The sequence below is a fragment of the Nonomuraea sp. NPDC004702 genome (assembly GCF_053601695.1).
Map to the genome: position 1 here is coordinate 1 of NZ_JBSGCE010000051.1, position 55,310 is coordinate 55,310.

General features: G+C 71.3%; 53 protein-coding genes and 1 riboswitch (1 of these 54 running past the window's edge). Of the genes, 32 read left to right on the forward strand and 21 right to left on the reverse strand.

The window, feature by feature from the left end; genetic code table 11:
• Positions 1-314 precede the first annotated feature (314 nt).
• Both ACWEJ6_RS40500 and mgrA read left to right on the forward strand, forming a co-directional pair.
• Complete coding sequence (locus tag ACWEJ6_RS40500; protein ID WP_387681411.1) at positions 315-2,405, forward strand: S9 family peptidase; 2,091 nt, start codon at positions 315-317, stop codon at positions 2,403-2,405.
• A complete protein-coding gene (gene mgrA, locus ACWEJ6_RS40505) occupies positions 2,402-3,400 on the forward strand; it encodes an L-glyceraldehyde 3-phosphate reductase (RefSeq protein ID WP_452430862.1) in 999 nt (332 codons plus the stop codon). Before ACWEJ6_RS40500 ends, mgrA begins: the two co-directional genes overlap by 4 nt.
• A gap of 41 nt (positions 3,401-3,441) precedes the next feature.
• Here mgrA and ACWEJ6_RS40510 read toward each other — a convergent pair whose 3' ends face one another.
• Entirely contained in the window at positions 3,442-5,817 is a 2,376-nt protein-coding gene (locus ACWEJ6_RS40510; protein ID WP_358302065.1) for a lysylphosphatidylglycerol synthase transmembrane domain-containing protein, read from the reverse strand.
• Between the two features lie 425 nt (positions 5,818-6,242).
• Here ACWEJ6_RS40510 and ACWEJ6_RS40515 point away from each other — a divergent pair, with 425 nt between their 5' ends.
• On the forward strand, positions 6,243-8,255 hold the full coding sequence (locus ACWEJ6_RS40515) for a molybdopterin-containing oxidoreductase family protein (RefSeq protein WP_387681420.1): 2,013 nt from the start codon (positions 6,243-6,245) through the stop codon (positions 8,253-8,255).
• Here ACWEJ6_RS40515 and ACWEJ6_RS40520 read toward each other — a convergent pair.
• Positions 8,233-8,979, reverse strand: coding sequence for an alpha/beta hydrolase (locus ACWEJ6_RS40520; protein WP_452430865.1), 747 nt, complete (start codon positions 8,977-8,979; stop codon positions 8,233-8,235). The genes ACWEJ6_RS40515 and ACWEJ6_RS40520 overlap by 23 nt on opposite strands.
• A 93-nt stretch (positions 8,980-9,072) precedes the next feature.
• Here ACWEJ6_RS40520 and ACWEJ6_RS40525 point away from each other — a divergent pair, with 93 nt between their 5' ends.
• Positions 9,073-9,624 (forward strand): PadR family transcriptional regulator, encoded by a 552-nt coding sequence (locus tag ACWEJ6_RS40525; RefSeq protein WP_452430867.1) that lies wholly within the window; start codon positions 9,073-9,075, stop codon positions 9,622-9,624.
• Here ACWEJ6_RS40525 and ACWEJ6_RS40530 read toward each other — a convergent pair.
• Positions 9,613-10,539, reverse strand: coding sequence for an N-acetyltransferase family protein (locus ACWEJ6_RS40530; protein ID WP_452430869.1), 927 nt, complete (start codon positions 10,537-10,539; stop codon positions 9,613-9,615). The genes ACWEJ6_RS40525 and ACWEJ6_RS40530 overlap by 12 nt on opposite strands.
• 75 nt (positions 10,540-10,614) lie before the next feature.
• Between ACWEJ6_RS40530 and ACWEJ6_RS40535 the strand changes: the two genes are divergently transcribed.
• A complete protein-coding gene (locus tag ACWEJ6_RS40535; RefSeq protein WP_387681432.1) occupies positions 10,615-11,064 on the forward strand; it encodes a hypothetical protein in 450 nt (149 codons plus the stop codon).
• Here ACWEJ6_RS40535 and ACWEJ6_RS40540 read toward each other — a convergent pair.
• The 4 genes from ACWEJ6_RS40540 to ACWEJ6_RS40555 all read right to left on the reverse strand — a co-directional run bounded on the left by ACWEJ6_RS40540 (position 11,030) and on the right by ACWEJ6_RS40555 (position 13,032).
• A complete protein-coding gene (locus ACWEJ6_RS40540) occupies positions 11,030-11,383 on the reverse strand; it encodes a hypothetical protein (RefSeq protein ID WP_452430871.1) in 354 nt (117 codons plus the stop codon). The genes ACWEJ6_RS40535 and ACWEJ6_RS40540 overlap by 35 nt on opposite strands.
• Positions 11,384-11,407: 24 nt before the next feature.
• Positions 11,408-11,791, reverse strand: a complete 384-nt coding sequence (locus ACWEJ6_RS40545) for a VOC family protein (protein WP_358302046.1) — start codon at positions 11,789-11,791, stop codon at positions 11,408-11,410.
• A 4-nt stretch (positions 11,792-11,795) separates the two neighbouring features.
• Complete coding sequence (locus tag ACWEJ6_RS40550) at positions 11,796-12,116, reverse strand: DMT family transporter (protein ID WP_452430874.1); 321 nt, start codon at positions 12,114-12,116, stop codon at positions 11,796-11,798.
• Between the two features lie 33 nt (positions 12,117-12,149).
• A riboswitch (guanidine-III (ykkC-III) riboswitch) is annotated at positions 12,150-12,211 on the reverse strand.
• 23 nt (positions 12,212-12,234) lie between these two features.
• A complete protein-coding gene (locus ACWEJ6_RS40555; protein ID WP_452430876.1) occupies positions 12,235-13,032 on the reverse strand; it encodes a class I SAM-dependent methyltransferase in 798 nt (265 codons plus the stop codon).
• A 103-nt stretch (positions 13,033-13,135) separates the two neighbouring features.
• Between ACWEJ6_RS40555 and ACWEJ6_RS40560 the strand changes: the two genes are divergently transcribed.
• The 3 genes from ACWEJ6_RS40560 (at position 13,136) to ACWEJ6_RS40570 (ending at position 16,237) form a co-directional block, all read left to right on the forward strand.
• Entirely contained in the window at positions 13,136-14,941 is a 1,806-nt protein-coding gene (locus tag ACWEJ6_RS40560; protein WP_452430878.1) for an acyl-CoA dehydrogenase, read from the forward strand.
• 61 nt (positions 14,942-15,002) lie between these two features.
• Entirely contained in the window at positions 15,003-15,941 is a 939-nt protein-coding gene (locus ACWEJ6_RS40565) for an MBL fold metallo-hydrolase (protein ID WP_452430880.1), read from the forward strand.
• A gap of 71 nt (positions 15,942-16,012) precedes the next feature.
• Positions 16,013-16,237 carry a hypothetical protein gene (locus tag ACWEJ6_RS40570; protein ID WP_358302033.1) on the forward strand — a complete coding sequence of 75 codons (225 nt, stop codon included), beginning with the start codon at positions 16,013-16,015 and terminating at the stop codon, positions 16,235-16,237.
• Here ACWEJ6_RS40570 and ACWEJ6_RS40575 read toward each other — a convergent pair.
• Complete coding sequence (locus ACWEJ6_RS40575) at positions 16,234-16,527, reverse strand: Dabb family protein (RefSeq protein ID WP_358302030.1); 294 nt, start codon at positions 16,525-16,527, stop codon at positions 16,234-16,236. The genes ACWEJ6_RS40570 and ACWEJ6_RS40575 overlap by 4 nt on opposite strands.
• A gap of 79 nt (positions 16,528-16,606) precedes the next feature.
• Here ACWEJ6_RS40575 and ACWEJ6_RS40580 point away from each other — a divergent pair, with 79 nt between their 5' ends.
• The 4 genes from ACWEJ6_RS40580 to ACWEJ6_RS40595 are packed head-to-tail and all read left to right on the forward strand — an operon-like array spanning position 16,607 to position 20,332.
• A complete protein-coding gene (locus ACWEJ6_RS40580; RefSeq protein WP_452430881.1) occupies positions 16,607-17,338 on the forward strand; it encodes an NUDIX domain-containing protein in 732 nt (243 codons plus the stop codon).
• Positions 17,335-18,189, forward strand: coding sequence for a molecular chaperone DnaJ (locus tag ACWEJ6_RS40585; protein ID WP_452430883.1), 855 nt, complete (start codon positions 17,335-17,337; stop codon positions 18,187-18,189). Before ACWEJ6_RS40580 ends, ACWEJ6_RS40585 begins: the two co-directional genes overlap by 4 nt.
• 11 nt (positions 18,190-18,200) lie before the next feature.
• Complete coding sequence (locus tag ACWEJ6_RS40590) at positions 18,201-19,163, forward strand: hypothetical protein (protein ID WP_452430885.1); 963 nt, start codon at positions 18,201-18,203, stop codon at positions 19,161-19,163.
• Positions 19,160-20,332 carry an adenylosuccinate synthetase gene (locus ACWEJ6_RS40595; protein ID WP_452430887.1) on the forward strand — a complete coding sequence of 391 codons (1,173 nt, stop codon included), beginning with the start codon at positions 19,160-19,162 and terminating at the stop codon, positions 20,330-20,332. The genes ACWEJ6_RS40590 and ACWEJ6_RS40595 overlap by 4 nt, the downstream gene beginning before the upstream one ends.
• A gap of 74 nt (positions 20,333-20,406) precedes the next feature.
• On the opposite strand, the gene ACWEJ6_RS40600 is transcribed toward ACWEJ6_RS40595, so the two are convergent.
• From ACWEJ6_RS40600 to pdhA, 3 genes are read right to left on the reverse strand one after another with little or no spacing between them, the layout of a single operon-like run.
• The gene (locus tag ACWEJ6_RS40600; RefSeq protein WP_452430889.1) at positions 20,407-21,888 is read right to left on the reverse strand and encodes a 2-oxo acid dehydrogenase subunit E2; all 1,482 of its coding nucleotides are present in this window, start codon (positions 21,886-21,888) and stop codon (positions 20,407-20,409) included.
• An 18-nt stretch (positions 21,889-21,906) separates the two neighbouring features.
• Entirely contained in the window at positions 21,907-22,887 is a 981-nt protein-coding gene (locus ACWEJ6_RS40605; RefSeq protein ID WP_352320500.1) for an alpha-ketoacid dehydrogenase subunit beta, read from the reverse strand.
• Positions 22,884-23,975: a pyruvate dehydrogenase (acetyl-transferring) E1 component subunit alpha gene (pdhA, locus tag ACWEJ6_RS40610; protein WP_352361056.1), complete on the reverse strand. Its 1,092-nt coding sequence runs from the start codon at positions 23,973-23,975 to the stop codon at positions 22,884-22,886. The genes ACWEJ6_RS40605 and pdhA overlap by 4 nt, the downstream gene beginning before the upstream one ends.
• A 228-nt stretch (positions 23,976-24,203) precedes the next feature.
• On the opposite strand from pdhA, the gene purS reads away from it, so the two are divergent.
• The 4 genes from purS (at position 24,204) to purL (ending at position 28,122) form a co-directional block, all read left to right on the forward strand.
• Complete coding sequence (gene purS / locus ACWEJ6_RS40615; protein ID WP_352320496.1) at positions 24,204-24,449, forward strand: phosphoribosylformylglycinamidine synthase subunit PurS; 246 nt, start codon at positions 24,204-24,206, stop codon at positions 24,447-24,449.
• A gap of 221 nt (positions 24,450-24,670) precedes the next feature.
• Positions 24,671-25,060: an ATP-binding protein gene (locus ACWEJ6_RS40620; RefSeq protein WP_364342904.1), complete on the forward strand. Its 390-nt coding sequence runs from the start codon at positions 24,671-24,673 to the stop codon at positions 25,058-25,060.
• 129 nt (positions 25,061-25,189) lie between these two features.
• Positions 25,190-25,873: a phosphoribosylformylglycinamidine synthase subunit PurQ gene (purQ, locus tag ACWEJ6_RS40625; RefSeq protein WP_358302006.1), complete on the forward strand. Its 684-nt coding sequence runs from the start codon at positions 25,190-25,192 to the stop codon at positions 25,871-25,873.
• A complete protein-coding gene (gene purL, locus ACWEJ6_RS40630; protein ID WP_387681469.1) occupies positions 25,870-28,122 on the forward strand; it encodes a phosphoribosylformylglycinamidine synthase subunit PurL in 2,253 nt (750 codons plus the stop codon). Before purQ ends, purL begins: the two co-directional genes overlap by 4 nt.
• 57 nt (positions 28,123-28,179) lie before the next feature.
• On the opposite strand, the gene ACWEJ6_RS40635 is transcribed toward purL, so the two are convergent.
• Entirely contained in the window at positions 28,180-29,124 is a 945-nt protein-coding gene (locus ACWEJ6_RS40635) for a hypothetical protein (RefSeq protein WP_452430892.1), read from the reverse strand.
• Between the two features lie 196 nt (positions 29,125-29,320).
• On the opposite strand from ACWEJ6_RS40635, the gene ACWEJ6_RS40640 reads away from it, so the two are divergent.
• The 3 genes from ACWEJ6_RS40640 to ACWEJ6_RS40650 are packed head-to-tail and all read left to right on the forward strand — an operon-like array spanning position 29,321 to position 33,543.
• Positions 29,321-31,333 (forward strand): adenylate/guanylate cyclase domain-containing protein, encoded by a 2,013-nt coding sequence (locus ACWEJ6_RS40640; protein WP_387681475.1) that lies wholly within the window; start codon positions 29,321-29,323, stop codon positions 31,331-31,333.
• 32 nt (positions 31,334-31,365) lie between these two features.
• Complete coding sequence (locus ACWEJ6_RS40645; protein WP_387681478.1) at positions 31,366-32,028, forward strand: Crp/Fnr family transcriptional regulator; 663 nt, start codon at positions 31,366-31,368, stop codon at positions 32,026-32,028.
• Positions 32,029-32,073: 45 nt separating this feature from the next.
• Positions 32,074-33,543: an MFS transporter gene (locus tag ACWEJ6_RS40650; protein ID WP_364342886.1), complete on the forward strand. Its 1,470-nt coding sequence runs from the start codon at positions 32,074-32,076 to the stop codon at positions 33,541-33,543.
• Here ACWEJ6_RS40650 and ACWEJ6_RS40655 read toward each other — a convergent pair.
• A complete protein-coding gene (locus ACWEJ6_RS40655; protein ID WP_352320480.1) occupies positions 33,504-34,250 on the reverse strand; it encodes a methylenetetrahydrofolate reductase in 747 nt (248 codons plus the stop codon). The genes ACWEJ6_RS40650 and ACWEJ6_RS40655 overlap by 40 nt on opposite strands.
• 10 nt (positions 34,251-34,260) lie before the next feature.
• Positions 34,261-34,914 (reverse strand): TetR/AcrR family transcriptional regulator, encoded by a 654-nt coding sequence (locus ACWEJ6_RS40660; protein WP_452430926.1) that lies wholly within the window; start codon positions 34,912-34,914, stop codon positions 34,261-34,263.
• 73 nt (positions 34,915-34,987) lie between these two features.
• Between ACWEJ6_RS40660 and ACWEJ6_RS40665 the strand changes: the two genes are divergently transcribed.
• A complete protein-coding gene (locus ACWEJ6_RS40665; protein WP_452430896.1) occupies positions 34,988-36,409 on the forward strand; it encodes an MFS transporter in 1,422 nt (473 codons plus the stop codon).
• Here the strand turns inward: ACWEJ6_RS40665 and ACWEJ6_RS40670 are convergent.
• Both ACWEJ6_RS40670 and ACWEJ6_RS40675 read right to left on the reverse strand, forming a co-directional pair.
• On the reverse strand, positions 36,370-38,250 hold the full coding sequence (locus ACWEJ6_RS40670; RefSeq protein ID WP_452430898.1) for an ABC transporter ATP-binding protein: 1,881 nt from the start codon (positions 38,248-38,250) through the stop codon (positions 36,370-36,372). The genes ACWEJ6_RS40665 and ACWEJ6_RS40670 overlap by 40 nt on opposite strands.
• Positions 38,251-38,304: 54 nt before the next feature.
• Positions 38,305-40,383, reverse strand: coding sequence for a PhoX family protein (locus tag ACWEJ6_RS40675; protein ID WP_452430900.1), 2,079 nt, complete (start codon positions 40,381-40,383; stop codon positions 38,305-38,307).
• Between the two features lie 129 nt (positions 40,384-40,512).
• On the opposite strand from ACWEJ6_RS40675, the gene ACWEJ6_RS40680 reads away from it, so the two are divergent.
• On the forward strand, positions 40,513-40,935 hold the full coding sequence (locus tag ACWEJ6_RS40680) for a sterol carrier family protein (protein ID WP_352361113.1): 423 nt from the start codon (positions 40,513-40,515) through the stop codon (positions 40,933-40,935).
• Here the strand turns inward: ACWEJ6_RS40680 and ACWEJ6_RS40685 are convergent.
• Positions 40,932-41,198, reverse strand: a complete 267-nt coding sequence (locus ACWEJ6_RS40685) for a DUF4190 domain-containing protein (protein WP_358301980.1) — start codon at positions 41,196-41,198, stop codon at positions 40,932-40,934. The genes ACWEJ6_RS40680 and ACWEJ6_RS40685 overlap by 4 nt on opposite strands.
• 1,831 nt (positions 41,199-43,029) lie before the next feature.
• Between ACWEJ6_RS40685 and ACWEJ6_RS40690 the strand changes: the two genes are divergently transcribed.
• From ACWEJ6_RS40690 to purM, 4 genes are all read left to right on the forward strand, one after another.
• The gene (locus ACWEJ6_RS40690; RefSeq protein WP_387660719.1) at positions 43,030-43,437 is read left to right on the forward strand and encodes a MarR family winged helix-turn-helix transcriptional regulator; all 408 of its coding nucleotides are present in this window, start codon (positions 43,030-43,032) and stop codon (positions 43,435-43,437) included.
• Positions 43,438-43,528: 91 nt separating this feature from the next.
• Positions 43,529-44,275, forward strand: coding sequence for an SDR family NAD(P)-dependent oxidoreductase (locus tag ACWEJ6_RS40695; protein WP_452430902.1), 747 nt, complete (start codon positions 43,529-43,531; stop codon positions 44,273-44,275).
• Between the two features lie 51 nt (positions 44,276-44,326).
• A complete protein-coding gene (purF, locus tag ACWEJ6_RS40700) occupies positions 44,327-45,763 on the forward strand; it encodes an amidophosphoribosyltransferase (protein WP_352361025.1) in 1,437 nt (478 codons plus the stop codon).
• Entirely contained in the window at positions 45,760-46,785 is a 1,026-nt protein-coding gene (gene purM / locus ACWEJ6_RS40705; RefSeq protein WP_352361023.1) for a phosphoribosylformylglycinamidine cyclo-ligase, read from the forward strand. The genes purF and purM overlap by 4 nt, the downstream gene beginning before the upstream one ends.
• Positions 46,786-46,818: 33 nt before the next feature.
• On the opposite strand, the gene ACWEJ6_RS40710 is transcribed toward purM, so the two are convergent.
• The gene (locus ACWEJ6_RS40710) at positions 46,819-47,364 is read right to left on the reverse strand and encodes a CGNR zinc finger domain-containing protein (protein WP_452430905.1); all 546 of its coding nucleotides are present in this window, start codon (positions 47,362-47,364) and stop codon (positions 46,819-46,821) included.
• A gap of 86 nt (positions 47,365-47,450) precedes the next feature.
• On the opposite strand from ACWEJ6_RS40710, the gene ACWEJ6_RS40715 reads away from it, so the two are divergent.
• Positions 47,451-48,293: an alpha/beta fold hydrolase gene (locus tag ACWEJ6_RS40715; protein ID WP_452430907.1), complete on the forward strand. Its 843-nt coding sequence runs from the start codon at positions 47,451-47,453 to the stop codon at positions 48,291-48,293.
• Positions 48,294-48,384: 91 nt separating this feature from the next.
• Here ACWEJ6_RS40715 and ACWEJ6_RS40720 read toward each other — a convergent pair whose 3' ends face one another.
• Together ACWEJ6_RS40720 and ACWEJ6_RS40725 are read right to left on the reverse strand one after the other, a co-directional pair.
• Complete coding sequence (locus tag ACWEJ6_RS40720) at positions 48,385-48,612, reverse strand: DUF3073 domain-containing protein (RefSeq protein WP_357986890.1); 228 nt, start codon at positions 48,610-48,612, stop codon at positions 48,385-48,387.
• A gap of 151 nt (positions 48,613-48,763) precedes the next feature.
• Positions 48,764-49,843: a Leu/Phe/Val dehydrogenase gene (locus ACWEJ6_RS40725; protein WP_352320458.1), complete on the reverse strand. Its 1,080-nt coding sequence runs from the start codon at positions 49,841-49,843 to the stop codon at positions 48,764-48,766.
• A 105-nt stretch (positions 49,844-49,948) separates the two neighbouring features.
• On the opposite strand from ACWEJ6_RS40725, the gene ACWEJ6_RS40730 reads away from it, so the two are divergent.
• Together ACWEJ6_RS40730 and bldC are read left to right on the forward strand one after the other, a co-directional pair.
• Entirely contained in the window at positions 49,949-50,812 is an 864-nt protein-coding gene (locus ACWEJ6_RS40730) for a hypothetical protein (RefSeq protein WP_352320456.1), read from the forward strand.
• Between the two features lie 322 nt (positions 50,813-51,134).
• A complete protein-coding gene (bldC, locus tag ACWEJ6_RS40735) occupies positions 51,135-51,338 on the forward strand; it encodes a developmental transcriptional regulator BldC (RefSeq protein WP_013133571.1) in 204 nt (67 codons plus the stop codon).
• A 121-nt stretch (positions 51,339-51,459) separates the two neighbouring features.
• Here bldC and ACWEJ6_RS40740 read toward each other — a convergent pair whose 3' ends face one another.
• Positions 51,460-52,071: a TetR/AcrR family transcriptional regulator gene (locus ACWEJ6_RS40740; protein WP_452430910.1), complete on the reverse strand. Its 612-nt coding sequence runs from the start codon at positions 52,069-52,071 to the stop codon at positions 51,460-51,462.
• A 257-nt stretch (positions 52,072-52,328) separates the two neighbouring features.
• On the opposite strand from ACWEJ6_RS40740, the gene ACWEJ6_RS40745 reads away from it, so the two are divergent.
• The 4 genes from ACWEJ6_RS40745 to ACWEJ6_RS40760 form a co-directional block, all read left to right on the forward strand.
• Complete coding sequence (locus ACWEJ6_RS40745) at positions 52,329-53,321, forward strand: LacI family DNA-binding transcriptional regulator (RefSeq protein WP_358301952.1); 993 nt, start codon at positions 52,329-52,331, stop codon at positions 53,319-53,321.
• A 208-nt stretch (positions 53,322-53,529) separates the two neighbouring features.
• Entirely contained in the window at positions 53,530-53,778 is a 249-nt protein-coding gene (locus tag ACWEJ6_RS40750; RefSeq protein ID WP_125645653.1) for a hypothetical protein, read from the forward strand.
• Positions 53,779-53,909: 131 nt separating this feature from the next.
• Positions 53,910-54,758, forward strand: a complete 849-nt coding sequence (locus tag ACWEJ6_RS40755) for an N-acetylmuramoyl-L-alanine amidase (protein WP_452430912.1) — start codon at positions 53,910-53,912, stop codon at positions 54,756-54,758.
• A protein-coding gene (locus tag ACWEJ6_RS40760; protein ID WP_452430914.1) for a beta-N-acetylhexosaminidase crosses the window boundary here: on the forward strand, positions 54,755-55,310 show its start. The gene runs 1,037 nt beyond the window's last position; 556 of the gene's 1,593 nt are visible here — the first part of the coding sequence; it begins with the start codon at positions 54,755-54,757; its stop codon lies off the right edge, out of view. Before ACWEJ6_RS40755 ends, ACWEJ6_RS40760 begins: the two co-directional genes overlap by 4 nt.

The following is a 55,310-nucleotide window of genomic DNA, read 5'->3' on the forward strand; positions in this document are numbered from 1 at the left end:
TTTCAGCCGTTCAAGTCTCTGTCAAATTGACCGGACTTGCTCGACCTGCTGGAATTAAGTCGCGCCCCGCTTCCGGGACAACCCCTCTAACTTACCAGCCTGTCGCTCGGTTAGCGAACCGATCTTCAAACCCGCGAGCCAGAAGGGATTGCCGACGTTACGCGTCGCAACGCACCAAAGTCACCGGAGTGAAGGGAGTGGGTTGCGCCGCACCTCGTCGGCTTCTAAAGATTAGCAGCGCTCCCGACCACTCGGGACGCGTTCCGCAGCTCTCCCGGCCACAGAACGATCACGGCCGAACATAGACTCCCCCCGTGAGCAGCAACACGCCGCCAGTGGCGAAGAAGGTACCGACTGAGCGCATCCATCACGGCGACACGTTCATCGACGAGTACGCCTGGCTAAGCAACAAGGACGACCCGGACACAACGGCGTACCTGGAGGCAGAGAACGACTTTCTCAAAGAGCACACCGCGCATCTCGCCGAGCTCCAGGAGCAGGTCTTCCAGGAGATCAAGGGGCGCACCCAGGAGACCGACCTGTCGGTGCCGAGCCGCAAGGGGGCGTGGTGGTACTTCACGCGTACCGAGGAGGGCAAGCAGTACGCGGTGTCCTGCCGGGTGCCGGCCGACAGTGACGCGCCGCCGCAGATCACGCCGGGCGAGCGCCTTGAGCGCGAGCAGGTCGTGCTCGACGGCAACGAGCTCGCCGGCGACAGCGCGTTCTTCTCCGTCGGCACCAGCGCCGTCACGCCCGACGGGACGATGCTGGCCTACTCGACCGACTACAAGGGCGACGAGCGTTTCACGCTGAGGTTCAGGAACCTTGAGACGGGCGAGGTGCTGCCCGACGAGATCAAGGACATCTTCTACGGCGGCGCCTGGTCGGCCGACGGCTCGGCGTTCTTCTACACGCGGGTGGACGACGCCTGGCGTCCCTACCAGGTCTACCGGCACACCCTCGGGACGGAAGAGGACGTCCTGGTCTACGAGGAGACCGACGAGCGCTACTGGGTGGGCATCGGGCTGACCCGCAGCGAGCGGTACCTCGTGCTGGGCGCGGGCAGCAAGATCACCAGCGAGGTGCGCATCCTCGACGCCGCCGACCCCACCGGCGAGTTCCAGGTCGTCCGGCCCAGGAAGACCGGCGTGGAGTACGGCGTCGAGCACGCGGGCGACTTCTTCTACGTCCTGCACAACGAGAACGCCGAGAACTTCGAGCTGGCCACGGCCCCCATCGACGAGCCCGGCACCTGGACCCCGCTGATCGGGCACCGCGAGGACACCCGGCTGCTGGAGATCGACGCCTTCTCCGACCACGCCGTCGTGCACTTCCGCCGTGACGGCCTGACCGGCCTGCGGGTGCTGCCCTACAGCGCCGCGGGCGCGGGCTGGCGGGAGCGGATCGAGGCCGCCGAGCGGAACGCGTACGAGATCGACTTCCCCGAGCCCCTGTACGACGTCGGCCCGGCGGGCAACCCCGAGTTCACGACGACGCGGCTGCGGCTGGCGTACACGAGCATGGTGACGCCGCCGAGCGTCTACGACTACGAGCTGGACTCGCACGAGCTGATCCTGCTCAAGCAGCGTCCGGTGCTGGGCGGCTACGACGCGGGCGACTACGAGCAGTTCCGGGAGTGGGCGACGGCCGAGGACGGCACGCGCGTGCCGATCTCGATCGTCAAGCGCAAGGACACCACGACGCCGGCCCCGACCCTGCTCTACGGCTACGGCAGCTACGAGACCTCGATCGACCCCGCGTTCTCGGTGCCCCGGCTGTCGCTGCTCGACCGCGGGTTCGTCTTCGCCGTCGCGCATGTCAGGGGCGGCGGCGAGATGGGCCGTCACTGGTACGAGGACGGCAAGCTGACCAGGAAGCGGAACACGTTCACCGACTTCGTGGCGGCGGCCCGGCATCTGAAGGCGGGCGGCTGGAGCGGGCGGATCGTCGCGCGCGGCGGCTCGGCGGGCGGGCTGCTGATGGGCGCGGTGACGAACCTGGCTCCCGAGGAGTTCGCGGGGGTGGTGGCCGAGGTGCCGTTCGTGGACGCGCTCAACACGATCCTCGACCCGTCGTTGCCGCTGACGGTGATCGAATGGGACGAGTGGGGTGACCCGCTGCACAACCCGGACGTCTACGCGTACATGAAGAGCTATTCGCCGTACGAGAACGTGGACGGCAGGGTGTACCCGCCGATTCTGGCGATCACCAGCCTGAACGACACGCGGGTGCTCTACCACGAGCCGGCCAAGTGGATCGCGCGGCTGCGGGCGACCGCGTCCGGCGGGCCGTTCCTGCTCAAGACGGAGATGGGCGCGGGACACGGCGGGCGCAGCGGCCGGTACGACGCCTGGCGCGAGGAGGCGTTCGCGCTGTCCTGGATCATCGAGAGGGGGACGGCGTGAGCTTCGTGGCCGACGAGCGGCGTTACGAGCGTCAGCCGTACAACCGCAGCGGGCGCAGCGGGCTGCGGTTGCCGGCGGTGTCGCTGGGGTTGTGGCACAACTTCGGCGACGACCGGCCGATCGAGAACTCGCGGGCGGTGCTGCGGCGCGCGTTCGACCTCGGGGTGACGCATTTCGACCTGGCCAACAACTACGGCGTGCCGTACGGGTCGGCGGAGCGGAACTTCGGGCGGATCCTGCGGGAGGACTTCGCGGCGTACCGGGACGAGCTGGTTATCTCGACCAAGGCCGGGTACGACATGTGGCCGGGGCCGTACGGGGAGTGGGGGTCGCGCAAGTACGTGCTGGCCAGCCTCGACCAGTCGCTCGCCCGCATGGGCCTGGAGTACGTGGACGTGTTCTACAGCCACCGTCCGGACCCGGAGACGCCGCTGGAGGAGACGATGGGGGCGCTGGACCGGGCGGTGCGCTCGGGCAAGGCGCTCTACGCGGGCGTCTCCAACTACTCGGCCGAGCAGACCGCGCAGGCCGCGCGGATCATGCGCGAGCTGGGCACGCCGCTGCTCATCCACCAGCCGTCGTACTCGATGATCAACCGCTGGATCGAGGACGACGGGCTGCTCGACGTGCTGGAGGAGGCGGGCATGGGCTGCATCGTGTACTCGCCGCTGGCGCAGGGGCTGCTCACCGACCGCTACCTGGAGGGCGTGCCCGAGGGCTCGCGGGCGGCGACGAGCCGGTTCCTGAGCGCCGAGCAGATCGACCGGGACCTGGCCCGCGACCTCAACGAGATCGCCAGGGGCCGGGGTCAGACGCTGGCCCAGATGGCGCTGTCGTGGACGCTGCGCGACCCGCGGGTGACGAGCGTGCTGATCGGGGCGAGCAGCGTCCGGCAGCTGGAGGACAACGTGGCGTGCGTGGACGGCCCGGTGTTCACCGAGAGCGAGCTGGCGGCGATCGACAAGGTCACCGAGGCGGTCACGTCGGCCCGCTGATCATCCGCGGCGCACGGGGTCCTGTGCCGCCCGAGGGCGGGTCACAGGGCCTCGTGCCGCTGGAGGTAGGTGAAGGCGGCCCAGCCCGGCAGCACCGGCAGCCAGAACGTGAGCAGCCGGTGCAGCAGCACGGCCGAGGCCGCCAGGTCCCATTCGAGGCCGGCCGCGACCAGGCCGAGGGTGAGCGCGTACTCGACGGCGCCGAGGCCGCCCGGCGTGGGGGCGGCCGAGCCGATGGCGTTGGCCGTGAGGTAGACGACGGCGACGGCGGTGAAGCTCAGCTGACCGCCGAACGCCGCGACGCAGGCGTCGAGGCAGGCCACGAAGGCGATCGTGATCATGAGCGTGCCGAAGGCGGCCTCGATCATCTTGGCCGGCGACTGGAGCACGTCGAGCAGGCGGGGCAGCACGTTCGAGAACAGCCTGCGCATCCGCACGGTCACCATCCTGCGCAGCGGCGGCACGCCGAGCACCACCGCGACCAGCAGCGCGATGGCGAGCATCGCCACGACCAGGCCGCGCGAGGGGGTGAAGGAGGTGGCGGCGTCGGAGCCGGTGATGTAGGCGAACAGCAGCAGCAGGGCGATGTGGAAGACCAGCATGATGAGCTGCGAGGCGCCCACGCTGGCCACCGCGAGCGCCGGCGCGATGCCGCGCTTCTGCAGGTAGCGGGTGTTGATCGCGACGCCGCCGACCGCGGCGGGCGCGACCAGCTTGACGAACGACGACGCGAACTGCACCAGGACGGTACGCCAGAGCGGCAGGCGTTCCGGGACGAACCCGCGCAGCATGAGGGCGGCGGCGACGAAGCTGGTGAACGAGGCGATCAGCGCCAGGCCGGACCACCCCCAGTTGGCCGTGGTCACCACCTTGTAGAGGTCGACCTTGCTGAGCTGGGACAGCACGACGTAGGCGGCGACCGTGCTGGCGATGATCGTGATCAGGGTGCGCGGGCGGAAGCGCTCCAGGCGTACCTCTTCGACCTTGCCCTGGGGCTTGAGGGCGACGATGTGGTCGCGCAGGCTCGTGAGCACGTTCTTGGCCTTGGACAGGGCCGAGCGGGTCTCCCTGGTCAGGGCGATGCGCTGGAGCAGCGGCATGGCGGCGGCGAGGGCGTCGGGGCCCATCACGGCGGCGGCGGCCCGGACCGAGCGCTCGGCGCCGACGCGCAGCGCCAGGTAGGTGAGGAGCTGGGCGATGTCGAGCCGGAGCAGCAGGTCGCCGGCGGCGATCTCGCCGCTGCGGGCGTCGGTCAGCACGACCCGGCCGGCGCGGTCGAGGTGGATGCTGTCGCCGGTGAGCCGCCGGTGTGCCAGCCGCTGGATCTGCAGCAGCGCGACCTGCTCCCAGATCTGGGCGAGCAGGGCGTCGTCGATCTCGGCGTCGGGCACCTCGTCGAGCGGGCGGGTCTCGATGTGCTCGTAGGCGAGCAGGGCGGCCTCGGTGCCGATCTCGCTGGTGCCGAGCAGGCGCGGCGTGCTGGCGCCGGCGGCCTGGGCCGCGTACGCCATCAGGGCCTCGCGTTCCAGCTCGGCCCGGAGCGAGCGGATGGCCCGGCGCCTGGTCTCGGAGTTGAGCCTGATGCGCCGCCACAGCCGGTACGGCAGCCCGGCCACCTGGCGGTCGCGGTCGAGGACGGTGACGTCGAGGCTGGTGCCGTCCTTGAGGCCGATGGCGTAGCGGCGGCTGCCCTGGTGGTCGTCCTCGATGCGGCGGGCGGAGACGGGCGAGAAGGACAGCTTGCGCAGCGCGGCGACCACGGCGCTGCCCGGCGGGCGGGTGTTGGGGCTGCCGACGCCGTAGAGGGTGGCGTAGCCGATGGCCATGCCGACCAGGACGGTCACGATGGCGCTGGGCAGGGTGATCTGCCTGCCGGAGAAGTAGGTGAGGATGTAGAGGGCGATCGAGGTCCACATGAGCATGCGCCACGTGGGACGGCGGGCGATGCGCACCGCGGTGGTGTAGGCGATCACCGAGGTGAGCAGCGTGTTCAGCGGCTCGATCGCGCGGTCGCCGGTGAGCAGGATGCGCAGGTCGGTCAGGCTGCTGGCCTCGATCCACTGGCCGAGCAGGAACGACCCGGCCATGCCGATGATGGCCGCGATCAGCCCTTCCGCGACGCGCAGGCCGTCGCGGTGGAAGACCCGCTCGACGGCGAACGCGGCGGGCACGATCAGCACGGCCGCGCTGCCGATGAAGGCCGCGACCCGGCTGAGCAGCGGGACCATCTCGGCGCCGACCTTGACGTCCTGCTCCAGGCCGTTGAGCGTCTGCTTGGCGACGAGGGCGAGCAGGATCACCGCCGCCAGCACCGCCAGCGTCGCGAAGAAGCGCAGCAGGTCGGACGGCCGCCGCAGCCGCTGGGGAAGGAGCGGCTCGACTACGTAGACGCCGCCGTCGGCGCGTGGCTCGGACACGGCTGGATCCCCTTCCGCGAGGTCCTCCGTGTCATCGTCTCGTTCCCTGATTTCGGCCACCGACAGTGATTCTGCACCTTCCCGGCCGGACCGTACGATCTCTGTTCTCCAGTGTCCTCGTTCGCCGCTCCGGCGCGCGCATCGGGTGAGGACCCGACCGGCATTGACCTGCCCGCGTGTCTGGCATGTTCACTCTCGCGATGCCGGTGCCGGCCCTCGTCGCCCCCGACGCCCGGCGCCCACGGGTGAAACCGCGCGGCCGGGCGGCCCGGTCACGACGCGTCGGCCGAGAACGCCGCGGCCAGGCTGCGCGAGGCAGGGTACACGGTGGAACTCCAACCGTTCACCTTTGGCTTCTTTCACGAGGTCGGCTCGGCGGTGTCACGGGGACGGCGGGCGCGGGCCTCTCGACGTAGGCTGTGCGCATGTCGGGTGATTTGAGGGTTTTGGGGGCATGTCCGCTTGACTGCCCGGACACCTGCTCCTGGGTCGTGACCGTACGGGACGGGCAGGCCGTCAAGATGCGCGGCAACCCCGACCACCCCTACACCCGCGGCGCGCTGTGCGTGAAGGTCAACCGGTACCTGGAGCACACGCAGGCGGACGACCGCATCCTGTACCCGATGCGGCGCACCGGGCCGAAGGGGTCGGGGCAGTTCGAGCGCATCACCTGGGACGAGGCGCTCGACGAGATCTCGACCCGGCTGCGCGCCATCGTGGACGAGCACGGCGGCGAGGCGATCTGGCCCTACCTCGGCACCGGCTCGCTGGGTTACCTCCAGGGCTGCGAGGGCGTGGCGGGCCGCCGGTTCTGGAATGTGCTGGGGGCGTCCAAGCACTGGCTGAACATCTGCTCGGCGGCCGGCAGCAGCGGGCTGTTGAAGGCCAACGGCACCGCCGGCGGCATGGACCCGGAGAACTTCGCCCAGGCCAGGCTGATCCTGCTCTGGGGCACGAACACGCTGACCAGCGGCCACCACCTGTGGAAGTTCATCCAGGACGCCCGCGCGGACGGCGCGCACGTGGTCGCCATCGACCCCATCCGCACCAGGACCGCCGACCAGGCCGACCAGCACCTGGCGATCAGGCCGGGCACGGACGCCGCGCTCGCGCTCGGGCTGCTCAACGTCGTGCTCGCGGAGAACGCCCAGGACGAGGAGTTCCTGGCCGAGCACACCGAGGGCTGGGCGGACTTCCGCAAGGAGATCCTGGAGTACCCGGTGGAGCGGGTGGCGGAGATCACCGGCATCCCGGCCGAGGACGTCCACGGCCTGGGGATGCGTCTGGCCCACACCCGGCCGACCGCGATCCGCGCCACCATGGGCATCCAGCGGCACGCCGGCGGCGGCGCCGCGATGCGCACGATCGCCGCGATCCCGGGCGTGACCGGCGACTGGCGGCATCCGGGCGGCGGCGTGGCGTACTCGACGAGCGGCCACGTGCGCGTGACCGTCGACACCCGCGACGACCTGCTGGCCAAGCCGGTGCGCACGCTGGTCATGACCAAGCTCGGCTCCCAGCTCGACGACGTCAAGTGTCTGTGGGTGTACGCCGCCAACCCGCTCGGCTCGACCCCCGACGCCAACACGATCAGGCGGCAGCTCGCCCGCGAGGACCTGTTCACGGTCGTCATGGAGCAGTTCCCGACCGACACCGTGGACTACGCCGACATCGTGCTGCCCGCGACCATGCAGACCGAGCACATGGACCTGCACGCCGGCTACGGCCACATGTACCTGCTGTGGAACGAGCCCGCCGTGCCGCCGCCGGGCGAGTGCCTGTCCACGACCGAGACCTTCCGCCGGCTGGCCGCGCACATGGGGCTGACCGAGCCGTCCCTGTACGACTCCGACCTGGAGCTGGCCGAGTCGCTGCTGTCGGGCGGGCACCCGTCGCTCGAAGGCGTCACGCTGGACCGGCTGCGCAAGGAGGGGTGGGTGCGGATGAACTATCCCAAGCCGTTCGCGCCGTTCGCCGAGGGCTTTCCGACGCCTTCCGGGCGGCTGCGCTTCCCGCCCGCCGGGAAGGCGTACGTGCCCTCGCACACGGCGGTCGCCGACCGGTCGGCGTACCCGCTGACGCTGGTCACGCCGGCCTCGCACACGTTCCTGAACACGATCTTCGCCAACAATCCGGAGCTGCGGCGGCGGGCCAAGGGGCCGGCCGTGCTGGTCAACCCGGCCGACGCGGCGGCCCGGGGGCTGGTGGCCGGGCAGCGCGTACGGGTGCACAACGACGGCGGCGAGTTCCTGGCCGACGTGGAGATCAGCGACCGGGTCGCGCCCGGCGTGGTGGCCTCGCCCAAGGGCCGGTGGCCGAAGCTGACCCCGGGCGGCGCGAACGCCAACGCGGTCGTGGCCGAGCGGGACGGCGACATGGGCCGGGGCCCGGCCTTCCACGACAACCTGGTCGAGATCAGCCCTTGTGCCGGTCCATGAACGCCACGACCGTGTCGAGCACCTTGGCGGAGTAGGGGCTGCCGAGCAGGGCCGAGGCGTGCAGCGACTCGCCGGGGATGACCAGCACCTGGTTGTCCGGGGACCTGGTCGCGGCGGCCTCGGCCGCGCGCATCGATGCGGCGCCGCCGTAGGAGTCGTGCTCGGAGCCGATCTGCAGCAGCGGCACGGTGAGCGCGGCGGCGTCGCCCTCGTCGATCTCGCCTGACAGGGCGACGACGCCGGCCACCTTTGCGCCCAGCCGCTCGGCCGCCGGGACCGAGGCCGTGGCGCCGATCGAGCCGCCGACCAGGAACAGCCGCTCGACGCCCTTCTCCTTGGCCAGGCGCTTGCCCATGGCGACCGCGCCGTCCTCGGGGAGGAGGCCGGCGTCCCTGGTGTACAGCAGGACGCGGTATCCGGCGGCGACCAGGCGGTCCGACAGCGGGCGCCAGGAGCACACGGTGCCGCGGCGCTCGTAGCTGATCACCACGCCCACCGGGCCGTCGCCGGCGATCACGCCGGGCAGCCTGCGGACGTGGGTGAAGATCTTGCCGTCCTGCTCGGTGAAGCAGCCCGAGACGTTGGGGCCGGTGGGCGGCGCGCTCGGGGCGGGGGTTGTCTCGCTGACATGGGCGGGGGACTCGGCGGCCGTCGTGCGGACGGCGGTGGTGCCGGTGCCGACCGTGCCCCCGCAGCCGGTCAGCCCCATGGTGAGGAGTGCCATCCATCCGACGATCTTTCGCATGGCCGCCGCGCCCTTCTCCTGACTATGTCTGAACTGACATAGTGCCGCAAGCACCATATCCTTGGACCCACCATGACCTCAACGCTCGGATACGCGATCCTGGCCGTGCTGGCGCGCGGCGATCGCACCGGTTACGACCTCGCGGCGGCCATGCGGCGCCCGGTCGGCTACTTCTGGACGGCCGGCCACAGCCAGATCCACGCCGAGCTGCAGAAACTGCGGGCGGCCGGGCTGGTCGGGTTCGAGAGCGCGCACGGGCCCGGCCCGCAGGCCAAGAAGGTCTACCACCTGACCGCCGAGGGCCTGGCGGCGCTGCGCGCATGGGTCACCGAGCCGCCGCGCGAGCGGCCGGAGCGCGACGAGCTGGTGCTGAAGACGTACGCGGCGTGGCTGGCCGAGCCGGAGCTGCTGCGGCGGCTGTTCGCCGGCCAGCTCGCCGCGCACGAGGAGCGGCTGGCCGACTACGAGCGGCAGGAGGCGTCGTTCGGCGGCCGGCCGGCCTTCGGCGACCCCGGGTTCGGCGGCTACGCGACGCTGCGCTGCGGGCTGAGCTACGAGCGGCACCGTGCCGAGTGGTGCCGCTGGATGCTGACCCAGCTCGCCGACGGCGAATCAGCCGAGTGAGAGCTTGTAGCCCTCGTGGGAGGCGGTGAAGCCGAGCGCGTCGTAGAAACGGTGGGCGTCGGTACGCGACTTGTCGGAGGTGAGCTGGACGACGGCGCACCCCCGGGCCCGCGCCCGGTCGACGGCCCACTGGATCATCTTGCCGCCGAGCCCCTGGCCGCGCGTCGAGGCGGCCACCCTGACGCCCTCGATCTGGCACCGCTCGGAGCCCAGCCGCGACAGCCCGGCCAGGTACGTGAGCTGCATCGTGCCGACCACCTCGCCCTCCCGCTCGGCCACGATCAGCTCGTCGTGCGGGTTGGCCTCGATGCGGTCGAAGGCCATCAGGTAGCGGGTGTCGTCGGGGGCTCCCTCACGGGCCGCGCCGAGCGGGTCGTCGGCCAGCAGCCGGACGATGGCCGGGACGTCCTCCTTGCGCGCCTGGCGGAACAGCAGGGACAGCACGTAGTGGGACTCCATCAGGGACGGGTTGGAGGGCAGGGCCATGACCTTGCCGCTGCGCACGAAGCCCTTGGCCGCGTAGAGCGCGCGGGCGGCGTGATTGCTGTCGACGGCCCAGAGCTGCACCTGCTCGGCCCCGGCCGAACGGGCCCACTCCACGGACCGGTCGACCAGCCGGGAGGCGAGCCCGCGTCCTCTGGCCTCGGGGGCGACCCACATGGACAGCAGGTGGGCGCCGGACTCCTCCAGGAGCATGCACACCAGGCCGACGTCGCCCAGGACGTCGTCCTCGGCCACCCACCAGCGCGAGTGCGGGTTCTTCAGCCGCTCGGCCCAGTCCTCGGCGGAGAACGCGACCTCGCGCGCGTATGAGGAGCCGAACGCGTCCGGTGACTCCTGGAGCGCCCGCAGCCGGACGTCCCTCAGTCGTTCCCCTTCGTCCGGCCCCAACTGCACAATGGCGATTTCCGTCATATGGGAATCATGTCAGGGACAGGTCAGGGTCCGTCCCCGATGCCTCATGGGGGCCCGCGGCGGCACCATGAGGACATGAACGAAATCAGTAGACGCGACGAGGTCTCACTGTCCGCGGCGGCCCTGCGGGGCGCCCCTTGGAAGACCGCCGCCATCGGCGGCGTCGTGGTGTCGGCCACCAGCTTCGGGATGGGCCTGGTCACCGGCGGCGGTGACCTGGTCTGGGCCCTGGGCCTCGGCATCAGCCTGTTCGCGCTGATCGCCGCGATCGGCGCGGTCGCCAAGCCGCACGAGGGCGACCGCGTCACCCGCCAGGCCCGGCTCTGGTCGCTGCGGCACCCGTGGAAGTTCGCGCTCCTGCCCGCCGCGATCACGGCGGTGCTCGACTACCCGGTGCAGCTCGTGCTCGACGACGAGGGCGTGTTCGGCTCGGCCGTGCAGGCGATGTGGCACGGCGCGCTGGTCTACCTGATCGCCGCGATCCTGACCCTCACGATGAAGGGACGAGCACGATCTTCCCAGTGACCCGCCGCTCCAGCAGGTCGTCCATGGCCCGGCCCGCCTCCGCCGGCGGCCTGACCTCGGGCGCCGCCGGGACGATGCCCGGCATCGCCGGCAGACCTTCGAGCACGGCCCGGTTCTCCACGGCGTGGCGCAACCCGCGAAGGGCCTGCTCGGACAGCTCGCCGCCGACCGGGTCGACGGCCACGTCCACGGCCCACGCCCTGGCCGCTTCCTTCAGCCCGTCGTAGCCGATCACGTCGTCGGTTCCCGCCCGCCGGGCGCGCTCCCTCTTCTCGCCGATGGACGCCGCCGCCAGCAGACGACGGCCCTCCACGCTCATGGCGCCGGCTTCACCGACAGAACATCATTCCGGCAAGGCCTTCTCCGCCTCGCTCCGGCACACGCAGAACTCGTTCCCCTCGGGGTCGAGCATGGTCACCCAGCCCGTGCCGTCGGGCCTGCGCTGGTCCTGGAAGACGGTCGCGCCGAGCCCGAGCAGCCGCTCGACCTCCTCGTCACGCGTACGGCCCTCGGTGCCGTTGACGTCGAAATGCACCCGGTTCTTGCCGGTCTTGCCCTCGGGCACGCGGATGAACAGCAGGAACGGGTCCTGCGGCGTACGCAGCATCACCTCGTCGGCGCCCGGCTTGTCGCCCTCGGCCAGCGGCCACCCGGTGGCCTGGCTCCACCAGCTCGCGATCTCGTAGGGGTCGGTGGCGTCGACGGTGATGGCATGGATCTCAATCATCGCACTAGTGTCCACCAGCCAGATTGAGCCCCACGACACCGGCCAGGATGAGCGCGATCGAGGTCAGGCGCAGCGGCGACACGTCGTCGCCCATGGCGACCATGCCGAGGATCGCGGTGCCGACGGCCCCGATGCCGGTCCACACGGCGTACGCGGTGCCGACCTCCAGGGTCTTGAGCGCGTAGGCGAGCAGCCCGAAGCTGAGGGCGGCCGTGGCCAGGAAGGACAGGGTCCACCCCAGGCTGCTGAGGCCGTTGCTGAGCTTGAGCGACAGTGCCATGGCCACCTCGAACAGGCCGGCCAGCACGATGAGGATCCACGCCATGATCAGTACTCCTGAGGACGAGACGTACAGGTACGTGCGTCGTCTTGGCGTGTCCGGGTACGGCGCGTCTCGTCCGGGAGCGGTCAGCTCAATGCGTACAACGGCTCAGTGAAACGGATCATTCCCACCAGACGGTGACCCACCGGTCACGCGGCACCGGCCACATGCCCAGCTCGACGGCGGTCTCGGCCACCTCCTCCACCCTGGACGGGTCGAGGCACACCCGGCGGCAGGCGCTCTCGGCCAACTCCTCGACGGTCGTGAAACGTTCCAGGGGCGCCTCCTGCTCCTCCACGCGCACGGGGAAGCCCAGCGCCGCGGCCAGGGCCACGCAGTCTTCGGCGATGGGCCGGACCGGACGGTCGACGCCGTGGAAATGCCGCCAGAGCGGCGTCATCCAGCTCATGGGATGGCGGTGGGGCAGTTCGAGCACCACCCGGCCGCGGGTGCGGCGGTCGAGCGCCTGGAGGAACTCCGCCAGGTCGGGCACGTTGTAGACCACGTGCGCGGCGACGGACACGTCCACCACGGGCACCTGGTCGGCCACGTCGGGCCAGCGCCCCTCGACGGTGGTGGCGGGCACGCCGAGGTCCATCGCCCGGACCTTCAGGCCCTCCAGCATGGGCGCGGACGTGTCGACCGCGTAGAGGTGGCCGATGCGCTCGCGCAGCGGCAGCGACGCGGCGCCGGGGCCCGAGCCGACGTCGAGCAGCGTGCCCTTGTCGGGCAGCGCCTCGGCCAGCCGGGTCATGGTCGGGCCGTCGTCGGGCTCGGCCAGCGCCCGGTCGGTCCGCGTGGCGAACCGGGCCGGCGAGTGGCTCCACGGATCGGCCGGAGCCTTGGCCAGGATCTCCTCGGGGATGGCCCAGGATTCCAGTCGCTCCCGCCATCTTGTGGCGAGTTCTTCGGCGTCCATGGAGTCGAGCATGCCACGCATGGGCGGGGTTACCCGCGGGTAGCATTGCAGGTAAGGTTACTGGCCAGTACATGAAGACCTCGGTTCAAGGAGATCTGCACCCATGGGCCACTACAAGAGCAACGTGCGTGACCTGGAATTCAACCTCTTCGAGGTGTTCGGTCGACGCGAGATCCTCGGCACCGGGCCCTTCGGCGAAGTGGACGAGGACGTCGCGCGGAGCATCCTGGACGAGGTCAACAGGCTGGCGACCGGCGTGCTCGCCGACTCCTTCGAGGAGGGCGACCGCACCCCGCCGGTGTTCGACCCCGCGACGAGCACGGTGACCGTCCCGGACGGCGTCAAGAAGTCGTTCAAGGCGCTGGTGGACGGCGGCTGGGCGCACCTCGACCTGCCCGCCGAGCTGGGCGGCCCCGGCATCCCGCGCAGCCTCGCCTGGGCGATGGCCGAGATGGTGCTCGGCTCCAACCCGGCCCTGTACATGTACGCCGCCGGCCCCAACTTCGCCTACACCCTGTGGAAGCTGGGCACGCCGGAGCAGAAGCGCTTCGCCGAGCTGGCCATCGAGAAGAACTGGGGCGCCACCATGGTGCTCACCGAGCCGGACGCCGGCTCGGACGTCGGCGCCGGCCGGGCCAGGGCGGTCCAGCAGCCCGACGGCACCTGGCACATCGAGGGCGTCAAGCGCTTCATCACCAGCGCCGAGCACGACATGGCCGACAACATCTTCCACCTGGTCCTGGCCCGTCCCGAGGGCCACGGTCCGGGCACCAAGGGCCTGTCGATGTTCCTGGTGCCCAAGTTCCACGTGGACCTGGAGACCGGCGAGCTGGGCGAGCGCAACGGCGCCTACGTCACCAACGTCGAGAAGAAGATGGGCCTGAAGGTCTCCACGACCTGCGAGCTCACCTTCGGCGACAAGCACCCGGCGATCGGCTGGCTGGTCGGCGACGTGCACGAGGGCATCAAGCAGATGTTCATGGTGATCGAGCACGCCCGCATGATGGTCGGCACCAAGGCCATCGCCACGCTCTCCACCGGCTACCTGAACGCCCTCGACTACGCCAAGTCCCGCTACCAGGGCGCGGACCTGACCAAGATGGCCGACAAGTCCGCCCCCCGGGTGACCATCACCCACCACCCGGACGTGCGCCGCGAGCTGATGCTGCAGAAGGCGTACGCCGAGGGCATGCGCGCCCTGGTCCTCTACACGGCCACCTTCCAGGACGCCCTCCTGATCGACCCGGCGGACCGGCACGCGGAGGCCATGAACGACCTGCTGCTGCCCCTGGTCAAGGGCGTCGGCTCGGAGCGCTCGTACGAGCTGCTGGCCCGCTCGCTGCAGACCCTGGGCGGCTCGGGCTACCTCCAGGATTATCCGATCGAGCAGTACATCCGCGACGCCAAGATCGACTCCCTGTACGAGGGCACCACCGCGATCCAGGGCCTGGACCTGTTCTTCCGGAAGATCCTGCGCAACCAGGGCGCCGCGGTCGGCGCGCTGCTCGCCGAGATCAACGAGTTCGCCGCCTCCGAGGCGGGCAACGGCCGGCTCAAGGAGGAGCGCAAGCTGCTCGCCGAGGCCGCCGCCGAGGTCAAGGTCATGGGCGACACCATGGCCGGCTGGGCGCTCGGCTCGCTGGAGAAGCCGGAGGAGGTCTACAAGGTCGGCCTGAACAGCACCCGGTTCCTGCTCTCGCTGGGCGACCTGGTGATCGGCTGGCTGCTGCTGCGCCAGGCCGAGGTGGCCCTGGCCCGGCTGGCGGAGTCGGAGGACCCGTTCTACCAGGGCAAGGTGGCCGCGGCGTCGTTCTTCGCCACGACCGTGCTGCCCAGGCTGACGGCCGAGCGGCGCGTCCTCGCCGCCACCGGCCAGGACCTCATGGAGCTTCCCGAAGAGGCCTTCTGAGCCACCGCTGGTGACGCCCGCCTCCCGTCCGGGGGGCGGGCGTCGCTGTTAGGTTCCGGGCATGAGCTCTTCACCTCATGACCACCCCCTGCCCCCGCCGCGCGTCGAAGAGGTCTCCGAGGGCGTCTACGCCTACGTCCAGCCCGACGGGAGCTGGTGGATCAACAACACCGGCTTCCTGGCCGGGCGGCGCGGCGTGATCTGCGTGGACGCCTGCTCGACCGAGCGCCGCACCCGCGACCTGCGGGCGGCCGTCGGCAAGGTCAGCGGCGGGCCGATCACCACGCTGGTCAACACCCACCACCACGGCGACCACACCTTCGGCAACTGGCTGTTCCCCGAGGCCACGATCGTCGGGCACGAGGGCGTACGCGCCCAGATCCTGGCCGACGGGGTCCCGGCGTACCGGGGGGCCTGGTCGCCGGAGGTGGTGTGGGGGGCGATGGAGGTCGCGCCGCCGTTCCTGACGTACACCGAGGGGGTCACCCTCCACTCCGACGACCTGCGCTGCGAGGTGCGGCACGTCGGGCCGGCCGCGCACACGACCAACGACTCGATCGTGTGGATCCCGGAGCGGCGGGTGCTGTTCTCCGGCGACCTGGTCTTCAACGGCGGCACGCCGTTCGTCCTGATGGGCTCGGTGGCCGGGACGATCGCCGCCCTGGACACGCTCAGGGCGCTGGGCGCGGAGACGATCGTCCCCGGGCACGGCGAGGTGTGCGGGCCCGAGGTCTACGACCGGGTCGAGGGCTACCTGCGGTTCGTCCAGGAGACCGCCCGGCGGGGCCACGCGGCGGGCCGGACGCCCCTGGAGGCGGCGCGGGAGACCGACCTCGGCGAGTGGGGCGCGCTGCTCGACCCCGAACGGATCGTGGGCAATCTCCACCGCGCCTACGCCGAGCTGGACGGCCGCCCGCCGGGCGCGCCGATCGACGTCGGCGCGGCCGTCCAGGACATGATCGCCTACAACGGCGGGCGGCCACTGTCCTGTCTCGCCTGACGCGGCGAGGGTGTGATCACCGATACCCGGGTATGACCGTGGGCACATCTCGCCTTTGCCTGGAGGTCGTCATGGGTGTCGGGGTCAGCATCTTCTTCCTCACGCTCGGCGCCATCCTGCGGTTCGCCATCGAACCCGACGTGTTCGGCCAGAGCGTGCACATGGACATCGTCGGCGTCATCTTCATGATCGTCGGAGGCGTGGGCGTCGTGCTCAGCATCGTGCTCGCGCCCCGGCGCGGGCGCACCTCCGAGGACCGGCTGATGCACCGCGAGAACCACCCGCCCGAGCTCTAGAGGCTGAGCTGCACGGCGGCGCGCGTCGCCAGGATCGGCTTGATGTACTCCGCGATCACGGCCTGGTGCCGGGGATGGTCGCGGTAGATCACGAAGTCGTCCACGCTGTCGAGGTCGGCGACCACGGCGAACTCGTGGTTGCCGGGGGTGATGCCGGCGTCGGGCCCCACCGTGTACGCCCGTAGCTGCGGGATCTCGCCCGGCAGCTTGCGCAGCTCGGTCGCGACCGCGGCCTTCTGCTCGTCGGTGGCGTCGTCGGCCCAGGTGAACAGCACAATGTGACGGATCATGCGCCAACCCTATCGACACACACCCGTCGGCGGAGTTATTCTCAAGTCGAGATTGACTCGAACTGAGAAGGACTTGGGGATGGAAGAGTTCCTGGCCGGCTACAACCCCCGGCTCTACGCGCCGGTCGCGGTCACCGTCGACGTCGTGGCGCTGACCATCCGCGACCGGCGGCTGCACGTCCTGATCGTCGAGCGCGGCGTGGAGCCGTACGCGGGCCGCTGGGCCCTGCCCGGCGGCTTCATCAAGCCGGACGAGGACCTGGCCGAGGCGGCGGTGCGCGAGCTGGGCGAGGAGACCGGCGTGGCCACCCGCCCGGCGCACATCGAGCAGCTGGCCAGCTACGGCGGCCCCGGCCGCGACCCCCGCATGCGGGTGGTGTCGATCTCCTACCTCGCCTTCGCCCCCGACCTGCCCGACCCCCGGCCCGGCACGGACGCCGCCGCGGCCGTCTGGCACCCGGTCGACGACGTGCCGCCGCTCGCCTTCGACCACGCCCGCATCCTGGCCGACGGCGTCGAGCGGGCCCGGTCGAAGCTGGAGTACACGCCGCTGGCCACGGCCTTCGCCGGGGCCGAGTTCACCGTCTCCGAGCTGCGGCTGATCTACGAGACCGTGTGGGGCACGCCGCTGCACGCGGGCAACTTCCACCGCAAGGTCCTGTCCGTCCCCGGGTTCGTCGAGAGCACCGGACAGACCACCGAGACCGGCGGCCCCAGAGGCGGCCCGCGGGCCAAGCTCTACCGCGCGGGCGACGCCCGGCTGCTCCACCCCGCGCTGCTGCGGCCCGCACGGGAGGAGGAGGTGCGATGAACACCGAGCGGGCGGCGGCGATCGTCATGGGGGCGCGATCGGCCCAGGAGCTCTTCGCCGGCGGGTCCGCGGCCCGCGTCTACCGGCGGCTGGCCAGGGCGCTGCATCCCGACCTCGCGCCGGGCGGGGAGGAGGCGTTCAAGCGGCTGGTCGCGCTCTGGGAGACCTACCACCGGGGCCGGCGGGTCGGCGACTTCCTGGTCGGGCCGCCGCTGCACAAGGGCGGCACCGCCGTGCTCTATCCGGCCGGGCGCGGCGCAGAGCGCGACTCGCTGCTCAAGGTGGCCCGCGACCCGGCCGCCGACCGGCTGCTGGTCCGCGAGGCCGCCGCGCTGCGGAAGATCGCGGCCGACGGCGATCCACGCTTCCTGCCGTACGTCCCCCGCCTCGTCGCGAGCTTCCGCTACCGCGCCGGCGAGGTGGTCCGGCAGGCGAACGTGGTCAGCCGGACGCCCGCCGGGTTCGTCACCCTCGACCGCGCCGGCACCGGCCTCGACCCGCGCGACGTGGCCTGGATCTGGCGGCGGCTGCTCGTGGCCGCCGGGCTCGCCCACCGGGCCGGCGTCGCGCACGGCGCCGTGCTCCCCCGCCACGTCCTCATCCATCCGATCGACCACGGGCTCGTGCTGGTCGACTGGTGCCACGGCGACCGGCTCGACGAGCGCGCCGACATCGCCGCCCTGACCCGGTGCGTCGACCACCTGATGGGCGAGTGCCCGCGCCGGATGCGCGCCTTCGTCCGCGGCTGCCTGCTGCGCCCGCCGTCCGACGCGTGGGAGCTGCTGCGCGAGCTCGACGACCTGCTCGACGACCTCTACGGGCCCCGTACGTACCGTCCGCTCCACCTTTGAGGGAGGCTGCCATGGGCAGCGGAATCTGGTCCACCAACGTCTACGACTCCGCCGCGCGCTACCGCGCGGCCACCGGCTCCAGCGCCTTCGCCTACAGCGACGGCGGAGCCCGGCGCGTCCACCCCGACCTCGACCCCTTCGGCGTGACGCGGGAGAGCCGCGACTCGGCCGAGCACCCCGACTCGCTGGCCATCGCCGTGCTCTTCGACGTGACCGGCTCGATGCGCGCGGTCCCCCGCACGCTGCAGACCCGCCTGCCCGACCTGCTCGGGCTGCTGCTGCGCAAGGGGTACGCCACCGACCCGCAGATCATGTTCGGCGCGATCGGCGACGCCACCTGCGACCGGGCGCCGCTGCAGGTCGGCCAGTTCGAGTCCGACAACCGCATGGACGACCAGCTCGGCCTGATCCTGCTGGAGGGCGGCGGCGGCGGGCAGAAGCGCGAGTCCTACGAGCTGGCCATGTACTTCATGGCCAGGCACACCTCCATCGACTGCCACGAGAAGCGTGGCAAGCGCGGCTACCTGTTCGTCATCGGCGACGAGATGCCCTACCAGCGGGTGTCCAGGAACCACGTCAAGGACCTCGTCGGCGACCGGCTGACCGCGCCCCTCGGGGTGGACGACGTCGTGGCCGAGCTGACCCGCAAGTACGACGTCTACTTCATCCTCCCGCAGGGGGCCAGCTACGCCGGCGACCCCGAGGTGCTGGACTCCTGGCGCCGTCTGCTCGGCCAGAACGTGCTGGAGCTGGACGACCTCGACGCCGTGTGCGAGACGATCGCGCTCACCGTCGGGCTCGGCGAGGACGCGATCGGCCTGGACGAGGGCCTTGAGGACCTGGCCGAGCTGGGCTCGACGGCCGGCGCGTCGGTGTCGCGGGCCCTGGCCAGGCTCGACCGCGGCACGGTCGTCACCGCCGAGCCGCTCGACGGGCTCGACGGGCTCGGCGGGCTCGGCGGGCTCCGGGCGTGAACGAGCACCTGGTCGTCGTCGACCTCGGGTACGGCGACGCCGGCAAGGGCACGGTCGTGGACTGGGCGTGCGCCACGCTGCCCGTCCACGCCGTGGTCCGGTTCAACGGGGGCGCCCAGGCGGGGCACAACGTCGTCCTGGACGACGGGCGGCACCACACGTTCGCGCAGTTCGGCGCCGGGACGTTCCGGGGGGTTCGCACGCATCTCTCGCGGTTCGTGGTGGTCGATCCGCTGGCGTTGTCGGCCGAGGCGGAGCACCTGGCCCGGCTCGGCGTGCCCGACCCCTTCGGGCTGCTCACGGTGGACCGGGACTGCCTGCTGGCGACGCCGTACCACGTCGAGGCCGGGCGCAGGCGGGAGCTGGCGCGCGGGGAGGCGCGGCACGGGTCCTGCGGGATGGGCGTCGGGGAGACGATGGCGTACCACCTGGAGCACGGCACGCTCGCGCCCCGGGCGGGCGACCCGCCGCGCGAGCTGACGCGGAAACTGACCGTGCTGCGGGAGGCGCTGGGGGTCGAGGGGCCGCCGGTGGCGGACTGCGTGGCCGTCTACCGGGCGTTCGCCGAGCGGGTGCGGCTGGTGGACTCGTCGTACACCGCCGGGCTGGTCAGGCGGGGGCCGGTGGTGTTCGAGGGCGCGCAGGGCGTGCTGCTGGACGAGCGATGGGGGTTCGACCCGTACACGACGTGGAGCACGACGACCTTCGCCAACGCGCTGGAACTGCTGGACGGGTCCGGGGCGGCGCGGCTCGGCGTGCTGCGGACCTACACCACCCGGCACGGCCCCGGCCCGCTGGTGACCGAGGACCCCGGCCTGGAGCTGCCCGAGCCGCACAACGTGACCGGGCCGTGGCAGGGGGCCTTCCGCCGCGGGCACTTCGACGCGGTCGCCCACCGGTACGCGGCCGAGGCGGCCGGCGGCGTGGACGGTCTCGCGCTGACCCACCTCGACGCGGACGTCACCCGCATGTGCGTGCGCTACGACCGGCCCGTCACGTTCGCCGAGCCGGACCGTACGGCCCGGCTGCTGGGGGCGACGCCGGTCTACGAGGAGGGTGTATCAGACTGGCCCGCGGCGGTCTCTCATGTCGTGGGCGCGCCCGTGTGGCTGGAGTCGTACGGCCCCCGCGCGCGGGACAAGAAGGCGCCCTGGCCGAGCCTGCGGTGACCGCCGGGGAGAGGGGTCCTCCCGGCGGTCGCCGCCCGGCTTCGGCCCGGCTTCGGCCCGGCTTCGGCCCGGTTTCAGCTCCAGGCGAGCATGCGGAGCGGGTCCTCCAGCATCGCGCCGACGTCGCGCAGGAACATCGAGCCCAGCTCGCCGTCGACGATCCGGTGGTCGAAGCTGAGCGCGAGGGTGGTCACCTTGCGCACCGCCAGCTCGCCGTCCACCACCCACGGCATGTCCCTGACCTGGCCGAAGGCCAGGATGGCGGACTCGCCCGGGTTGAGGATGGGGGTGCCGGCGTCGACGCCGAACACGCCCACGTTGGTGATGGTGATCGTCCCGCCCGCCATCTCGGCCGGCTGGGTGCGGCCCGCCCTGGCCGTCTCCGCCAGCGCGCCCAGTTGCCTGGCCAGCTCGGGGAGCGGGAGGGCGTGGGCGTCCTTGATGTTGGGCACGACGAGGCCGCGCGGGGTGGCGGCGGCGATGCCCAGGTTCACGTAGTGCTTGACCACGATCTCCTGGGCCGCCTCGTCCCAGGACGAGTTGATCATCGGGTAGCGCCTGACCCCGGTGAGCAGGGCCCGGCAGACCAGCAGCAGCGGGGAGACCTTGACCTCGGCGAAGTCGGGCAGGGTCCGCAGCCGCCGGACCGCCTCCATGGTCTCCGTCACGTCCACCTGGAGGAACTCGGTGACGTGCGGGGCCGTGAAGGCGCTGGCCACCATCGCCTGGGCGGTCATCTTGCGCACGCCCTTGACGGGGACGCGCTCCTCCCGCCGCTGGGGCTCGGCCTGCCGGACGGGCTCGGGCGCCCCCTGAAGACCACCCTGCGCGGCGGCGTGCACGTCGTCGCGGGTGATGGAGCCCTGGGGGCCGGTGCCGGTGAGCGTGGCGAGGTCGACGCCCAGGTCCTTGGCCAGCTTGCGGACCGGCGGCTTGGCCAGCACGGCCACGCGGCCAGAACCGGCGACCACTCCGGCGGCCGGCACGGCGGCGGAAACGGGCTCGGCCGGGCGAGCCGTCGGGGCCGGGCCGGGCACCTCCACGCGGGCCGGGTTGGCCACCGGCGCGGCCGGGATCGGCTCCGCCGGCTGCTTGCGGGGACGGCGCTTGGAGGCGCCGGTCTTGACCCCGTAACCCACCAGGACCGCCTGCCGCTCCTCCTTGGGCGCGGGGCTGCCGTGGGCGCCGGGCTCGACCGCGCCCTCCTCCGGCGGCTTGGGAACCATGTCGTCGGCCAGCGCCTTGAGGCCCTGGTCAACGGGGCCCTGGTCGGCGCGGCCCTGATCAGCGGGGCCCTGGTCGGCGCCGCCCGCCTCGCCGCCGGTGTCCACGGCGACGATCGGCGTGCCCACGTCGACCGTGCGGCCCTCCTCGACCAGCACGCCCGCGACCACGCCGTCCCAGGGGATCGGCAGCTCGACGATGGACTTGGCGGTCTCGATCTCCACCACGATCTGGTTGACCTTGACCTCGTCGCCCGGCCGCACGTGCCAGCGGACGATCTCGGCCTCGGTCAGCCCCTCCCCGACGTCGGGAAGCTTGAACTCGCGTCGCATGGAAGCGCGTCCCCCCTTTCAGAACCCGAAGGCGCGGTCGACGGCGTGCAGCACCCGGTCCAGGTCGGGCAGGTAGTGCTCTTCGAGCTTCGACGGCGGGTAGGGGGTGGAGAAGCCGCCGACCCGCAGGACGGGCGACTCCAGGTGGTAGAAGCACTGCTCGGTGATCCGGGCCGCCAGCTCGGCGCCGAAGCCGCTGTAGACGGGCGCCTCGTGGACCACGACCACCCGGCCGGTGCGGCGGACGGACTCCATGACCAGCGGCTCGTCCAGCGGATTGAGCGAGCGCAGGTCGATCACCTCCAGCGAGCGGCCGTCGTCCTCGGCGGCCGCGGCGGCCTCCAGGCAGGTCTTGACCATCGGGCCGTAGGCCAGCAGCGTGACGTCGGAGCCGGGTCGGACGACCGTGGCCTTGTCGAACGGCGTCCACCAGTCGGTCGAGGCCGTGTCGATGTCGGCCTTCTCCCAGTAGCGGCGCTTGGGCTCGAAGAAGATGACCGGGTCGTCGCTCCGGATGGCCTGCTGGATCATGGTGTAGGCGTCGGCCGGGTTGGAGCAGGCGACCACGCGCAGGCCGGCCGTGTGCGCGAAGTACGCCTCGGGCGACTCGCTGTGGTGCTCGACCGCGCCGATGCCGCCGCCGCACGGGATGCGCACGACGACGGGCAGCTTGATCGCGCCGAGCGAGCGCATCGGCATCTTGGCGAGCTGCGTGATGATCTGGTCGGCCGCCGGGAAGACGAACCCGTCGAACTGGATCTCGCACACCGGCCGGTAGCCGCGCAGCGCCAGGCCGATCGCGGTGCCGATGATGCCGGACTCGGCGAGCGGCGTGTCGATGACCCGGTCTTCGCCGAAGTCCTTCTGCAGGCCGTCGGTGACGCGGAACACGCCGCCGAGCTTGCCGACGTCCTCGCCCATGATGAGGACCTTGGGGTCGTCCTCCATGGCGCGGCGCATGCCCTCGTTAAGCGCCTTGGACAGGCTCAACACCGTCATTTCTCGAAGCCCTCCAAGTAGGCGGCGAACTGAGCGCGCTCTCCGTCGATGAGCGCGTGGGGCTCGCGATAGACGTGGTCGAAGATATCGAGCGGCTCGGGGTCGGGCATCGCCAGGCACCGCCTGCGCAGATCGGCGCCGAGCTGGTCGGCCTCGGCGGTCACGGCGTCGAAGAAGCCCTGGTCGGCCAGCTCGTTGCGGAACAGGTACGACTTGACCCGCTCGATCGGGTCCTTCAGCTTCCACGCCTCCAGCTCGCTGGCCACCCGGTAGCGGGTCGGGTCGTCGGTCGTGGTGTGGGCGCCCATCCGGTACGTGAACGCCTCGATCAGCGTCGGCCCCTGGCCCGTACGGGCGGCTTCGAGCGCCTTCCTGGTCACCGCGAGGCAGGCGAACACGTCGTTGCCGTCGACCCTGATGCCCGGGAAGCCGAAGCCCGAGGCGCGACGGTAGAGGGGGATGCGGCTCTGCTTCTCCAGCGGCTCGGAGATGGCCCACTGGTTGTTCTGGCAGAAGAAGACGACGGGCGCGTTGAACACGCTGGCCCAGATGAACGACTCGTTCACGTCGCCCTGGCTGGTGGCGCCGTCGCCGAAGTAGACGATCGTGGCGGCGGAGGCGTCGTCGCGCTGGATGCCCATGGCGTAGCCGACCGCGTGCAGGGTCTGGCTGCCGATCACGATCGTGTACAGGTGGAAGTTGTGCTCCTCGGGGTCCCAGCCCCCGTGGTTGACGCCCCTGAACAGGCCGAGCAGCTTCACCGGGTCGACGTCGCGGCACCAGGCGACGCCGTGCTCGCGGTAGGTGGGGAAGGCCATGTCGGAGTCGGTGAGCGCGCGGCCGGAGCCGATCTGGGCGGCCTCCTGGCCGAGCAGCGAGGCCCAGATGCCCAGCTCGCCCTGGCGTTGCAGCGCCACGGCCTCCAGGTCGATGCGCCGGACGAGCACCAGGTCGCGGTAGAGCGACCTGACCTCTTCGGGCGTCAGGTCTATGTCGTAGTCGGGATGCTCGACCCTCACTCCTTCGGGAGTGAGCAACTGCACGAGCTCAGGGGGTGCTTCGGCACCACGAGAGGCGTCGACTGTCACGTGCCGCTCCTGTGCGATCGGGGCCGGTGTCGATGGGGTCGCCACCTGAGGCCAGCCGTGTGTGCGTGCGAACCATGTGGTGGTGGTTCATACGCGTTTGGGGACATCGTGGCAGACGTCACAGCCCTCCGCGCAAGCCCCATGTCCTCCCCGTTCCCGTTGTGTTGACGGCCATGCGCGCCGGTAGGCTTGCTTTCCCAAGCACCCACTCCACCCAGGAGGAACGTAGTGGCGCGCGTCATCGTCGACGTCATGCTCAAGCCCGAGATCCTCGACCCGCAGGGCCAGGCCATCGCCAGGGCGCTGCCCAGGCTCGGTTTCTCCGGCGTCTCGGCGGTCCGTCAGGGCAAGCGGTTCGAGGTCGAGCTGGAGGGCCCGGCCGACGAGGCGGCCCTCGACGAGGTACGGAAGATGGCCGAGACACTCCTGGCCAACACCGTGATCGAGGACTACAGCGTCCGGGTTGAGGGGTAGAAGGCACATTTGATGCCTGGTTTTACCCCTGGTGAGTTAAAGTCGCGTTCGGGCATGCCACAATGCCACGGGCGTGCCAACACTAAATAACAACAACGTGATTTTGCGGTTAGCCCCGATTTCACAGGGAAACCTACTCCAGGTGACATTCCGGAGCCCGGAGGAGTCCGGTGGATATTGAGTTCTCGTTGGCGCTGCCTCGGGATGCGATCGGCATACCGATGGTCAGGCGAGTGCTTGGCGACGCGATGCGGTCACTCAACGTGAGTGAGACCTGCATCGCCGACATGCTGCTCGCCGTCTCCGAGGCGTGCTCCAACGCGGTGCGACACGGCGGCCCCGCCAACCGTTACGAGGTCTCGGCGTCGATCGGCTACGGCCGCTGCGACGTGCGCGTCGCCGACAACGGCGACGGCCTCCCGTCGATGCCGCTGCACTTCCCTCCGCCGGACACCGAGAACGGCCGCGGGCTGCTCATCATGCGGTCCGTGGTGGACGAGATCTCCTTCGGCACCACGCCCGGCCGCGGCACGACGGTCCACCTGCGCAAGATGCTCGCCTGGGACGACGAGGCCGAGGGCGCCCGTCACCGCGAGCTGGCCGCCGTCTGACCGCCGTCCGACCCGCTGCCCGGAACACAGCCGCGCACCCGATAATCTGAGTACACCGCCGTAGACCGCCGTCCGACCCCAAAGAGACGGTGGCACGCGCGTGCGCATTCCTCGGAGGGGACGACTGTCATGAGCGCTGCCCGTGTGGGCGTAGTCACGTTTCCAGGAACTCTCGACGACCAGGACGCCGCCAGAGCCGTGCGCCTCGTGGGCGCGCAGGCGGTCCCGCTGTGGCACGCCGACCACGACCTGAAGGGAGTCGACGCCGTCTTCCTGCCCGGCGGCTTCTCCTACGGCGACTACCTGCGGTGCGGCGCGATCTCCAAGTTCGCCCCGCTGATGGACGAGCTCGTCCCGGCCGCCAAGGCCGGTCTGCCGGTCATCGGCACCTGCAACGGCTTCCAGATCCTCTGCGAGGCCCACCTGCTGCCCGGCGCGCTCACCCGCAACGCCTCGCTTCACTACGTCTGCCGTGACCAGCGGCTCACGGTGGAGCAGACCGCCACCGCCTGGACCGGCTCCTTCGAGCGCGGCCAGGAGATCGTGCTGCCGGTCAAGCACGGCGAGGGCCGTTACGTCGCCTCCGCGGAGACGCTGGCCGAGCTGGAGTCCGGCGGCCACGTCGTCGTGCGTTACGCCGGGGGCAACCCCAACGGCTCGCTCAACGACATCGCCGGCATCCGCAACGAGGCGGGCAACGTGGTCGGCCTCATGCCGCACCCCGAGCACGCCGTGGAGGAGCTGGTCGGAGCGCCGAGCACCGACGGGCTCGGCTTCTTCACGTCCATCCTGAAGAATCTGGTGAACGCATGAGCACCGACAACGTCAAGCGGGCCGCCGAGACCCCCGACGAGCCGATGCCCTTCGCCGAGCTGGGGATGAAGCAGGACGAGTACGACCGGGTCAAGCAGATCCTGGGTCGCCGTCCCACCGGCTCCGAGCTGGCCATCTACAGCGTCATGTGGTCCGAGCACTGCTCGTACAAGTCGTCCAAGGTGCATCTGCGGCAGTTCGCCACCAAGGCGCCCAAGTCCGAGGCGCTGCTCGTGGGCATGGGCGAGAACGCGGGCGTCGTCGACATCGGCGACGGCTGGGCGGCCACGTTCAAGATCGAGTCGCACAACCACCCGTCCTACGTCGAGCCGCACCAGGGCGCGGCCACCGGCGTCGGCGGGATCGTGCGCGACATCATGTCGATGGGCGCCCGCCCGATCGCCGTCATGGACGCGCTGCGCTTCGGCGGCGCCGACGCCGTGGACACCCGGCGGGTGCTGCCCGGCGTGGTCGAGGGCATCAGCCACTACGGCAACTGCCTGGGCCTGCCCAACATCGGCGGCGAGGTCGTCTTCGACCCCTGCTACATCGGCAACCCCCTGGTCAACGCGCTGTGCGTCGGCCTGCTGCGCAAAGACCAGATCAAGCTGGCCACCGCGCCGGGGCCGGGCAACCAGGTCGTGCTGTTCGGCGCGTCCACGGGTCCCGACGGCATCGGCGGCGCGTCCGTGCTGGCCTCGGCGACGTTCGAGGACGAGTCGCAGGCCAAGCGGCCCGCCGTGCAGGTGGGCGACCCGTTCATGGAGAAGCTGCTCATCGAGTGCTGCCTGGAGCTCTACGCGGCCGACGTGGTCGTCGGCATCCAGGACCTCGGCGCGGCCGGCGTCTCCTGCGCCACGACCGAGCTGGCCGCCAAGGGCACCGGCGGCATGAAGGTCGACCTCAACCTGGTCCCGCTCCGCGACTCCTCGCTCAAGCCCGAGGAGATCCTGATGAGCGAGTCCCAGGAGCGGATGATGGCCGTGGTCCGGCCCGACGACATCCCCGCGTTCATGGCGATCTGCGCCAAGTGGGACGTCCCGGCCACCGTCATCGGCGAGGTCACCGACACCGGCCGCCTGGTCATGACCTGGGACGGCGAGGTCATCGTGGACATCCCGCCGGGCACCGCCGCCGACGAGGGCCCGGTCTACGAGCGTCCCTACCACGAGCCGGCCGGGCAGGCCGCGCTCAACGCCGACGCCCCCGACCGGCTGGCGCGCCCCGACGACCTGCGGGCCACCCTGCTGCAGCTCCTCGGCTCGCCCAACCTGGCCTCCAAGGAGTGGGTGACCTCCCAGTACGACCGCTACGTCCGCTCCAACACCGTGCTGGCCCAGCCCGCCGACGCCGGGATGCTGCGCATCTCCGAGGTCATCGCCGGAGCCGAGCCGACGACGCGGGGCATCGCGCTGTCCACCGACGGCAACGGCCGTTACGCCAAGCTCGACCCCTACGCGGGGGCGCAGCTGGCGCTGGCCGAGGCGTACCGGAACGTGGCCGTGACCGGCGCCAAGCCGCTGGCCGTCACCAACTGCCTCAACTTCGGCTCGCCGGAGGACCCCGAGGTGATGTGGCAGTTCGCCGAGGCCGTACGCGGGCTCGCCGACGCCTGCCGCACCCTCGGCGTGCCGGTGACCGGCGGGAACGTCTCCTTCTACAACCAGACGGGCTCGACGGCCATCAACCCCACGCCGGTCGTGGGCGTGCTCGGCGTCATCGACGACGTGGCCAAGCGGGTGCCGTCCGGCTTCACCGCCGAGGGGCTGCGGGTGGTGCTGCTCGGCGACACCGCCGAGGAGTTCGGCGGCTCGGAGTGGGCGCACGTGGCCCACCGCCACTTGGGCGGCCTGCCGCCGCACGCCGACCTGGAGGCCGAGCAGGCGCTGGCGACGGTGCTGGTCGAGGCCGCTGCCCGCGGGCTGCTGGAGGGGTCGCACGACCTGTCCGACGGCGGGCTGGCCGTGGCGCTGGCCGAGTCGTGCCTGGCCCGCGGCATCGGGGCCACGGTGGCGCTGAGCGGCGAGCCGTTCACCGACCTGTTCAGCGAGTCGGCGGCGCGGGCCCTGGTCGCGGTGCGGCCGGAGGCGTTCGAGGAGTTCGCGGCGCTGTGCGGGCGGCACGAGGTGCCGTGCTACGGGCTCGGCGTCACCGGCGGGGCGTCGCTGGTGGTCGAGGGCGTGTTCGAGGTGGGGGTCGAGGAGATCCGCGAGACCCACTCGGCGACGCTGCCGGCGCTGTTCGGCTGACGTTCAACGAGAAGGGCCGGTGCGGGGTGATCCCCCGAACCGGCCCTTTCCGCTTTGTCAGACCTTCTTGATGCAGATGACGTACACCTTGCCGGAGACGCTGGTGCCGTTGTTGCCGCCACCGTGGCTCTGGGTGCTCTGGGTGGTCTGCGTGTCGGCGGTGAGGTTGTTGCCGCCGCCGTTGTCGTCCTTGGCGACGGTCACCGTCCAGCCGCCGGCGCCGGGGTAGCTGCCCAGGACTTCGGCGTTCTTCAGGGTGCCGAAGGAGAAGCCGCCGCCGGTGGGGGTGCCGCCGTTGTTGCAGGTGGCGGTCTCCGAGCCGAGGCCGGTGATGGACACGCTGTTGGTGTAGGTGGTGTAGGCGGCGCCGGCGCCGTCCTTGCCGGGCTCACCCTTGGGGCCCTGCGGGCCCTGGGGGCCGGCCGGGCCGCGCTCGCCGTCCTTGCCGTCCTTGCCGGGAAGGCCGTTCTTGCCGTCCTGGCCGTTCTTGCCGGGAAGGCCGTCCTTGCCGTCCTTGCCGGGAAGGCCGTCCTTGCCGGGGAGGCCCTGCTTGCCGTCGTCGCCCTTCGGCCCCTGGGGGCCCGCCGGGCCGCGCTCGCCGTCCTTGCCGTCCTGACCGTTCTTGCCGGGGAGGCCGTCCTTGCCAGGGAGGCCGTCCTTGCCGTCCTTGCCGGGGAGGCCGGGCTTGCCCTGGGGGCCCACCGGACCCGTCTCGCCCTGCGGGCCCTGCTTGCCCTGGGGGCCCTGGTCGCCCTTGGGGCCGGACGTGCCGCCGTTCAGCTGCGTCGTGCTGCCGCCGATCACGATGCGCTCTTCGGTCTTGCGGCACGGCGTGGTCGGGTTGACGATGCGGACGTACCGCGTCTTCTTGTGCACGCAGGCGTACACCTCGCTCGCCGCCGACGAGGCGGTGGCCACGCCACCGACGGCGAGGAGCGAGGCGGCGAGCGCTCCGACAGTGGCGAGGGTGAGCGTACGCCCACCGCGAACGTTGATAGCCACGGCTTTCCTTCCAGGAAACAAGTGATGCTCATGTGGTGCATGAGATTCACGTTTCGACCGTTCCAAAGGTTGACAGAAACTACATAACGTATTTGTCACGAAACGGAGGGTTACTGACCGGATTGACCGACTGTCGCCCTCGCAGTGGGTAAAAGGACGCATTGGCGGCGGCGATCCCGCGTGCATAATCGGGTCTGTGCCCAGCACCTACCTGCCGCCGGCCACGCAGCCCGTCCGAGGCGTGGTCTGGGTCATCCACCTCGCCCTTCCCCTGCTGGGGCTCTGGTTGCTGCTCGCCCAGCCACACCTCAACGTCGTCTGGCAGCACAACGCGAGCCACTTCTGGATGATCGTCGCGGTGGCCGGGATCAACGTGGCGCTCGGCGGGCTGATCACCGAGGCCGCGCGTCGCCGTCAGGACGCCCGGCTGTTCCTGGTCTCCATGGTGTTCCTCAGCAGCGCGGGCTTCTTCCTCCTGCACGGCCTGGCCACGCCGGGCATCATCCTGCCGACCGGCTCGCTGGGCTTCGACCTGGGGCAGCAGGTGGGGCTCACGATCGCCTCGATGTTCGCGTTCGCCTCGGCCCTGCCGCTGGGCGAGCGGGCGGCCAGGAGCGTGCTCGCGGGGCAGCACTTCGTCCGGGCGGTGTTGTTCGGGTTCATGCTGCTGTGGGCGCTGGTCTCGCTGGTGCCCGAGCTGACCGAGCTCAGTCAGCCGCCGCCGGTCGCGCCGGTGAGCTGGCTGGGCGCGGCCTCGATCCCCGGCGTCCTGCTGTACGGCGCGGCCGGCGTGCTGATGTTCCTGCTCCACCGCCGCCGCCCCTCGGCCATGCTGGTCAGCCTGATCACCGCGTACGCGCTGCTGGCCGAGGCGATGGTCGCCGGGATGTCGCAGCTCAACTGGCACCTGACGTGGTGGGAGTGGCACGCGCTGCTCACCCTGGCCTTCGTGTTCGTGGCCTACAGCGCCTACCTGCAGTTCCGGCGCGAGGGGTCGAGCGCGGGGCTGTTCGACTCGGTGACGCTGGCGGCGACCGTCGCCCGCCTCCAGCAGGACTACGACCAGGCCCTGGAGGAGCTGGTCGAGCACGTACGCCGGGGCGAGCCGCTGGCCGCGGCCCGGTTGTCGGGCAAGTTCCGGCTGAACGAGAGCCAGACCGCCGTGCTCGACCGGGCCGGGACGGCGCTGGCCCACGAGCGGGAGCTGTCGGAGCGGCTGGCCGCGCTGGTGGCGGTGAGCGCGCAGACCCGTGTGGGCCTGCCGGAGGGCGAGCTGCTGACCACCGCGCTCGACCGGGTCAGGCAGGCGTACGGAGACGTCAAGATCGCACTGGTGTCGGAGGGGAAGACCCAGATCGGCTCCCGCGCGTACGAGTTCGAGGGCGACGGCCCGATCCGCCGCGACCACCGGCTGGCCTACCCGCTCACGGTCAGGGGCCACCTCGCCGGCGTGCTGGAGGTGCCGGTGGGCCGCGGCGGCCACGACGAGGCGCTGGCCGCCACGCTCGCCGGCCAGCTGTCCATCTCGCTGGAGAACGCCCGCCTCTACCAGGAGCTGGACACCCTCTTCCGCCAGTACATGTCGCCCGACGTGGCCAACGCCCTGCTCGCCGACCCGGCGCGGGCGGCGCTCGGCGGCGAGCTGCGGGAGCTGACCGCGCTCTTCGCCGACCTCAAGGGGTTCACCACCTTCTCCGAGCAGGTCGCGCCCGGCGAGATCGTCGAGATGCTCAACCGCTACCACACGGCCGCCGTCCCGTGCGTGCTGAACAACGGCGGCACGATCGTGCAGTTCGTCGGCGACGCGATGCTGGCCCTGTTCAACGCGCCCGCCCCGCAGGCCGGTCACGCCAGGGCGGCCTGCCGGGCGGCACTGGAGATGCAGCGGGCCGCCGCCGAGGTGGCCGAGGAGATGGCCTGGAAACGCGTCGGCGAGGTGGAGTGGCCGACCTTCCGGGTGGGCGTCAACACCGGCCCCGCGCTGGTCGGCAACATCGGCAGCCCCGAGTTACGCGGCTTCAACGCGATGGGCGACTGCGTCAACGTGGCCGCAAGGCTCCAGGCCCTGGCCGAGCCGGGGACGGTGGTGATCGGCGAGACGACCCTCAGGCAGCTCGGCCGCGACGCCTCGGTGAACGCCCTCGGCCGGCTCAGCCTGAAGGGCAGGGAAGAACTCGTGGCCGCGTACGTTCTGACTGGAATGCCATAGAACGGCAATAGCCGTACGTACATAATCGGCGCATGGATCCAGAGCCCGGCGAGTTCCTTTCCCTGCTCACCGCCGAGGAGGTCGAGGCGCTGCGAGCCGCCGGGCGCCCGCGCCGATGGGACCGCGGCACGACGGTGATCACCGAGGGCGACGCGGCCGACTGGGTGCTCGTGCTGACGCAGGGCCGGGTCAAGGTGTCCTCGCACACGAGCAGCGGCACCGAGGTGGTCCTCGCGGTCCGCGGCCCGGGGGCGCTGCTGGGCGACATGTCGGCCGTGGACGGCTCGCCGCGCTCGGCCACCGTGACCGCGCTGGAGCCGATCCAGGGCATCGTGGTCCGCGACTTCAGCGGTTTCCTGGCCGCGCACGGCCGCATCGCCGTCCTGCTCCTGCAGCTCCTCGTCGGCCGGCTGCGCGACGCCGACCGCAAGCGGGTCGAGTACGGCGCGTTCGACACCACCGGCCGGGTGGCGACCCGGCTGCTCGAACTGGCCGACCGGTACGGCGAGCCCACCAGCACCGGCGTGCGGGTGGCCCTGCCGCTCAGCCAGGACGAGCTGGCCGGCTGGACGGGCTCCTCGCGGGAGGCGGTCAGCAAGGCGCTGCGGACCCTGCGCGACCGCGGTCTCATCGAGACCGGCCGGCGGCGGGTGGTCATCCACGACGTCGAGGGGTTACGCAGGCGAGCCAGGTGACCCCTGGTACAAAACGGACGTACGACGTACGTCATAGTGGGAGGCATGGTCGCGGTCACCCCCGAAGCCGGCACCCGCATGCGCTACGCCTGGCGCGTGTGCTCGGTCACCAGCCTGGGCCTCGTCCTCATCGGCATCGCCGGCAGCACGCTCAACGTGGCGCTGCCGACCGTCGTGCGGCACTTCCACGCCGACGCGACGCAGTCGGGATGGATCCTGCTGGCGTTCCTGCTGGTCAACACCGCGAGCCTGGTGTTCTTCGGGCGGGTCGCCGACCTGCTCGGCCGGCGCGAGGTGTACCTGGCGGGCTTCGCCCTGTTCACGGTGGCCTCGCTGCTGGCCGGGCTGTCGCCGGACGTCTGGTTCCTGGTCGGCATGCGCGTGCTCCAGGCGATCGGCTCGGCCATGATCCTGGCCAACGGCACGGTGATCATCACCGACGCGTTCCCGCCCGAACGGCTCAGCCAGGGCATGGGCGTCTACATCGGCACGCTGTCGGTGGCCCAGCTCGCCGGTCCGACGCTCGGCGGCCTGATCGCCGAGACCGCCGGCTGGCAGTGGATCTTCTGGGTGAACGTGCCCGCCGGGCTGATCGCGCTCGGCTGGGGCGCGGTGATCTTACGCAAGATGCCGAAGAGGCCCAGGCAGCCGGTGGACGCGCTCGGCAACGTGCTGGTGTTCGCCGCGCTGTCGGCCGTGCTGCTGGCGGTCAACGAGGCCGGGTCGGGCGGCCTGACCAGCCCGGTCGTCCTGACGGGGGCGGCGCTGTTCGTGCTGCTGGTGCCGCTGATCGTGCTGGCCGAGCGGCGCTCGACCAACCCGGTGCTGGACCTGCGGCTGTTCGGCGGCCGGCTGCTGGCCTACGCCAACCTGGCCTCCTTCTGCAACGCGCTCGCGCGTTCCGCGCTGATCCTCGTGGTCGCGCTCTACTTCCAGGCGGCGCGCGGGCTCGACGCGTTCTCGGCCGGGCTGAGCGTGCTGCCGGTGCCGGTGGGCATCGGGCTGGCCTCGCCGATCGCGGGCCTGCTCGGGCCGCGGGTCTCGCCGTACGGGCTGTCGATCGGCGGCGCGGCGATGAGCGCGCTGGGGCTGGGCGCGCTCATGCTGACGGCCGACCCGGCGACGCCGTACTGGGTGACGGGGATCGCCCTGTTCGTGGCCGGCTGCGGCAGCGGGACGTTCCTGACCGGCAACACCACCCAGGTGATGGCCGCCCTGCCGAGCGGCAGCCTGGGCGTGGTCAACGGCTTCCGAGTCATGATCATGAACGTCGGCATCGTGATCAGCGTGGGCCTGTCGCTCAGTGTCGTGACCAGCTCCGTGGGCCCGGCGCTGCGCGCCCAGGTGTACGCGGGCACGCTGTCCACGCTCTCCCCGGTGGCCGTCGGACAGCTCATGGACGGCTTCCAGCGGGCGTACGCGGTGCTGTTCGCCGTGGCGCTGGCCGGCGCGGTGCTGGCCGCGCTCGCCCGGTCTCAGAGGGCTCCGGCGAGCCTCGACTCCACGTCGCGGTAGCGCGAGACCGGGATGAGGTGCACGCCGTCGAACGCGCCCGAGTCGCGCAGCGCGAACACCTGCTCGCAGGCCGCCTCGACGCCCGCCATGCGGTCGGCGGCCACCCGCTCGACCAGCTCGCCGGGCAGGGCGATGTCGGGGATGGCGGCGGCCAGCGTACGGGCGTGGCGCTCGCTGGCCAGCACCATGACGCCCGCGTAGACCGGCACGTCGACCTGGTTGGCCTCGCGCCACCGGACCTGCGCCTCGACCGAGAAGCTGACCTGGGCGAACAGGAAGTCGGCCGCGCGCTTCCAGGCGGGCAGCGGGCGCAGACCGGCCGCCGCGCCGACGCGGAAGGCCGGTGAGAAGCCCCTGGCCTCCTCGATCATCGAGCGGACCGTCAGGTCGCTGGTCCGGCTACCGCTGGCGGGCTTGTCGCCGTGAACGAACAGGAACTGGTCGACGCCGTACGCCGCGGCCGTCAGCAGGTCGCGGTGGAAGCCGAGCAGGTTGCGGTCGCGGGAGTTGAGACAGGCGATGCTGCGCCCGCCCATCGCCTCGACCTCGTGGGCCACGGCCACGCTGGACACGGTGGCCCGGCCGATGTGGTTGTCGGGGATCAGGAAGGAATGGGCGACCTGGCTGAGCGTGCCGATCTGGTGGCGTACGCGCTTCAGATCGGGCTTGGTGGGCGGTTCGATCTCGCAGACCAGCTCGAAAGGCATGATCCCGACCCTAGCGCTCGGCGGCCAGCGCCTCGATGCCGCGCAGCACGAGATCGACGCCGAAGGAGTCGTAGAAGGCCGGGTCGGCGCCCGCGACCAGCGGTGAGGCCATCTCGACCAGGTACGGGTACCTCTCGGGCGGCAGCGACTGGAGGCCGGCCCGCTTGACCCTGACCATCTCGGCGATCTCCTCGCCGGTCCGGCCGGCCTTGAAGTGCACGGGCGCGTCGGCGATCGACAGGGCGCTCTGCAGCAGGTACTTGGTGATCAGGCAGCTCTCCTCCACGTCGAACCCGGCCGTACGGGCCAGGCCCAGCGCCTTGTCCCAGACGACCAGGAAGTTGGGGACGGAGATCGGGTCGATCTGCTCGATGACGTTCTTGGCGCAGGGATGGGTGCGCAGGGTCCTGATGAGCCCGTGGGTCAGGTCGCGGAGCTGCTCCTGCCAGGGCCGCTCGTCGGCCGGCTGCGGCACGAAGCCGCCGACCAGGTGGTCGGCCATGCCGACCAGGAGCTGGTCCTTGTTCTTGAAGTGCCAGTAGAGGGCCATCGGCGTCACGCCCAGGTCGGTCGCCAGCCGGCGGATCGTCACGGCGTCGAGCCCTTCGGTGTCGCCGATCTCCAGCGCCCGCTCGGCGATGGTCCGCGCGTCCAGTTTTCCCATCACGGTTGACAACTATACGCCGTACAAGTTGAACTGTACGACGTACAAGTACGGCGTATAGGAGGTTGGCGACATGCGATGGTGGGCGCTGGGTGCCGTGACATTGGGCACCTTCATGACCTATCTCGACAACAACGTGGGGAACGTCGCATTGCCGACGATCCAGCGGGAGCTCGGGCTGACGATCTCCGGGCTGGAGTGGATCGTGAGCTCGTACATCCTGGTCTTCGCCGGGCTCATGCTGGTCGGCGGCCGGCTCGCGGACCTGTTCGGGGCCCGCGTGGTGTTCCTGGCCGGGCTCTCCGTCTTCACCGCGGCCTCGCTGGGCGCCGGGCTGGCCACCTCGGGCGGCGCGCTGATCGCGGCGCGGGCCGTCCAGGGCGTGGGGGCGGCGCTGCTCACGCCCACGTCGCTCACCCTGATCAGCCAGATCTTCCCCGAGCCCGCCGAGCGCGGCAGGGCCGTGGGCATCTGGAGCGCGTCGGGGGCGCTGTCCATGGCGCTCGGCCCGGCGGCCGGCGGTTTCATCAGCGAGCACCTGCACTGGGGCTGGATCTACCTGATCAACGTGCCGATCGGGATCGCCACCCTCGGCCTGGCCCTGTGGGCGGTCCGGCCCGACTTCACCCGCCGCCGGCACCGGCTCGACCTGCCCGGCCTGGCCACCTCGGCGCTCGCGCTGGTCTCCCTGACCTACGCGCTCATCGAGGGCGACCGCGCCGGATGGACGTCGGCCGAGATCCTGGCCGCGTTCGGGCTCGCGGCGGCGGCCGCCGTGGCGTTCGCGCTGGTCGAGACGCGGTCCGAGCGCCCGATGATCGACCTGTCGCTCTTCCGCTCGCGGGTGTTCACCGGCGGCGCGCTGACCATGGGCATCTGGTCGTTCGGCGTGTTCGGCATCTACTTCTTCAGCGCCCTGTGGCTGCAGAACGTGCTCGGCTTCTCCCCCACGCAGGCCGGCCTGGCGTTCGTGCCGATGGCCCTGGTCATGGCGGTCGTCGCCATCACCTCGCAGCGGATCTCCGCGCGGCTGGGCACCGGCCGCACGGTGGCGCTGGGCATGGCGCTCATGGGCGCGGCGATCTACCTGATCTCCGGCGTCGGGGCCGACGGCGACTACGCCGACGTCGCCCCCTGGTTCCTGCTCTACGGCCTCGGCGGCGGCCTGCTGGTGCCGCTGACCTCGGCGATCCTCGGCGGCCTGCCCAAGGACAGGGCCGGCGTGGCCTCAGGCGTGCTGAACGTCTCGCGCGAGGTGTTCGGCCTGCTCGGCATCACCGTGCTGGGCGCGATCCTCAGCTCCCGCCAGAGCGGGAGCGACCGGCCCCCGCTGGCCGCCTTCCTCGACGCCTACCAGTTCACGCTGGTCATCGCGGCGGTGATCGTGCTGGCCGCCGTCCCGCTCGGCCTGTACGCGCTGCGCCCGTCCCGCCGCCCGCCGGTGCCGGACGAGCCTCAGGCCACCGCCCCGGCGACCGTCGGCTCGTCGAACTGAGTGCGGTACAGCTCCTCGTAGCGGCCGCCCATGGCCAGCAGTTCGGCGTGCGTGCCCCGCTCGGCCACGCGGCCGTCCTCGATCACCAGGATCTGGTCGGCCGCCCGCACGGTCGACAGCCGGTGCGCGATCACCACGGCGGTCCGGCCCGCCAGCGCCTCCCCCAGGGCCTCCTGCACGGCCGCCTCGGAGGTGGAGTCGAGCGCGGCGGTGGCCTCGTCCAGGATCACCACGCGCGGCCTGGCCAGCAGGAGCCGGGCGATCGTCAGCCGCTGGCGCTCGCCGCCGGACAGCCGGTAGCCGCGCTCGCCGACCACGGTGTCCAGGCCGTCGGGCAGCGACTCGATCAGCGTCCGCAGCCGGGCCCTGGACAGGGCGTCCCAGATCTCCTCCTCGCTCGCCGCCGGCCTGGCCAGCAGCAGGTTCTCCCTGATCGTGTCGTGGAAGAGGTGGCCGTCCTGGGTGACCATGCCGAGGGTGTCGCGGATGGCGTCGAAGGTCAGGTCCCGTACGTCCACGCCGCCGAGGCGGACCGCGCCGGAGTCGACGTCGTACAGCCTGGGCAGCAGCTGGGCGATCGTGGACTTGCCGGCCCCCGACGAGCCCACCAGCGCCACCATCTGGCCCGGCAGGGCCGTGAACGAGATGCCGTGCAGCACCTCCTCGCCGCCCCGCGAGTCCAGCGTGGCGACCTCCTCCAGCGAGGCCAGCGACACCTTGTCGGCGGCGGGGTAGGCGAAGCGCACGTCGTCGAACTCGACCGCGACCGGGCCCTCGGGGACGTCGCGGGCGTCCGCGCGCTCCTGGATCAGCGGCTTGAGGTCGAGCACCTCGAAGACGCGCTCGAAGCTGACCAGGGCGCTCATCACGTCCACCCGGGCGCTGGCCAGGGCGGTCAGGGGCGCGTAGAGGCGGGTCAGCAGCAGGGCCAGCGACACCACGGCGCCGGGTTCGAGCTGGTCGCGCAGGGCGTAGAAGCCGCCGAGGCCGTAGACGAGGGCCAGCGCGAGCGCCGAGACCAGGGTCAGGGCCGTGACGAACACCGACTGGTTCATGGCCGAGCGCACGCCGATGTCGCGCACCCGCCGCGCCCGCGCGGCGAACTCGGCCGACTCGCGCGCCGGACGGCCGAACAGCTTCACCAGGGTCGCGCCCGGCGCGGAGAACCGCTCGGTCATCTGGGTGCCCATGGCGGCGTTGTGGTCGGCGGCCTCGCGCCGCAGCCGCGCGATCCTGACGCCCATCCGGCGCGCGGGCAGCACGAACACCGGCAGGAGCAGCAGCGCGAGCAGCGTGATCTGCCACGAGATGCCGATCATCACGGTGAGCGTCAGCACGAGCTGCACCAGGTTGCCCGCCACGCTGGACAAGGTGTCGGTGAAGGCCCGCTGCGCGCCGATCACGTCGTTGTTCAACCGGCTCACCAGCGCCCCGGTGCGCGTCCGCATGAAGAACGCGACCGGCATGCGCTGCACGTGGTCGAAGACCGCCGTGCGCAGGTCGAGGATCAGCCCTTCGCCGATGGTGGCCGACTGCCAGCGGTTCAGCAGGCCGAGCCCGGCCTCGGCGAGCGCCAGGCCCGCGATCAGCACCGCGACCACGACCACCACGCCGAGCGGCTCACCGTTGAAGATCGCGTCGACCACCCGTCCCGCGAGCAGCGGCGACACCACGGCCAGACCCGCCAGCACCACGCTGAGCACCAGGAACAGCACGATCCTGCGGCGGTGGGGACGAGCGAACCCGCCGATACGCCGGAGCGTCGCCCTGTTCAGCGGGCGACGCTCCGGCCGGTTGTTCATCGAGTAAAGCTGATGCCAGGCGGTCACTTCCATGCTCATGCACGGGAGACTATTTCCTCAAGTTAACTTGAGGTCAACTGGTTTTACCGGGGATCAGCTGCCGATCTTCTTGCCCCTGCCGTGCCAGACCACCGCCACCGACGGGCGCGGCTGGTCGCCGTCGGGCCAGCGGCTGGCCGGGTTCTCCGGGGTCGCGCCGTCGATCTCGCCCGGGTGCTGCACGGCCACGAACACGCTCTTCTGGTCCGCGGTGACCAGCGGGCCGCAGGTCTCGGCGCCGAGCGGGACCGTGAGGAACTGGCGCAGGTGGCCGCGGTCGGAGCCGCGCACCGGCATGACGAACAGGCCGTCGTTGCTGCCGAGCTGGTTGCCGTCGGTGGAGATCCACAGGTTGCCGTCGGCGTCGAACGTCACGTTGTCCGGGCACGAGATCGGCGAGACCTTGGTCTTGTCGAAGCCGGCGAAGTAGGTCGCGGGGTCATTCGGGTCGCCGCAGACGAGCGGGAGCGACCAGGCGAAGGTGGTCTCGCCCGCGTCGTTGTTCCGCTCGGCCACCTCCAGGATGTGACCGTGCTTGTTGGACGGGCGCGGGTTGGCCTCGTCCACCTGGGCGGCGGTGCGGTTGGAGTTGTTGGTCAGGGCCACGTAGACGCCGCCGGTGACCGGGTTGCGCTCCATGTCCTCCGGACGGTCCATCTTGGTCGCGCCGCCCTTGACCCTGTCGGCCGCGCTTCGCGTGTAGATCAGCACCTCGGCGGCGGTCATGCCGTCCACGTACGACCTGTCGCCCGACACCAGCGGGAGCCACTCGCCGGAGCCGTCGAACAGACCGTCGGAGGGCAGCTTGCCGGAGCCGTCGATCTCGGCGGCCGGGCTGTCGCCGGTGAACCTGGCGACGTACAGGGTGCCCTCGTCCAGCAGGGTGCGGTTGTGACGGTCGAAGCCCGGGATGTACCGGTCCTTGGAGACGAACTTGTAGATGTACTCGAAGCGCGAGTCGTCACCCATGTAGACGACCAGACGGCCGTCCGCGGCCAGGGTGGTGTTGGCGGCCTCGTGCTTGAACCTGCCGAGCGCGGTGCGCTTGATCGGCGTGGAGTCGGGGTCGAACGGGTCGATCTCCACGATCCACCCGAACCTGTTGGCCTCGTTCGGGTGCTTGGCCAGGTCGAAGCGCTCCTCGACCCGGTCGAAGCGGCGGCTGCTCGCCGGGGTGCCCGTCGTGATCGTGTAACGCGAGATGTACGGCCGCTGCGCCTCGGGCACCTTGTCGCCGTTGACGAAGTACTGGTCGAAGTTCTCCTCGGCGGTCAGGACCGTGCCCCACGGGGTGGAACCGCCCGAGCAGTTGTTCAGCATGCCGACCGGCGCCAGGCCCTTCGGATCGGCGGCCGTCCTGAGCAGGGCGTGACCGGCGGCGGGGCCGGAGAAGCGCATCGGCGTCTGCGCGGTGACGCGCCGGTTGTAGCGGCGGCGGCCCTTGGTGGTGAGCTTCCACTCGCCGGTGCCGTGCGCCCGCTCGATCTCCACGACCGAGCCGCCGTGCGCGGCCAGCGCGATCCTGATCTGCTCCTCGGTCGCGGCCGCGCCGCCCGTGTACCCGCGGAACATCAGGTTCTCGTCGGTGTACTCGTGGTTCACCCACAGCAGGCCGCGGTTCTGGCCCATCGGGAAGAACGTCACGTAGTCGCAGTTGTAGCCGAACTGCTTGTTCTGGGCGTCGGCCGTCTGGTGGTCGAAGTCGAAGGCCGGCGCGTCGTGCAGCACCGGGTCGCCCCAGCGCACGACCACGGAGGAGTTGTAGCCGTCGGGGATGCGCAGCGCGTCGTCCTTGTTCGGCGGCACCGGGGTGAAGGCGATCTCAGCCGGGCCGCGCCCGCCCACCGCGACCGGCGCGGCGGCGGTCTCGGCCGCCGGCTCGTCGGCGAGCGCCGGGACCGCGCCCGCCACGCCCACGCCCGCCACCAGCGCGCCGAGCGCGCCCGCGCGCAGCACGCCGCGGCGCGTCAGCGCCTCCTTCACCACGTCGCCGAAGTAGGCGTTGCCCGTCGTGTTGGCCACGTCGTGCGCGCACGCGTTCCCGCAACGGAACTGACAGGTCAGAGCGGATCGGCCACCTTTGTGCGGGGTGGAAAGCAGCGGCAGCAGCCGCCCCGCCTCAGGGTTCGCCACAGGTCCTCCAGATATGTGCGCGGTTGTACGGCGGGGACGTTACGGTCGTCAACGAAACCCGGGGTGAACGACGACCTCCGCCCCGATGAACGCTTGCCGCGAGACAATGGACCCGTGCCACCACGCAAGATGGACCCGGAGAAGCTGCGCGCGGCCCTCGACGGCCAGCTCGTCGCCCTCGACGAACCGCCCTACGACGGCCCCGCCTCCGCCCTGCCCGACGCCCTGGTCGCCGCGGTGCTGACCGCCTACGACCGCGGGCTCGCCCCCGAGCGCGACGCGGCCAGGCAGGCGGTGCGCCACCTGCTGGAGAAGCTGGCCGCCGCGGCTCCCGGCCGCACGGTCGAGGTGCGCGTGCCGCCCTACGCGGCCGTCCAGGCCGTCCCCGGCCCCCGCCACACCCGCGGCACGCCGCCGAACGTGGTGGAGACCGACGCCCGCACCTGGCTGGAGCTCGCGCTCGGCCGGCTGACCTGGGACGAGGCCATGGCCAGGGGCTCGGTCGCGGCGAGCGGCTCCCGCGCCGACCTGTCAGCCCATCTGCCGCTCTAGCGGCCCTTGCCCATCCAGGGGAACCTGCTCTCGAAGCACTGGTCGGCGAGCTGGCCGGGAAGCTGGCCGCACTCCTGGACCACCTTCCAGAACCAGATCGCGACGATCGCGAACAACACCAGCGACAGCGCGCTGATCACGATCCCGGCGATGGCCCTGCCCCTGCCCACCCGCTTGGCGAGCGCCACACAGCCGAAGACGATCGACAGGATCGCCGTGAGCACGCCGGTGAAGCAGACGAACACCAGGAACGGGCTCGCCACGCCCAGCACCAGCGAGGCGGTGGCCAGGCCGCTGCCCGGTGGCGCGGTCGGCTGGGCGCCGTAGGGGCTGTACTGGCCGTAGGCAGGGGCTCCCGGCGGCGGGCCGTAACCGGGCGGGCCGCCGTAGGGGCTGGAGGGCGTGGTGCCGGGAACGGACGCGTCCCGGCCCCCGGCCTCGTACGCCCCCGGAGCCCCCTCATAGGACCCCCCGGCCGCCGGCCCCCCGTAGCCCCCCTCGCCGCCGCCAGATCCCGGCCCCCCATGGGGCCCCTCGCCACCGGATCCCGGCCCCCCATAGGGCCCCTCCCCGCCGCCGGACGCAGTCGGCCCGCCATACGCTGTTGGCCCGCCATAGGGCCCCTCGCCGCCTCCGCCGGGCGCCGTCGGCCCGCCATACGCTGTGGGCCCGCCGGATGCCGCTGGGCCGCCACCGCCGCCGGGCGCTGAGGGGCCTCCGTAGGCTCCCTCGCCCCCGTACGGCGCCCCCGGCCCGCCGTAAGCTCCTTCGCCCCCGTAAGGCGCGCCACGTCCTCCTGGCGGCACACCCGCGCCTCCGGGGGTCGGCGTCACGCCTCCCGCGCCGGCTGTGGCACCTGGGCCTACGGCGCCGCCACGGCCTTCGGCGCCTTCTGGGGCTTCCGCACCTCCTGGCGCAGGGGTGCCGGTTTGGCCCGGTGTGCCCTCGCCCGGCGGGCTCCGGAAGTCCGGCGCGCCTGCGATGCCCCCGGCCCCCTCAGCGCCCTCCGCGCCGCCCGGCTCCTCGGGGCCCCTGGCCGCGTGGGTGCCGGTGGGCGGGGGCTCGAAGGTGGGCACGTCGCCGTATTCGTACCGGGAGGGCGCGGGGCGGCTCGGCTCCTCGTCCGGTTGCGTGCCCCAGCCCGGATAGGCCGGGGTGCCGCCGGGCACCGGATAGACCTGCGTCTCCTCGGCGTCCCCGCCGGACCACCGCGTCCTGCCGGCGCCGCCCTCGGCCGGTCCCGGCGTCTCGGGCGAGGTGGGCAGGTCGGGATGGTCGGGACGGCCTCCGGGCCTGGGCTCGTGCGACGGCGGCACGTCAGGTGGCGGCGGTGGCACCACGGGCGGCACGGGCGCGATCGGCTCCTCGCCCTCCCGCTCCTCCTCGAACGGCCACTCATCCGCCCACCGCCCACCCCCGGGCTGCCCCCCAGCTCCTTCGCCCTCAGACCGCCCACCCTCGTGCCGCCCGCCGCCCGACCGGCCTGCCTCTCCGGGACCGGCGCCTTCGCCGGATGCCGCGCCCTGCGGAGTGTCCGCATGACCAGCGCCGTGCTCGTGACCAGCGGCGTGCTCGTGTCCAGGCGCGTGTTCGTGCCCAGGCGCGTGCTCGTGACCAGGGGCGTGTTCGTGGTCGGGGGCGGTCCAGCCCTCCGGGGTGCCCGCGCCGCCGGTCGGCCCGGCGCCGGGCGGGCCGCCGACGGCCCACTCGCTCGGACGCCACTCGTTGCTCGTCGGGCCGCCCTCGTACGGCCCGATCTCCGGCGGCTCCTCCTCAGGCGCAGGCCGATCCTCCTCAGGCGCGGGCGGCTCCTCCTCGGCCGTTCCCTCCCGCCACCATTCGGGCGTGTGCTGCGGCGGCGCGGATTCGGGCCGGCCCTCGCGGGGGTGGCCTTCGGGGTGCTGCGGGTCCTGCCCCTCGCGGGGTTCGTTGGGGTCCCCAGGTGTGGTCACGTCTGCGTCTCCCGACGGGTCTGCATGCCGGATACTTCACCTTTTCGCGGAGGGCATCGGCTAAAGCGCACGACACGGTAAGACGGGCGCCATCCTTGGGTCACCATGCGCCAAAGCGGCAGGCGGCGGGCAAGATGAGTGCATGCTGGACGAGACCCTGACGTACGCCCTGATCATGGTCATGAAGACCCACCGCAACCGGATGGCCGCCGCCCTGGCGCCACTGGGCCTGCACACGGGCCAGGAGCTGCTGCTCAACCAGCTGTGGCGGCAGGACGGCCTCACCCAGGGCGAGCTGATCGCCCGGCTGGGCGTGGAGCCCCCGACCGTCACCAAGACCCTCCAGCGCCTGGAGCGCGCGGGCTTCGTCCACCGCTCCCCCGACCCCGACCGCCCGCGGGTGGGCCGCGTGCACCTGACGGAGGCGGGCAAGGCGCTGCGCGAGCCGGTCGAGGAGATCTGGGCCAGGACCGACGAAGAACTCCAGCACGGCCTGGACGACACCGAACGCGCCCTGCTGTCCCGCCTCGTCCGCGCCATCCCGCAGTAACCCTCTTCACCGAGAGCGAAACCCCCTTGCCTCCAGCGCCCAAAAGCGACTTAGCTGGCTAATTAGTCGGCTAATCAAGAGAGGCAACCTCATGCACGCGTTCATCACCGGCGGCTCCTCCGGCATCGGCGCCGCCACCGCGCTCGCCTACGCCAGGGCCGGCGCGCGGGTCACGATCACCTACAACACCGGCCCCGGCCGCGCCGCCGAGGTCGTCAAGCGCATCGAGGAGGCGGGCGGCCAGGCGGCGGCCGTCCACCTGGACCTGGAGGACCACGCCACCATCGCGCCCGCCGCCGCCCAGGCGGGCCCGGTGGACGCCCTCGTGCTCAACGCCGTCCGCTGGGGCACGATCATGCCCAACAGCATGAGCTTCGAGGACGTGCCCGCCGCCGAATGGACGGCCGCCCTGCACGCGAACGTCGTCGGCAACGCCCTGCTCGTCCAGGCCGTCCTGCCCGGGATGCGGAGGAACGGCTTCGGCCGGATCGTCTTCGTCTCCTCGGGCGCCGCCGAGGAGGGCCAGCCGGGCCCCGGCCCGTACGGCACCGCCAAGATGGCCCTGCACGGCATGGCCCGCGCCCTGGCCTGGGAGGCCGGCAGGGACGGCGTGCTGGTCAACGTGGCCGTGGCCGGGCTCACGATCACCGAGGCCGAGCGCCCGGTCACCCAGGAGGCCCTCGACCGCGTCGCGGCCCGCACGCCGAGCCGCCGGCTCTCGACCGCCGACGACATGGCGGCGCTGATCCATTTCCTCGGATCGGCGGCGAACCGCAACGTCACCGGAGAGTTCGTCCGCGACGGATCCAACGCCGGCAGATCGTCCCACGCCGGCTGATGGAGCACCCGGGTGTGCGAGCACGGAAGCCCGCAACCTAAACTGAGGCATGTGCTGAAGGGCGACGGCCGGCTCGGCCATGACCTGGACCCCCACGACCGCGCACCCAAAGACGCCTGTGGCGTCTTCGGCGTCTGGGCGCCAGGCGAGGAAGTTTCCAAACTCACCTACTACGGGCTGTACGCGTTGCAGCACCGCGGCCAGGAGTCCGCGGGCATCGCGGTCAGCGAGGGCAGCCGCATCCTCGTCTACAAGGACATGGGCCTGGTGGCCCAGGTCTTCGACGAGTCGGTGCTGGGCACCCTCCGCGGCCACCTGGCCATCGGCCACTGCCGTTACTCCACCACCGGTTCGAGCGTGTGGGAGAACGCGCAGCCGACCCTCAGCTCCACCGAGGTCGGCGGGCTCGCGCTCGCGCACAACGGCAACCTGATCAACACGCCGGAGCTGGCCGAGCGCCTGGCTCCCGGCTCCACCCGGGCGACCACCGACACCGAGGTCCTGGCCTCGCTGCTCGCCCAGGATCGCACGCGTTCCATCGAAGACTCGGCGGCCGAGCTGCTGCCGCAGGTCAAGGGCGCGTACTCGCTGGTGTTCATGGACGAGAAGACGCTCTACGCGGCCCGCGACCCGCAGGGCATCCGCCCGCTGGTCCTGGGCCGCCTGGAGCGCGGCTGGGTGGTGGCCTCCGAGACGGCGGCCCTCGACATCGTGGGCGCCACGTTCGTCCGCGAGATCGAGCCCGGCGAGCTGCTCACCATCGACGAGGACGGCGTCCGGTCCCGCCGGTTCGCCCTGCCCGACCCCAAGGGCTGCCTGTTCGAGTACGTCTACCTCGCCCGTCCCGACACCACGATCGCGGGCCGCGGCGTGCAGGTCACCCGGGTCGAGGTCGGCCGCGTGCTGGCCCGCGAGCACCCGGTCGAGGCCGACCTGGTCATCCCCACGCCCGAGTCCGGCACCCCGGCCGCCGTCGGCTACGCCGAGGAGAGCGGCATCCCCTACGGCCAGGGCCTGGTGAAGAACTCCTACGTGGGCCGCACGTTCATCCAGCCCTCGCAGACCATCCGCCAGCTCGGCATCCGGCTCAAGCTCAACCCGCTGCGCGAGGTCGTCGCGGGCAAGCGCCTGGTGGTCGTCGACGACTCGATCGTGCGCGGCAACACCCAGCGCGCCATCGTGAAGATGCTGCGCGAGGCGGGGGCGCGCGAGGTGCACGTCCGCATCTCCTCGCCGCCCGTGGCCTGGCCGTGCTTCTACGGCATCGACTTCGCGACCCGCGCCGAGCTGATCGCCGGCTCGCTGTCGGTCGAGGAGATCCGGGCCTCGCTGGGCGCCGACTCGCTGGGGTACATCTCCCTGGAGGGCCTGACCAAGGCCACCACCATCCCCGCCGAGCGGCTCTGCCGGGCCTGCTTCGACGGCTCGTACCCGATCCCCATCGACCAGGACAACGTGGGCAAGTTCGTGTTGGAGAGCAAAGCGTGAGTACCTACGAGGCCGCCGGCGTCGACATCGAGGCGGGCGAGCGCGCCGTCACCCTGATGAAGGACAAGGTGGCGCGGGCCCGCCGGCCGGAGGTGGTCGACGACGCCAGCGGCTTCGCCGGGCTCTTCGACGCCTCGGCGCTGCTGCGTTACCGGCGTCCGCTGCTCGCCTCCTCCACCGACGGCGTGGGCACGAAGGTCATGATCGCCCAGCGCTACGGCAAGCACGACACGATCGGCATCGACCTGGTCGGCATGGTCCTCGACGACCTGGTGGTGTGCGGGGCCGAGCCGCTGTTCATGACCGACTACATCGCCGTCGGCAAGGTCGTGCCCGAGCGCGTCGCCGAGATCGTCGGCGGCGTGGCCGAGGGCTGCCGGCTGGCCGGCGCGGCGCTGGTCGGCGGCGAGACCGCCGAGCACCCGGGCGCCATGGGCCCCGACGAGTACGACCTGGCCGGAGCCGGCACCGGCGTGGTCGAGGCCGACGCCATGCTGGGCCCCGACCGGATCCGCGAGGGCGACGTGGTCCTCGGGCTGGCCTCCTCCGGCATCCACTCCAACGGCTACTCGCTGGTTCGGCACGTGCTGCGCGAGGCGTCGCTGTCGCTCGACGCGGTGCTGCCCGAGCTGGGCCGTCCGCTGGGCGAGGAGCTGCTGGAGCCGACCCGCGTCTACTCGCTCGACTGCCTCCACCTGGCCCGCACGACCGAGGTGCACGCCTTCGCGCACATCACGGGCGGCGGTCTGGAGGCCAACCTGTCGCGGTCGCTGCCCGGCCACCTCGACGCGCTGCTCGACCGGTCGTCCTGGACCCCGCCGGCGATCTTCGGCGTCCTCGCCGGGCACGGGCAGATCGCCCAGAAGGACATGGACCGTACGTTCAACCTCGGCGTGGGCATGGCGGCCGTGGTGGCGCCCGGCTCGGCCGACGAGGCGATCCGGCTGCTCGCCGAGCGCGGTCTGCACGCGTGGGTGCTGGGCGAGATCGTCCAGGGTTCGGGCCAGGCCCGCTACCGCTGACCCGAAGGGGGCCGGCTCGACCCCGGCCCCCGTTCAGCCGGTCTTGTGCCGCTGGTAGTGGCGGGCGACGCGCACCCGGTTGCCGCACAGCTCCGGTGAGCACCAGCGCCGCCGCGGATGGGCGGGCAGGAAGATCATGCGGCACCGGGGCCCCTCGCAGGCCCTGATCCGGCTCGCCGCCGGATCGGTGAGCAGGTCGGCCGCGGCCTCGGCGAGCTGCGCGAGCAGGCGGGCCAGCCGGTCGCCGTCCCTGCGCGCGCCCTTGGTGAGCCCGCCGTCCGTGACGTCCAGCTGCCCGTACGCGGGCGCGGCGCGCATCGCGTCGTTGATCGCCCCGACCGCCTCGCCGGCCGGTCGCTCGCCCCGGCGCACGGCGTCGACCGCCGCCGCCACGTGCGCCCGCAACTCCCGGACCGCGCCCAGATCGTCCGCCGTGTATGCCCCCCCGACGGAGATCAGCCGGCCCGCCTGACGATCGAGCCAGTTCCCGAACACCTCGGGCGTGTCGAGGACGTCGAAGTCCTGGGCCCGGGTGTTCACCAGGTCCAGCGCGAGCGGCTCACCGATCAGGAACTCCATGGTTCCTAATGCTACATCTCCCCCTTGACGCGTTAGAAGTCTGCTCGCTATAACTAACGCATCATTGCGCGAGAAAGGCATTAGGCATGGAGATCCCGGAGATCCGCCACGGTTTCGTGGACGTGGCAGGCGTGCAGGTGTTCTACCGGGAGGCGGGCCCGCGCGACGGCATCCCCGTGCTCCTGCTGCACGGCTTCCCCTCGGCCTCCCACCAGTACAGACGCCTGATGGACGCCCTGGGCACGCGCTACCGCCTGATCGCGCCGGACTATCCCGGCTTCGGCCACACCGAGGCCCCCGGCGACTTCGTCTACTCCTTCGACCGCCTGGCCGACGTGGTCGAGGGTTTCGTGCAGAAGATCGGGCTCGACCGCTTCGTCTGGTACGCCTTCGACTTCGGCGGCCCCGTCGGCTTCCGCCTGGCCACCCGGCACCCCGAATGGATCGCCGGCCTGATCGTCCAGAACGCCAACGCCTACGACGAGGGCCTGTCGGACCTGGCGCGCACCACCATCCACGCGCCCGCGGAGAGCCTGGGCGACCTGTTCACCTTGCCCGTCACGCGCGGCCAGTACGAGGGCGGCGCGTCGGACGTCTCAGCGGTCGCACCCGACGGATGGACCCTCGACCAGCACTTCCTGGACCTGCCCGGACGCCGGGAAGCCCAGCTCGCGCTCGCGCTCGACTACCGCTCCAACCTCGCGCTCTACGCCGACTGGCAGGCATGGCTGCGCCGCCACCGGCCGCCCACGCTGATCGTGTGGGGCCGCAACGACGCCTTCTTCTCGGAACCGGGCGCGCACGCCTATCTGCGGGACCTGCCGGACGCCGAGCTGCACGTGCTCGACACCGGGCACTTCGCGCTGGAGGACCGGCTCCCTGAGATCGCGCCGCTGGTCGCGGACTTTCTCGACCGCACGCAAGCGTGACGAAAGCCCCACGGTTGCCCGTGGGGCCCGACGCTCATGAACGAGGATCCGGCACACGCCGGACCCTCGGCCACGTCACTCTGAAGAACGGCTATCGGCGGCCGGAAGAACGGCCGTCTTCGTCGTCCCCGGAACCGTAGTCATCGGCGTAATCGGCATAGCGATCCGCCAGCTCATCGTTGAGGTCGTCGGCGTCGTCGTTGCCGGAGTCGCTGACCCCGAGTTCGTCGCGCAGACGGTCAAGATCCGTGCCACCGCTGTTGTACTTCAGCTGGCGAGCAACCTTGACCTGCTTGGCCTTTGCTCGGCCGCGCCCCATTGGCTCGACCCCCTCGTGTGGGGTCGTCCCCGACCCCTCGTCGCTAACGCACCACACACTGACGCCGCCTGACTTTGGACGTCAGCCTATCGTTCGCCTATTACCGTACCTGTTTTGTGCCCAGCTCGGTACGTCGTATGGGCGCGGGGCGTCAGTGGCCCAGCCAAATGGCCCTAATACGCCCGACTTCCGACATTCTGCGCTCAGCTAGCCTATCCGCTGCCACAGCCGGCGGAACGCCCTCGTCCGCCGCGATCCCGAAGATCTTCAGAGTCGTGTCGTAGATCTGGGCCGCCTTCGCCCTGGCCCGGTCCATGCTGAAGCCCTCGATCTCGTCGGCGACCTGGATGACGCCGCCGGAGTTGACCACGTAGTCGGGCGCGTACAGGATCCCGCGGTCGGCCAGCTGCTTCTCGACGCCGGGATGCGCGAGCTGGTTGTTGGCCGCGCCGCAGACGATCTTCGCCCGCAGGCCGGCCACCGTGGCGTCGTCGAGCGCGCCGCCCAGCGCGCAGGGCGCGAAGACGTCGATGTCGGACGTGGTGAGCGCCTGGGCGTCGGCGACCACCTCGACCTCCGGATGCCGCTGGCGCACCCGCTCGACGGCCCGCGGGTCGACGTCGCAGATCACGACCTCGGCCCCGTCCTCGCGCAGGAGGTCGACCAGGCGGTGGCCCACCTTGCCGACCCCCTCGACGCCGACCCGCCTGCCGTGCAGCGACGGCGTGCCGAAGACCCGTTCGGCCGAGGCGCGCATGCCCTGGAAGACGCCGAACGAGGTCAGCACCGAGGAGTCGCCGGCGCCGCCGTGGGCCAGGGTGCGGCCGGTGACGTGGCGGGACTCGCGGGCGACGACGTCCATGTCCTCGCTGAAGGTGCCGACGTCGCAGGCGGTGATGTAGCGCCCGCCGAGCGACTCGACGAACCTGCCGTAGGCGCGCAGCAGCGCCTCGCTCTTGACCTTGGCCGGGTCGCCGATGATGACGGCCTTGCCGCCGCCGAGGTCGAGGCCGGCCAGGGCGTTCTTGTAGGACATGCCCTTGGCCAGGTTGAGCACGTCGGCCAGGGCCGCCTGCTCGTTCTCGTACGGATAGAACCTGGTGCCGCCGAGCGCGGGCCCGAGGGCCGTGCTGTGGACGGCGATGATCGCACGCAGGCCGCTCTGCTCGTCGGCGCAGAAGACGACCTGCTCGTGGACGTCCTTGTGGGACGTGCCGAAGACGTCGGTCACGGTAGTGACTCCCTGTCCGGTCCACCGCTCCTTCGCGGCGGAGGTCACTCTCAGACTAGTAAGCCCGACGGTGCGCGCAGGTGCTCTTCGTGACACGATGCCTCCGTGCTGCCCTATGCCGCCTACCTCCGCGTCTATGAGCCACTGACCGCGTTCGCCGAGTCCGAGCGCAAGCTGTGGGCCGACTACGCCGACTCACGCGACCGTCCGCGCCGGGCGAACGCGCTCAACGCGGAGCACAGCGAGTCGGTCATGCGCCTGCTCGGCATGCCCCCTCAGCCCGTTCCCGCCCAGGAGAGCCCCAATGCCTATCTGCGGCGTGTTGAGGACCGTTTGTACGTATGTCCCTGGCAGACCCGTCTGCGGTCGTGGCTGGCCTTCTCAAGGCTTCGTGGCGCCACTCCTGTGAAGCTGATGGACCGGCTCGTGCCCAAGGCCATCGCCGAGCAGACGGCCGACGACTTCGACCGGTTCAAGCGCCGGGCCGGTTCGTCCGCCTTGCGTACGCACATTCGCACCACGGCGTGGCATGTGCCGCCATCGTGGTTCGTGCCGTTTGATGGGAACGAGCGCTGGCTGGTGCTCGGCTCCTCCACCCCGGGACAGGACGTGACGACCACTACGGGCCGTAACCTCATCTACGTCACCTCCATGGCGCAGGCCAGGAGGCGGGCGGCCCGCGCCCTCAACGTGATGCGCCGACACCTCGGCGACGCGTCCTCCAACTTCGACGTGGAGGACATCGCGCGCTGGCTGGAGGAGTTCCACCCGCACTCGCTGGTCGAGCTCGACTACGGCGGCCTGGTCCACCTGATGAACGACGACGCCCTCCAGGCCGACCAGTCGGTTGCTGAGCTTTCGGCCGCTTTGACCGGTCTGGACACGGGTCAAGAAGAACTTGCCTATGCCATGTACCAGCGCGTCATCCTTCGGTGGAAGTCAATGCAACAGCTGGAATCCGCCAACTGATTCCCAAAACAACCGTCTGACCTGCATGAGTAGGTCACGTCTCGCGGCTGCTCTCTTCTGCGAACTGAGTAGTTTGCCGTTTTCACTGCGATACCACGAACCGTGTCGCTAGAATCACCGAGCGTGACATCGCCATGGGGGCGGGCAGTTGGGTCAAAGAAGGGCTCGCCAATCGCTCTGCGTGGCGGTATGGTCACATCGGGTGATGCCGCATATGGCTCAGAAAAGCCGCACGCTCTGCGCCATAGGGGGACATCCGTGACACGCGCAAAGGCAGTCACAGGATCGCTAAGCCGGTCCACACGGAGGAGAGGCCGCACAAATGTCAGCTCGTACACCCGAGGCCGAGCCACTGCTCACGCCCGCTGAGGTCGCGACCATGTTCAGGGTCGACCCCAAGACCGTTACGCGGTGGGCCAAGGCGGGCAAGTTGACGTCGATTCGTACCCTCGGCGGTCATCGGCGTTACCGGGAGACCGAGGTTCGCGCACTGCTCGCGGGCATTCCGCAGCAGCGTTCCGAGTAGTCGCAAGGGTCGTCACGAACCTCAGGGGGGTTGAGGGTGGACCAGGTACGCTTGCCCGGTCCACCGACGTGACGTCGCACGGGGAAGTTGGCGTCGCCCGCCCGGCGCCACTCTTCCCCCGCTACCCCAGTTGCTCGCCGGTGAGCACGTCGAGCAGCTCGCCGACCTCGCCGTCGTAGGCGGCGGCCACGCCGAGCAGGGCCACCATGTGGCCGACGAGCATCTTCTCCAGGATCGGCCGCTCGACGTCGCGGTGCTCCAGCCAGTCGAGGCCGGCCGTCTCCACGGAGGCGATCCACGAGCGCAGCGTGGTGCGCAGCACCGGGCTCGGCTCCTCGACGCGCATCTGCTTCTGGATGAGGCGGAACAGCCTCCGGCGCACGCCGTCGACGATCTCCCCGACCTCGCCCGCCCGGTTGGCGGGCCCCCCGCGCAGCAGCGCGGCGAAGCCGGCGGCGTGCTCCTCGACGAAGTCGAAGTAACGCCCGAGGCCCGCGGCCAGCTCGTCGAGCGGCCTGCCGCCCTCGGCCGGGCGCAGCCGCGACTCCAGCTGCTCGGCCGCGCTCCTCAGCGCGGCCACGTAGAGCTCCTGCTTGCCGCCGAAGTAGTGGTAGACCAGCGCCCGCGAGGCGCCTGCCGCGGAGGCGACGTCGTCGATCGAGACGTCCTCGGCGTCACGGGTGCTGAACAGCTCCAGCGCGGCCGCCATGAGCTCCTCGCGACGGCGGTCCACACTCAGCCTTCGGCGTGCGGGGCGTGCCGTCTCGGCTGACTTCCCGGGTGTCACACCTGCACAGTATCCGACGGCATGCCCAATAGCGGACGTGTGGCGAATGGGTCAATATCAGGCTTCCCTAACCCGAAGCCGTACCCTGCGGCTTACTCGATCGTTTGGTGAGACAGGTGCCCATATCCGCATCGCGGGGGAGACACATGTCAGGACCGCCCGTCAACACTTCAACCATCGCCGAGCTCCGCGAGGTAGAGCCATTGCCTCGGCCACGACCCACCATCCGCAACGTCGCCGAGCGAGCCGGCGTCTCGAAGTCGCTGGTCTCACTCGTGCTGCGCGGATCCCCGCACGTGAGCGAGCATCGGCGGCAGGCAGTGCTCCAGGCGGCGCGCGAGCTCGGCTACCGGCCGAACGCCGTCGCGCGCAGCCTGGTGGAAGGACGTACACATCTGGTCGGGGCGCTCGTCGCCGACCTGCACAACCCGTTCTACGCCGAGTTCCTCGACGGCCTGCAGGAGAGCCTGCACGGCGACGGGCTGCGCATGCTGATCGGGAACAGCCAGTGGGACCCGGCGTTCGAGGACGAGGCCGTCGAGGCCTTCCTGGAGCTCCGGGTCGACGGGCTGGTGCTCTTAGGCATCGCGCCGACCAGCGAGACGCTGATCGAGGCCACCGCCTACACCCCGACCGTCGTCGTAGGGGAACGTGACATCGAGCTCGACGGCGTCGACATCGTGGTCGACGACGACCGGCTCGGCGCCCGGCTGGCCATCGACCACCTGGTGAACCTGGGGCACAAGCGGATCGCGCACATCGAGGGCCCCCGGTCCTCGCGCTGCGAGGGCTACCTCGTGGCGATGCGCAGGCATTCGCTGGCCCCGTACATCATGGTCGAGGCGGCGGACGCGACCGAGGAGGGCGGCCGCGAGGCGGCGATCGCCCTGCTGACCCGCGACCCGCGGCCGACGGCCGTGTTCGCGGCCAACGACGTGGTGGCGCTGGGCGTGCTGGCCGCCGCGGCCGAGCTGGGGCTGCGGGTGCCGGACGACCTGTCCGTGGTCGGCTACGACAACACCCACCTGTCGGCCTCCCGGCACATCTCGCTCACCTCGGTCGACCAGCCGCGCCGTGCCATGGGCAGGTCGGCGGCCGCGCTGTTGAGCGACAGGATAGGCGAGCCGGCCAAGGGCGCCCGGCTGCGCGAGATCCAACCCGAGCTGATCGTGCGCCGCAGCACGGGACCCGCCTGAGGGGATATCTGCCGGTTGCGCTGCCGTTGCGGGCCTTTATGGGCGCCGCAATGGCACGGCGGGCCAATGCGCAGGTCTCTCGTCAGCAAGCCCGCCCAAAGCCTGGGTCAAGCCGTACGGCAGCGTCGCCGGACGGCGGTTTACTCGTCAGGGTCATGCTAATTGTGGCCGAATCTGGTTCGGTCACGATCTGATCCGGGGGACAGTCATGCGTGATCCAGAACTGGTGTCCTGCGCCCAGCGCGCGGCGGCCGAGCTCGAACGCGCCTGGGGGCACTGGCGGGCGGGCAGGGGGCGGGGCACCGACGTCGGCGCCGAGTCCGTCGCCAGCTACGTGGCGCATTCCCTCGACCATCCGTGGGGCCGCCCCCGCGTCGTCCTCGGCCTCGACGCCGAGGACGCGCGGGAGCTGGCCGCCCTGCTCGAACGGCAGGAGGTTGGCGAGCACGTGTGGTGAGGCGGACGGCGAAACCGCCAGGCGGACCGTCGCAGCGGTCCCGGTCCGGCACTTCGGCAGGGTCGCGAGCCGACTCGCAGGATTGCTGTTGATACGGGCCTGAACGCGTGGCTTCACGTAAGTTGGAGCTCATGCGTGCTCTACCAGCCACCGTCCTCGCCGTCTGCGGCCTGATCGCCTCCGCGTGCGGCGGCACCGAGCCTGGTGGCGCCGCGGCAGGTCAGGCCCCCTCCACCGTCCAGGAGACCGGCAAGGCGTCCGTCCAGGACGGGCCGACGGAGACGGCCACGGCGAAGCAGGCACCGCCCGGCGCCAAACCGCTCGCCGGCAAGGTCATCGTCATCGACCCCGGGCACAACGGCGCCAATTACCGCCATCCGGCCGAGATCAATCGCAAGGTCAACGTGCTGACCAAGATGAAGGAATGCGACACGACCGGCACGGCCACGAAGAGCGGTTACAGCGAGGCCGCCTTCACCTGGGACGTCTCCAACCGCATGGCGAAGATCCTTGAGCAGCGCGGCGCGACCGTCAAGCTCACCAGGTCGAGCAACGACGGCGTCGGCCCGTGCATCGACAAGCGGGCCGCGATCGGCAACAAGGCCCGTGCCGACGCCGTGATCTCGGTCCACGGCGACGGCTCGGACAACCCCTCGCACCGGGGATTCCACGTGATCCTCCCGAAGAAGATCAACGGGCCGGTCGACAAGGTCGTGGGCGCCTCGACCAAGCTGGGGATCGACGTGCGCGACGCCTACCTCAAGGGCACCGGCATCCCCTACTCCAACTACGTCGGCACCAAGGCGCTGAACTTCCGCAACGACATCGGCGGGCTCAACCTCTCGACCGTGCCGAAGGTCCTCGTCGAGTGCGGCAACATGCGCAACGCCGTCGACGCGGCCAAGTTCCAGGACCCGAAGTTCAGGCAGCGGATCGCCTTGGCACTCGCGAACGGGATGCAGCACTATCTCGAACCATGATTCCTCGCCCCAAGCTGCTCAGTGATCTTTCCGGCTCCTTCGAGCTGACCTCGGGCGCGACCGTCGCCGGTCCGTACGCGGACGCGGTACGTCGCGCGCTGCCCCTCCTCGACCTGCGCCCGGGAGACTCGGGCGAGATCGAGGTACGCCAGGATCCCGCGCTCGGCGCGGAGGCCTACCGGCTGACCACCGGGTCGCGGGGGATCGAGATCGTCGCCGGCGGGGCGGCGGGCGCGTTCTACGCCGCGCAGTCGTTGCACCAGTTGCTGCCGGACGCCTCCTACCGGTTCGCCGAGGGCGCGTCGTGGCCGGTGCCCGGGGTGCGGATCGAGGACGCGCCGCGGTTCGCCTGGCGGGGGCTGCACCTCGACGTGGCCCGGCATTTCTCCCCCAAGCGGGAGGTGCTCCGGCTGATCGACCTGATGGCCGTGCACAAGCTGAACCGGCTGCACCTGCACCTGGTCGACGACCAGGGCTGGCGGGTGGAGAGCCGGGCGTACCCGCTGCTCCACGAGGTCTCCTCGCACCGGCCGCGCACGGCCACCAACTACT

Excerpts from the sequence above, each read along its gene's own strand:
- ACWEJ6_RS40690 (WP_387660719.1), top strand. The coding sequence starts at position 43,030 with ATGCTGGACGAGACCCTGACGTACGCCCTGATCATGGTCATGAAGACC.
- ACWEJ6_RS40570 (WP_358302033.1), top strand. The coding sequence starts at position 16,013 with ATGGGTGTCGGGGTCAGCATCTTCTTCCTCACGCTCGGCGCCATCCTG.
- ACWEJ6_RS40665 (WP_452430896.1), top strand. The coding sequence starts at position 34,988 with ATGCGATGGTGGGCGCTGGGTGCCGTGACATTGGGCACCTTCATGACC.
- ACWEJ6_RS40750 (WP_125645653.1), top strand. The coding sequence starts at position 53,530 with ATGCGTGATCCAGAACTGGTGTCCTGCGCCCAGCGCGCGGCGGCCGAG.
- ACWEJ6_RS40580 (WP_452430881.1), top strand. The coding sequence starts at position 16,607 with ATGGAAGAGTTCCTGGCCGGCTACAACCCCCGGCTCTACGCGCCGGTC.
- ACWEJ6_RS40550 (WP_452430874.1), bottom strand. The coding sequence starts at position 12,116 with ATGGCGTGGATCCTCATCGTGCTGGCCGGCCTGTTCGAGGTGGCCATG.
- ACWEJ6_RS40525 (WP_452430867.1), top strand. The coding sequence starts at position 9,073 with ATGACCTCAACGCTCGGATACGCGATCCTGGCCGTGCTGGCGCGCGGC.
- ACWEJ6_RS40515 (WP_387681420.1), top strand. The coding sequence starts at position 6,243 with ATGTCGGGTGATTTGAGGGTTTTGGGGGCATGTCCGCTTGACTGCCCG.
- bldC (WP_013133571.1), top strand. The coding sequence starts at position 51,135 with ATGTCAGCTCGTACACCCGAGGCCGAGCCACTGCTCACGCCCGCTGAG.
- purQ (WP_358302006.1), top strand. The coding sequence starts at position 25,190 with ATGAGCGCTGCCCGTGTGGGCGTAGTCACGTTTCCAGGAACTCTCGAC.
- ACWEJ6_RS40535 (WP_387681432.1), top strand. The coding sequence starts at position 10,615 with ATGAACGAAATCAGTAGACGCGACGAGGTCTCACTGTCCGCGGCGGCC.
- ACWEJ6_RS40650 (WP_364342886.1), top strand. The coding sequence starts at position 32,074 with ATGGTCGCGGTCACCCCCGAAGCCGGCACCCGCATGCGCTACGCCTGG.
- ACWEJ6_RS40540 (WP_452430871.1), bottom strand. The coding sequence starts at position 11,383 with ATGAGCGTGGAGGGCCGTCGTCTGCTGGCGGCGGCGTCCATCGGCGAG.
- ACWEJ6_RS40575 (WP_358302030.1), bottom strand. The coding sequence starts at position 16,527 with ATGATCCGTCACATTGTGCTGTTCACCTGGGCCGACGACGCCACCGAC.
- ACWEJ6_RS40560 (WP_452430878.1), top strand. The coding sequence starts at position 13,136 with ATGGGCCACTACAAGAGCAACGTGCGTGACCTGGAATTCAACCTCTTC.
- ACWEJ6_RS40620 (WP_364342904.1), top strand. The coding sequence starts at position 24,671 with ATGGTCAGGCGAGTGCTTGGCGACGCGATGCGGTCACTCAACGTGAGT.
- ACWEJ6_RS40555 (WP_452430876.1), bottom strand. The coding sequence starts at position 13,032 with ATGGACGCCGAAGAACTCGCCACAAGATGGCGGGAGCGACTGGAATCC.
- ACWEJ6_RS40590 (WP_452430885.1), top strand. The coding sequence starts at position 18,201 with ATGGGCAGCGGAATCTGGTCCACCAACGTCTACGACTCCGCCGCGCGC.
- ACWEJ6_RS40655 (WP_352320480.1), bottom strand. The coding sequence starts at position 34,250 with ATGCCTTTCGAGCTGGTCTGCGAGATCGAACCGCCCACCAAGCCCGAT.
- ACWEJ6_RS40680 (WP_352361113.1), top strand. The coding sequence starts at position 40,513 with ATGGACCCGGAGAAGCTGCGCGCGGCCCTCGACGGCCAGCTCGTCGCC.
- ACWEJ6_RS40715 (WP_452430907.1), top strand. The coding sequence starts at position 47,451 with ATGGAGATCCCGGAGATCCGCCACGGTTTCGTGGACGTGGCAGGCGTG.
- ACWEJ6_RS40660 (WP_452430926.1), bottom strand. The coding sequence starts at position 34,914 with ATGGGAAAACTGGACGCGCGGACCATCGCCGAGCGGGCGCTGGAGATC.
- ACWEJ6_RS40695 (WP_452430902.1), top strand. The coding sequence starts at position 43,529 with ATGCACGCGTTCATCACCGGCGGCTCCTCCGGCATCGGCGCCGCCACC.
- ACWEJ6_RS40605 (WP_352320500.1), bottom strand. The coding sequence starts at position 22,887 with ATGACGGTGTTGAGCCTGTCCAAGGCGCTTAACGAGGGCATGCGCCGC.
- ACWEJ6_RS40585 (WP_452430883.1), top strand. The coding sequence starts at position 17,335 with ATGAACACCGAGCGGGCGGCGGCGATCGTCATGGGGGCGCGATCGGCC.
- ACWEJ6_RS40565 (WP_452430880.1), top strand. The coding sequence starts at position 15,003 with ATGAGCTCTTCACCTCATGACCACCCCCTGCCCCCGCCGCGCGTCGAA.
- ACWEJ6_RS40530 (WP_452430869.1), bottom strand. The coding sequence starts at position 10,539 with ATGACGGAAATCGCCATTGTGCAGTTGGGGCCGGACGAAGGGGAACGA.
- ACWEJ6_RS40710 (WP_452430905.1), bottom strand. The coding sequence starts at position 47,364 with ATGGAGTTCCTGATCGGTGAGCCGCTCGCGCTGGACCTGGTGAACACC.
- ACWEJ6_RS40670 (WP_452430898.1), bottom strand. The coding sequence starts at position 38,250 with ATGAGCATGGAAGTGACCGCCTGGCATCAGCTTTACTCGATGAACAAC.
- ACWEJ6_RS40600 (WP_452430889.1), bottom strand. The coding sequence starts at position 21,888 with ATGCGACGCGAGTTCAAGCTTCCCGACGTCGGGGAGGGGCTGACCGAG.
- ACWEJ6_RS40720 (WP_357986890.1), bottom strand. The coding sequence starts at position 48,612 with ATGGGGCGCGGCCGAGCAAAGGCCAAGCAGGTCAAGGTTGCTCGCCAG.
- ACWEJ6_RS40520 (WP_452430865.1), bottom strand. The coding sequence starts at position 8,979 with ATGGCACTCCTCACCATGGGGCTGACCGGCTGCGGGGGCACGGTCGGC.
- ACWEJ6_RS40545 (WP_358302046.1), bottom strand. The coding sequence starts at position 11,791 with ATGATTGAGATCCATGCCATCACCGTCGACGCCACCGACCCCTACGAG.
- purL (WP_387681469.1), top strand. The coding sequence starts at position 25,870 with ATGAGCACCGACAACGTCAAGCGGGCCGCCGAGACCCCCGACGAGCCG.
- ACWEJ6_RS40645 (WP_387681478.1), top strand. The coding sequence starts at position 31,366 with ATGGATCCAGAGCCCGGCGAGTTCCTTTCCCTGCTCACCGCCGAGGAG.
- ACWEJ6_RS40755 (WP_452430912.1), top strand. The coding sequence starts at position 53,910 with ATGCGTGCTCTACCAGCCACCGTCCTCGCCGTCTGCGGCCTGATCGCC.